The sequence below is a fragment of the Bradyrhizobium arachidis genome, from assembly GCF_015291705.1.
GTDB classification, from domain to species: Bacteria; Pseudomonadota; Alphaproteobacteria; order Rhizobiales; family Xanthobacteraceae; genus Bradyrhizobium; species Bradyrhizobium arachidis.
Genome location: NZ_CP030050.1, coordinates 6,807,137 through 6,864,273, shown reverse-complemented (window position 1 = coordinate 6,864,273; position 57,137 = coordinate 6,807,137). Strand labels below are relative to the sequence as shown.

Genomic DNA, 57,137 nt, shown 5'->3' with positions numbered 1-57,137 from the left:
TGGATCATTCCGTATCGGAAGGACGTCGCGGGAGTGTCGGTGCCGAGCCGGTTCTACAATTTGCTGGCGGTCGGCCGTCCGGTGGTGCTGGTCTCCGAGCCGGAGGCCGAGGCCGCTTTGACGGTGGTGGAAAACGGGCTCGGCTGGGTGGTGTCGCCGGGCCGCGCCGACCGGCTCGCCGAGGCGATCCGGGCGGCCTTCCGTTCCGATGACGGCGAGATGACGGCGCGTGCGGTGAGGGCAGCCGCGAGGTTCGACCGCGTCACCGCGTTGAACGCCTATGCCGCGCTGATTGACGAATTGCTGGATAACCCGGAACTGGCGGAGAAACGATGAGCGGACGCAAGCCGGCCGTTCTCGTGAACGGGGGCGAGCGGCTTCATCGGCCGTTATGTCGTGCCCGCGCTGGTGTGCTAGGCGTGGTCGGTCCGGCGCGCGTTCCGCAGGCGGGAGGGCAATGGCGATGAGGTCGTTGTCGAGTCGATCGGGCCCGAGACCGATTGGAAGGCTGCGCTCGAGGGCGTCGACGCCATCGTTCATCTCGCCGCGCGGGTACAGCACAACCGTGAGGAGCACGCGATCCAGCCCTCGTGGTGCAGAACCTCGCGTCGTTCATCGTGCAGCGACTGGCGCATCCCGACCCTGCGAGCAATTTCGAGATCTTCCTGGTGGCCGACAAGGAGCAGGTCTCGACGCCCGAATTCATCGGGCGCCTGGCCAGGGCGTGCGGCAAGAGCCCGCGGCTGTTCGGGGTGTCGCCACGGCTGTTGGGCTGGCTTCTCGGTGCGATCGGCCAGCAGGACGCGTATGACAGCCTAATCGGCTCGCTCGAACTCGACGTCTCCAAGGCGATGTCGACGGGATGGCGGCCCGAGGTTTCCCTCGACGAGGGCTTGCGGCTGGCGCTGTCGGCTCAGGACGCCTGAGGGCGCGAGAACCGCCGCAGGACGAACGCGATCGCGACCGCGCCGGCGATCAGGGCGATCGCCGTGACAGCCATCGAGCCGGCGCGAACGGTGAGGATGGCGAGCCCCGCAAGGAGGAGGTTGAGCGCAAAGACCTCGCCGGTCACCCGCGGGACGGTAAAGCCGTTGTCGGTCGCGCGCTGGTAGAAATGCGAGCGGTGTGCCGACCAGAACGGCTCGCGGCGCGCGACGCGGCGAAACAGCGTGATGGTGGAATCCGCAAGATAATAGGCCGGCAGCAGCAGCGCCGCGGCGGCCTGTCCGTGCCAGGCAAGCTCCAGCAGGCACCAGCCGAGCAGGAGGCCAATTGGAAGGCTGCCGACATCGCCAAGGAAAACCTTTGCGACAGGCTTGTTGAACGGTGCAAAGCCGAGCATGGCGCCGCACAGCGTCGTGGCGATCAACGCGGCCGGCCAGCTCAGTTCACCGAGCCATCCGAGCAGCAGCAGCGCCGCGGTGACCGGCACCACCTCCGCCACGGTCATCAGGTCGAGCCCGTCCATGAAGTTGACGAGGTTCACGAACCAGACGCCGGCGAGCAGGATGAGACCTCGTTCCAGCGCGAGCGGCAGCGCCGGAACGATGCGCGCGGTCTCGGGCGCGGTGAACACGACTGCGCCGACGCAGGCGGCTTGGAGCGCCAGCCGCACCAGCACCGGCAGCGACACGATGTCGTCGGCGAACCCGACAATTGCGATCACGACCGTCGCAACGACGAGCGCCGGCGGGATCGCAAGGTTGGCCCAGGCGGCCCAGCCCAATGCGACCAGCAGCGTCGCGGCGATGACCGCGATGCCCGCGCCCTGCGGCGTCGGAATGCGATGCGAGGAGCGTGCGTTCGGCCGCGCCAATGCGTAGCGCTGGAGCAGCGGACGGCTGGTCCAGGTGATGCCGGCCGATATCAGCGCGGAGATCGCAAGAGCAAGCAGCGCGGGCACGGCGGCAACGGCTTCGGCGGCCGGGGTCACTCGGGCACCCCGAGCGGCGCCGATCCCTGCGCGGCCTTCTCGGCGCTGAAGATCCAGACGAGACCGCCGATCGCGCCGACGATGAACGAGACCGCTCCGAACAGCAGCGAGACGTTGACGCCTTCGTTGGCGGCAAGCCCGGCGAAGCCGAAGGCAAGCCCCATGGTCGCCTCGCGCACGCCCCAGCCGGCGATCGAGATCGGCATCAGGGTGATCAGCATCACCGGCGGGATGAGCAGGAAGGTCTGGCCGAAGCTGACGGGTGCGGCGATCGATTGCACCACGCACCAGGCGATGACGACGGCGAGCACGTGAATGAACAGCGACAGGATCGCGACGATCGGTCCGCGCTTGGCGTTGAAGATCACGCGGTTGGCGATCACGGCGCAGGCGTGGATGTGATGGGTGGCCCACCAGGTCTTCAGCCAGCGCCATTTCAGCGCGCCGAAGACCAGGAAGCCGAGCCCGCCCGCGAGCGCCACAAGGTCAAGGAGCAGCAGCGCCGAGCGCCCGCGCGGATCGGTGATGAGACTGTAGCTCCAGGGCAGGCTCGCGACGATGAGGATCGCGAGCGCGATGAGGCCGATCGCGCGGTCGACGAAGATCGAGTAGGTGGCCGCGCGCCAGCCGGCGCCGGCGCGCGCGACCAGCCACAGCCGGACCGCATCGCCGCCGATCGCGGACGGCAGGGTCTGGTTGAAGAACGCGCCGATCACGTTGTAGCGCATGGCCCGGCCGAGCTCGAGCGGCGCGCCGCATTCGGCGCTGATCTCGCGCCAGCGCAGCACGCCGACGAAGATCTGCAGGAACGTGACCGCGATCGCCGCGGCGATCCAGAACAGGCTGCTCGCGTTGAAGCGCGACAACAGTTCGGACAGGTCGACCTTGCGCAGCGCCAGATAGAGCAGCGCTGCGGAAATCAGGATCTTGGCCGCAGAAAGCAGGATTCGGCGCATCTCGCCCGCATGAACAGGGTTGGGTTACCCGACGCCAGGCGCCGAATTCGGCCGCTTTGGTATGGTTTTGGCGCCGATCTTGCAATAGCGGTGATTTGCAGCGGCCATGAACGGCGGCCGGCTATTGCGACCCCCTTGCGACCGCGGCTAAAGAGGCGCCGTGAGCTGGGAATCCCGCGGGAACAGGATGACGGATCAGGCGATTTTGGTCACGGGAGCCGCTGGCTTCATCGGCTTTCACGTCGCCCGGCAGCTGCTGGGCGAAGGCCGGCCCGTCATCGGGCTCGATAATCTCAACAGCTATTACGATCCGGGACTGAAACAGGCGCGCCTCGCGCTGTTGCGGAACGAGGCCGGCTTCTCCTTCGTCGAGGCCGATCTTGCCGACCGCGACACCATCGCGACGCTGTTTGCGCGGCACGGATTTGCGCAGGTCGTGCATCTCGCGGCCCAGGCCGGCGTGCGCTACTCGATCGAGCAGCCGCAAGCTTACGTCGATTCCAATCTGGCAGGCTTTCTCAACGTGCTCGAGGGCTGCCGCCGTAACGGCTGTCGTCATCTCGTCTACGCCTCGTCATCCTCCGTTTATGGCGCCAACACTAAACTGCCATTCTCCGTGCAGGACCGGACCGATCATCCCGTGAGCTTCTATGCTGCGACCAAGAAGGCGAACGAGGTGATGGCGCAGTCCTACAGCCACCTGTACCGGCTGCCGGTCACGGGCCTGCGCTTCTTCACCATTTACGGCCCGTGGGGCCGGCCCGACATGGCCATGTTTCTGTTTGTGAACGCCATCATGGAGGGCCGGCCGATCCGGCTCTTTAACCATGGCAAAATGCGCCGCGACTTCACCTATATCGATGACGTCACCCGCGTAGTATCGAGGTTGATCGATTTGGTGCCTGCGGATGACCCGGCCGCCGCAAATGCGCCGTTCAAGGTCTACAATGTCGGGAATCACCACCCGGAGGAGCTGATGCATGTCGTCGGACTTCTGGAGCGCGACCTGGGCCGGACGGCGATTAAAGAATTGCTGCCGATGCAGCCGGGAGATGTTATGGAAACGTTCGCGGATGTCGAGGACCTGATGCGCGACACCGGCTTTGCGCCGTCAACGCCGATCGAGCAGGGGGTCCGCAATTTTGTCGCCTGGTATCGGGACTACCACAAGGTTTGAGATGACAATGGACAAACGCATTATCCCCCTGATCATGTGCGGCGGTGCCGGCACGCGGCTGTGGCCCGCCTCGCGCGAGGTGCGGCCAAAGCAGTTCCTGCCGCTGTTCGGCACGCGCTCGACCTTCCAGGACACGCTGCTGCGCGTGTCCGATGCTGCGCTGTTCGATCGTCCGATCGTCATCACCAACGCCTCCTACCGCTTCATGGTGCTGGAACAGCTCGCCGAGATCGGCATCGAGGCCGACGTCATCCTCGAGCCGATGCGGCGCGACTCCGGTCCTGCGATCGCGGCCGGCGCGGTGTTTGCGCAAGCGCGCGCGAAGGAGGCGATCGTGCTCGCGCTCGCCGCCGATCACGTCGTGCAGGACAATGCCGCCTTCGTCGCAGCCTGCCGCGAGGGCTTGGCTGCCGCGAGCACCGGCCGCATCGTCACCTTCGGCGTCAAGCCGGAGCGGCCGGCGACCGAATACGGCTATATCAGCCCGGGCGAGGTGATCTCCGGCACGGTGCACACGGTCGCGCGCTTCGTCGAGAAGCCGGATGCTGTGAAGGCCGCCGACTACGTCAATTCGGGCTATCTCTGGAACAGCGGCAACTTCATGTTCCCGGCGAGCGTGCTGCTCGACGAATATCGCAAGGTCGACGCCGCAAGCGTCGAGGCGGTGTCCAGTGCGGTCACCAAGGCCGGGCGCGATCTCGGCTTCGTGACACTGGAGCCGAAGGCGTTCGGCGCGGCCAAGGCGATCTCGATCGACTATGCGGTGATGGAGAAGACATCGCGCGCCGCCGTAGTGCCGGTGTCCTGCGGCTGGTCCGACGTCGGTTCCTGGCGCGCGGTGTGGGAATTGTCCGACAAGGACGCGCAAGGCAACGCGGCGCATGGCACCGCGGTGTTCGAGGATTCCCGCAACTGCAACGTCACCAGCGATCACGCGCTGGTCGCGCTCGAAGGCGTCGACGATCTCGTCGTGGTCGCGACGGCGGACGCGGTGCTGGTTTCGCGCCAGCAGGATGCCAACGGGCTCAAGCGCCTCGTCACCAAGCTGAAGACGGTTGCGCCGAAGGTTACCGAGGAGCACCTCAAGGTGCATCGTCCCTGGGGCAGCTATCAGTCCGTCGACAACGGCGTGCGCCATCAGGTCAAGCGCATTGTCGTGAAGCCGGGCGGGCGGCTGTCGCTCCAGAAGCATCACCACCGTGCCGAGCACTGGATCGTGGTCCGGGGCGCCGCCCAGGTCACCGTCGACGAGATGGTGAAGACCGTGCACGAGAACGAGTCGATCTACATTCCGATGGGCGCCGTCCACCGGCTCGAGAACCCCGGTAAAATCATGCTGGAACTGATCGAGGTCCAGACCGGCTCCTATCTCGGGGAAGACGACATCATCCGGATTGAAGACGACTATCAAAGGTCGTAACCAGCAAACTCCGAATCACGCGACCGGGGCCGAAACCGGCCTCTTTTGGCGGTCTAAGGCCCGGGAAACGTGTAATTTTTTGAATCAAATCGTGTCCGGGTGACTTATCCGGCATTCGCCACAAATGTGACGTCCGTGCTAGAAGCGGCCCGGGGATTTGCGTTGAATCGGGGTTCGATCAGATGAGTTCCAAAGTGTCTCAACCGGCAAAGGCCGGCTTGCGCGTCGGCGTGATTGGCGCCGGCGTGATGGGAAGCAACCACGCGCGCGTGCTGAGCGGTCTTCCCGGCGTCAGCCTCGTCGGCGTGGTCGATCCGTCGCCGACGCACCTGACCCGCACCATCGAGCTTGCGGGCTGCCAGGGTTTTGAGACCCTCGACCAGCTGTTCGCGGCTGGCGTCGATGCCGTCACCATCGCTGCTCCAACGCATCTGCATCACGAGATCGCGCTCGCCTGCATCGCCAAGAACATCCACCTGCTGGTCGAGAAGCCGATCGCCTCCACGGTGGAAGAGGGCCACGAGATCGTCGCCGCCGCGCAAAAGGCCGGCGTGACGCTGATGATCGGCCATGTCGAGCGCTTCAATCCGGCGGTTGCCGCCGTCAAGCAGGCGATCGCCGGCGAGGACATCCTCTCCATCGCGATCACCCGCGTCGGCCCGTTCCCGCCGCGCATGTCCAATGTCGGCGTCGTCATCGATCTCGCCGTGCACGACATCGACCTGATCCGCTGGTTCACCGAATCCGACATCGTCGAGGTGCAGCCGCAACTCTCGAGCGCGGTCGCCGAGCGCGAGGACATCGCGCTCCTGCAGTTTCGCACCGCCAACGGCGTGCTCGCGCACATCAACACCAACTGGTTGACACCGTTCAAGGCGCGCAGCGTCACGGTCGCGACCCGCGGCAAATACGTGATGGGCGATCTGCTCACGCGTCAGGTCACCGAATGCTTCGGCTTCAAGCCCGACGGCAGCTATTCGATGCGGCATCTGCCGGTCGGCCATGACGAGCCGCTCCGCGCCGAGCTGATCGCGTTCCTCAAGGCCGTCCGCCACGGCGAGACGCCGGCGGTCACCGGTGACGAGGGCGTCGCCAGCCTCGAGATCGCAACGCGCTGCCTCGAAACGCCATCGCGGCCGGCGGCCTCGTCGGCTGCCCGCAAGGGCCCGCGCCGCGTCGCTGGCTAAAACCCTTTCCATGTCGACCGCGCAAGAAGGCGCCAAGAACCAGGCCATGAACCAGCACCTACGTTCCGAACCCATTCCCTTCGTCGACGTCGCCTCGCAGCGCCAGCGGCTCGGCGCCTCGCTCGATGCGGCCGTCAAGCGTGTGATGGACCATTGCCAGTTCGTCAATGGCCCCGAAGTCGCCGAGCTCGAGAAGCAGCTCGCGGCCTACGCGGGCGCCAAGCATGTGATCGGCTGCGCCAGCGGCACCGACGCGATCCTGATGGTGATGATGGCGAAGAACGTCGGGCCCGGCGATGCCGTGCTGTGTCCCTCCTTCACCTTCATCGCGACCGCATCGCCGGTGGCGCGGACCGGCGCGACGCCGGTTTATGTCGACGTCGACGAGACGACCTTCAACATGAGCCCGGAGTCGCTCAAGCGCGGCATCGCGACCGCGCGGAAGGCCCGCCTCAAGCCGGTCGCGGTCATACCGGTCGATCTGTTCGGCCAGCCCGCCGATCACGACGCAATCGCCGAGATCGCGAGGGACGAAGGCCTGTTCGTGCTCGACGACGCCGCGCAAGGCTTTGGCGCGAGCTACAAGGGCCGCAAGCTCGGCACCTTCGGCCTCGCCACCGCAACGAGCTTCTTCCCGGCAAAGCCGCTCGGCTGCTTCGGCGATGGCGGCGCGATCTTCACCGATGACGATGACCTCGCAGCCACGCTGCGCAGCATCCGCGTGCACGGGCAGGGCATCGACAAATACGACAACGTCCGTCTCGGGCTCACTGGCCGGATCGACACTATGCAGGCCGCGGTGCTGCTCGAGAAGCTGAAGATCTTCGACGACGAGATCGCCGCCCGCAACAGGGTTGCGGAGCGCTATGCGCGCGGTCTGTCCAACGTGGTCACCGTGCCCCGTCTGGCGCCGGGCAATACCTCGGTCTGGGCGCAGTACACGATCCGCCTGCCCGAAGGCACGGACCGCGAGGGCTTTGCCGCCGCGCTGAAGGCCCAGGGCGTGCCGACCGCGATCTATTACGGCAAGTCGATGCACCAGCAGACCGCCTACAAGCAGTATCCGGTCGCCGAGGGCGGCCTGCCGGGTTGCGAGAGCCTGTCGCAGGACGTCATCAGCCTGCCGATGCACGCCTATTTGACCGAAGCCGACCAGGAGCGAATCATCGCCGCCGTGCAAGGCGCGCTCGCGGGTTGATCTTGTTTTTCTTGCCCTCTCCCGCAAGGGGAGAGGGCGCAGTAATGCGCATCGCAAGATGCAATCGACCTCCGTCCGATAAGCCTCTAGAACAGTCCGCATGCTCGGACGTATCTTCACTGTCGGTGGTTACACGCTGCTCTCACGGCTGACGGGGTTTGCCCGCGACATCATGCTCGCGGCGATCCTCGGCGCCGGCCCGGTGGCCGACGCCTTTTTCGTGGCGCTGCGGCTGCCCAATCATTTCCGCGCGATCTTCGCCGAGGGCGCCTTCAACGCCGCCTGGGTGCCGGCCTATGCCCATGTCCATGGCGAGCGCGGGGAGGGGGCAGCAAAACTGTTCGCCGACCGCATCTTCACGCTGCTGCTGGCCTCGCAAGTGGTGCTGCTGATCGTGGCCTGGCTGTTCATGCCGCAGGCCATGAGCTTGCTCGCGCCGGGCTTTTCCGAGGATGCCGAGCAGCGCAAGCTTGCGATCGAGCTGACCCGGATCACTTTTCCCTATCTCCTGCTGATCACCCTGGTGACGCTCTATGGCGGCATGCTCAACGTGATCCAGCGCTTTGCCAGCGCCGCCGCCGCGTCGATCTTCCTCAATGTCGCGATGATGATGACGCTGGCGCTCGCCGCCTGGTTTCCGACCGCCGGCCACGCCGCCGCCTGGGGCGTTCTGATCTCGGGTTTCCTGCAATACTTCCTCCTCGCCGGCGATCTCGCCCGCCATGGCGGCCTGCCGCGCTTTGCGCCTTTGAAGCTCGACGAAGATGTCCGCGGATTTTTCAAGGCGCTTGGACCGGCGACGCTGGGCTCGATGGGTACGCAGGTGGCGATGTTCGCCGACACCATCATCGCGACCTTCCTGCCCGCCGGCGCGCTGTCGGCGCTGTACTATGCCGACCGGCTGTATCAATTGCCGATCGGCGTGATCGGCATTGCCATCGGCACGGTGCTGCTGCCCGAGATGTCGCGGCGGATCACGGCAAACGACCATGACGGTGCGATGAAGTCGCAGCGCCGCGCCTTCGATTTCACATTGCTGTTCTCGGTGCCGTTCGTCGCCGCCTTCCTCACTGTGCCCCAGGAGATCATGCGCGCGCTGTTCGCCCACGGCGCGTTTTCGAGGGCGGATGCGGCTGCCGCCGGTGCGACACTCGCCGCCTACGCGATCGCGTTGATCCCCGCAGTGCTGATCCGCAGCGCGGTCGCGACCTTCTATGCGCGCAAAGATACCGCAACGCCGGTCCGCGCTTCGCTGACCGGCATCGCCGTCAACGTCGCGCTGAAGGTCGCCTTGATGGGATCGCTCGCCCAGATCGGCCTTGCGCTCGCGACCGCCGTCGGGATCTGGACCAATTTGCTGCTGGTGCTCTTATTCGCCGTGCGACGCGGCTTTCTCGTGCTGGACCGCGCTTGGCTGATGTCGCTTGCCAAATTCCTGCTGATCGGCATCGTCGTCGCCGCCGCATTTTGGCTCATCGCACGCTTCAGCGCCTCTTCGCTGGCCTCGATGCATTTCCATGATGAAGTGACGCTGGTCCTGCTCGGCGTCGGCGGCACGATCGTCTACGCGCTCGCGGTCCTCGTTCTGTTCGGCCGCCGTTGGCTGGTCTCGCTGGTGCGCGGCTAGGCGCCGGAGCGAGGCGTCCTCTCCTCTAGGTTGCATTTTGCCTACGAGCATCCCTTGATTATATGCGATTAGCGTGGTACTCGCCCCATGATCAAATCGGTGCGCAAGGTGAACTCGATGAACATGACCCGTTTCGGCTGGGCCGTGGGATAGGATTCACCGCCAGATGCGGACGCGCGCTTTGAGAGCAAGCGGTGGTCGGCAAGGCTGCTTCCCACATGTGGTAGCATTAAACCTTACGCGCAGTGGCGACGTATTGCGCCCCCAAGGGCAACCAACCGAGCTTGTTCTCAAACGGCCGCAGCCGTGCAAGGACGCGAGGGAAAAAGAGATTGTACTGGATGCGGGATGAAGCCCAGCCGACGGCTTGCATGCGCTTCGCGAGATCGTGGGCGTAAATCAGCCTGGCGTTCTCGTCGAACGGACAAGTGTTCACCGCATGCACGGTCAGCGGGTTCAGCGGATTATGCTCGAAAATGGCAATTAGTCCGCCCGGCCGCGTGATGCGATGCAATTCCTGCAGCCACGTCAGGTGCTCGCCGTGCGGGATGTGGTGGAAAACGCAGGCCGAAAAAACCACGTCGAAGCTGTCGGCCTCGACCGGAATCCGGTCGTTCTCGATCAGCACGCAGTTGCTAGCTTCGGGATATCGCTGCCGGCCCAATGCGAGGCTCCGCTCGCTAACATCGGAGGAAGTCAGTGCCGTTTCAGGAAAATAGCGTTGGAAATACGGAATCGAATTGCCGATCCCGGAACCAAAATCGCAAATCCGCTTCGCCTCGATACAGGCGCGATTGACGATCTCGCGGAGCGCCCTGATCTTGTATTCCGCGAAATATTCCGGGCCCTCGCCGGTAACGGCGATGTTCTCGCGATGCTGGTCCTCATAAGCGTCGGCGAAGCGATCGAATTCGGCCTTGTCCATACGGCGATCCAGCTATCGAGCGATCAATTAGATATCGGTATTCGTCCGCTCGTATCATGCATCAACGGGTCTAAAAATTGATGAACAATTAACCGGACTTGGCCGAAGATCGGGGGCGGGAGTTTGGACCGACCCACCCTCGGACAGAGACTGGCTGACAGATGGACCTTCAGGACGAGATGCCGCGACCTGGAAAGATGTTTCTGTCGATCGTTGTGCCCTGCTACAACGAGGAAGAGGGGCTGCGCGAATTCCATCGCCAGATGGTTTCGGCAGCGCGCGCGCTATGTGGCGCGAAGTTCGAGCTGATTCTTGTCGATGATGGGTCGACTGACGATACCTGGAAGATCATCAACGAACTTCTGGCGGAGGACCGCAACGTCGTCGCGGTCCGGCTCGCGCGCAATCATGGCCATCAACTCGCGCTCACGGCCGGACTTTCGAACGTGCGCGGCGATCTCGTGCTTGTCATCGATGCAGATCTGCAGGACCCCCCGGAACTACTGACGCCGATGTATGAGATGATGGTGCGCGAGGGCGCCGACGTCGTCTACGGCATGCGACGCAGCCGCGCCGGCGAAACCCGCTTCAAGAAGAAATCGGCGGAAGCGTTCTACCGCCTGCTCGCTAAAGTCACCCGCGTCCATATTCCCGTCGACACCGGAGATTTCCGCCTGATGAGCCGGCGGATCTCCGACCAGCTCGTGCAGATGCCGGAGCATGACCGCTTCATCCGTGGCATGGTGGCATGGCTCGGCTACAAGCAGGTCGCCTACGAATACGATCGCCATCCACGATTCGCCGGTGCCACCAAATATCCCCTAGTGAAGATGATCGGATTTGCTGCCGACGCGCTGATCAGCTTTTCGATGGTGCCGTTGCGGATCGCGACCTATGTCGGCGCGCTGTTGACGACTTTGCTGACCTTTGTCGGCATCGTCGCGGTGGTAGGCTGGCTGTTCTCCGGCACTGTGCCCGGGTGGACCAGCTTGACGCTCTTGGTCATCATGATCTCTTCAGTGCAGCTTCTCGTGCTCGGCTTGATGGGCGAATATATCGGCCGCATCTATATCCAGTCGAAGAACCGCCCACTGTTCTTGATCTCGCACATCCACCGCCGCGGCCGTCTGCCGCACGGTGCGGAAGCGGCAACCGATCTGGAGCGGGCGCCGTTCAGGACATTGCTCGCGCAGTCCGGACCGGAGGTGCGTGGCCAACTTCACGACCCAGTACCCTGATGAAGGTGCTCCTCAACCGTTCGTCTCTGATTAGGTCTACCAGAACATCGGTGGATTTTTCCGGTGCCCGGGCCGCAGCGCACCGCCTTCCTCAATGTCGCGATGATGATGACGCTGGCGCTGGCCGCCTGGTTTCCGACCGCGGGCCATGCCGCGGCCTGGGGCGTTCTCATCTCGGGCTTCCTGCAATATTTCCTCCTCGCCGGCGATCTTGCCCGCCACGGCGGCCTGCCGCGGTTTGCGCCCTTGAAGCTCGACGAAGACGTCCGCGGCTTCTTCAGGGCGCTTGGGCCGGCGACGGTGGGCTCGATGGGCACGCAAGTGGCATAGTTTGCCGACACCATCATCGTGGCCTTCCTGCCCGCCGGCGTGCTCTCGGCGCTCTATTATGCCGACCGTCTCAATCAATTGCCGATCGGTGTGATCGGCATCGCCATCGGCACGGTGCTCCTGCCTGAGATGTCGTGGCGGATCACCGCCAACGACCATGACGGCGCGATGAAGGCGCAGCGCCGCGCCTTCGGTTTCACGCTGCTGTTCTCGATCCCGTTCGTTTCTCGTGCTCGACCGTGCCTGGCTGCTGTCGCTCGCCAAATTCCTGCTGACCGGAGTCATCCTGGCCGCCGCATTTTGGCTGATCGCACGCTTCGCGCTTCTTCTCTGGCCTCGATGCACTTCCACGATGAAGTGACGCTGGTCCTGCTCGCCGTCGGCGGCACGATCGTCTACGCGCTTGCGATCCTCGTGCTGTTCGGCCGGAGCTGGCTGGTCTCACTGGTGCGCGGCTAGGCGAGTACCGAACGCCGGCCTTGCCTGCTCCTTTGGTGCAGGAGCCGCCCGGAGGCGACGGACAGCAGACGTTTCCTAGATTCCTTCCAGGAATATGTAGTTCTGCCAGCTGCGCATACGCAGAAGAATCTTTCGTAGCAACGACAGCTCATGTACGTGCTCGGTATAGATGGCGGCTTCGCCTGCCGAACCGAGCGGGATCTGATAGGCCGAAACATCCTCGACGATGTCAAGGACGGCCAGCGCGCGGTCTTCGGGCAGTGCCCCACCGACACTCACAAGCGTGCCTCCGCTTTTGAGCTGGCCGGCAGCAATCGCATCGATTACGACGCGGACCTTGGCCTTGAAGACGCGACCCGGAATCCCCTTGAAAAGGACTTCGGCCTCATCGCCGGCGTGAACGCGCTGAAGGGCGTTCTGCTGGAACGTCGCCGCCAATGCACGGTCGCTCGGGCTGTCGTTGACGAAAATCAGAGCCGAGTTGAAGAGCGGAGCTGGAACCACGTACACGCTAGGCCTCAAAGCCAGCTGGGTAACAAAGCCACTCGTCGGCGCTCGTACCACCGTCTGATCCAGATCGTATTGGGCGTCGGCGAGTTCGTTGCGCAGGCGCACGATGACCGAGTGTTCACCGTCAACCGTCGCGCCATACGCCTGCCGTGCGCGGTCTTCCGCGGCGATCGTCTCGGTCGTCGCGTCCTTTGACGCACCCAGATTGCGCCTTGCGGTGTCGAGCGTAGCCTGCGCGACGACGTTCTCCTGAAACAGCTCGGCTTGCCGGTCGTAGGTCGCCTACGCAAGCTCTAGCTGGGCCTTCGCCTTTGCGGTCGCGGCTGCCGCCTGATCAACCGATGCCTTGAGCTGGGCGACATTGGCTTCCGCATCTGCCAGCCCCGCCCGTTTTTCCGCGACGATATATTCGTAAGGTTTGGGGTCGAGCTTGAAGAGAACTCTCCAGCCTCAAGGTGCTGATTGGTGCGGTTAGCGATCGGCACTTCGATCACCCGGCCTTTAACCGCGGGAAATATCTGCGTCACCGAGAAGTAAATGCGGGCATTGGTCGAAAACGGGTGGTTGTAGGCCATTGTGATGAACAGCATCGAGAGCCCGAAGGTGCCGCCGAGAGCCGCCGTCGCCAGCGTCCATTGATTGACCGGATTCTGAAAATCTTGAACGTGGCATAGCAGAGTGCGACGTAGGTCAGTGTCAGCAATATTTCCATCAGCAGCCTCCCAACCGGTGCCTCGAAATGCACCAGCTACCGTGGAGCAGCATGGCCTTCCGAAGCTGCCACTTTCATCGCAGGAGTCTTTTCCTCGGCGTTCAAAACCAACGGTCCGGGCACATCGATCGCGGGCCTGCGCTGCTCCTTGCTCGATTGATCCGATCGATTTCCGGATTCGAGCCTGGCTTCGATCTCGGCCATGCGATGGCGGAGTTCCTCCAGCTGGTCGACCGCCTCCTTCGGAGAGGCTGGCTCGCCCGGCTTATGAGCGAAACCCCAGCCCCGCTCCGGCTGATACATCATCGCCCAAATCCAGAGGAACGGCCAAAGCAAGTGCAGCATGAATAGGCTGATCCAGCCGGCGGCGTGGATCGCGTCCTGGTGCGGGTGGTTACGCGCGTGCGCTATCCGGGCCGGAATGTCATGGATGGCGATGATGCCGTAGACCAGTACGATCACCACGAAGAACAGCAGACCCAATGCGAAGTAATTCAGGAACGGATCTTCCATGAATTCTCCTCCCGGTAAGGCGCGAGGTCGAATCCCACCCGTCAGGCTGCGCAGGTAGTCTTGGGACGGCGCGCCTAGCTGAAAACTGCCAAAACAATCCCCGGAAGTCTTGAGATAGGTCAAGGTCGCCGGAGAATCGGCCGTAAGGTGAGGGCCTGGGGCATGTCCTCAGCGCTTATCGAGATCGGCGCCGATGTGCGCGAGATACGGTGATGACGCTATTCGAACCAGGCGAGCCCGATCTCGGGCGGTCCTGACCCTCTACCGTCTTCGGAAGAGCGAAGGGTGTTATCTACTTTCTGGGGGCTGCGGCGTTTCTGGGCCGTGTACCCATAAACCCGGCGGCGTGATGCGACTAAAGCAATGTCTGCTTTGCCCCTATAGCGACCGACTTCGGGCGGCAGCGCGTTATGTCGTGATGGGCCAAGAGGAGACGTTTCCTCGGCGCTAGGCGGGGCGATCTACAGGCCGTCCCACCATGCTGATCATGAATTCATGTTATTTGGCCATCGCCGTCCTTGCGGCCTCGATCTTGGCCTTCACAGCATCGAGGTTGAAGCTTGCGCCCTTCTGCATCGGCGGAAACTCGATCGCGGTCATGGCCAGTTTCTCGACCTCCTGCTGGACGAACACGAAGCGCCAGAATTCGTATTTGAACCAGTCGAAGTATTGCTGCGCGCCAAATTTGGTCCCGCTATCGGGCCAGCCCGTCCGCTCGAACGGATCGAGGCGAAGGTTGATCAGGTAGGGAACGTCAACCTTGGTCTTTTCGCCTAGCCATCCCCCGGGCTGGTCGATGAAGCGATACTTGAAGTCGTCGATGCGCACGGCTCCCAGCTCGCTCTCGCCGAAGTACCAGATTTCGTGCCGGTTCGAGGGCCCCTTGCCGGTGATCATGTCCATCTGATTGTAACCGTCCAGATGGCACTTGTAGGTGCGGTCCCCGATGTGTTTGCCCTTCTTCAGCTCCTCGGCAATGTTCGGGTTGCCGGCTGCGGCTAGCAAGGTCGGGAACCAGTCCAGCCCGGAGATGATACCGTTCTCGACCTTGCCAGCCGGCACCTTGCCAGGCCAGCGGATCATCGCCGGCGCACGGAAACCGCCTTCCATGACCGTGCCTTTGCTCTGCGCGAAAGGCGTCTGTCCGCCATCCGGCCAGGTGAAGACCTCTGTGCCGTTGTCGGTCGTGAAGATTACAATGGTGTTGTCATCCACGCCCATGTCCTTGAGCTTTTGCATGACGATGCCGACATCGTCGTCGAGCTGCGCCATGCCGGCTTCATGAATCGTCCAGCCGTTCTTGGAATTGCGCATCGCCTGGTATCTTGGCGACAAGTGCGTGACGATGTGCATGCGGGTTGGATTGAGCCACAGGAAGAACGGCTTGTTGTCGGCCTTGGCCTTTTCAATGAACTTCAAAGCAAGGTCTCGGATTTCGTCGTCCACCGTTTCCATCCGCTTCGGATAGAGCGTGCCGGCGTCCTCGATCCTTTGCTTGCCTACCTTGCCCCAGCGCGGGTCCACGGTGCCATCGTCGACATCGGTCGCCCACGTATGGAGCATGTTGCGCGGACCGACGACATTCAACAGGTCCTGCGGATAGCCGGGGTGGGCCGGATCTTCCATCGCATCGAGGTGATACAGGTAGCCGAAGAATTCGTCGAAGCCATGCACCGTCGGCAAAAATTCGTTCTTGTCGCCAAGGTGATTCTTGCCGAACTGGCCGGTGGCATAGCCCATGCCCTTTAGCGCGGTGGCGATGGTCACGGCCTCCGCCGGCAAGCCTGTGGGGGCGCCGGCCTGGCCGACCGTGGTCATGCCGGTACGGATCGGTAGCTCGCCGGTGATGAAGTTGGCGCGACCCGCGGTGCAGCTCGCCTCGGCGTAATAGTCGGTAAACAGCATGCCCTCTGCCGCGATCTTATCGAGGTTCGGAGTCCGGCCAGCCATCATGCCTCGATGGTAAGCACCGATATTCCAGATTCCAATATCGTCCCCCATGATGACGACGATATTGGGCCGCTGCCCAGTCGGCGCAGGTACCGGGGCCGGCGTTGGTTGCTGCGCTTGCGCGAAGCTTGTCGCACCAACGGCGGAGAGTGCTGAAGCTGCGACCAGAGAGCTACCGCTCAACAGGAGATCGCGGCGTTTCAGTCCTGCGCCGGTTGGTCCCGTGCTCATCGCGGGCTTTGCCGGAATCGTATCGCTACTCATGACATGATCCTTTTCCTGGCGGTGCACCTGAAGCCGACATGGCTTCCCAAGGTGTCGATCGGCTCGGCATTGGGCGCGGCCGGGCGATAGCGGCGGCAGTAGTCAAGAGCGCAAGGATGCTTGCCGCCTTTAAACACCTCGCGCACGCTTCGCTCCTTATAGGCGACCAAATCGGAACGGTTCCCGCCCGGGGTTGATCTGGATCAAAGGATGTCGGGGCTGGGTCTTGGCTACGCGAGAGCCGAGAGCAGGTCCGCTAAGGGGCCATCACGTACCTTAGCACACTGCTGGTGCCGCGCCCACTATGCGCCTTCAGTAGGTTGCGTCATGCGAGGACACCGACGTCGCGGCTCACCCAGAACAAAGCAGCCGTCTTCGTGGTGCGTATAGCCTTCAAACTTGCGGGTGCTTGGGATCCGAGACGACACTCTTTGTGGCCCGGCGGATCTCAGTAGTCCGCTCAGGGGCACGATCCTACTTGCGACAACTCATCGGGGCGCAGATTTCTTGCGATGCGCCAATAACAGAAGTGGCCCCTATATTATTCGTCGGCGGCACGGTTGATCTATATCAAGCATCCCAACGCAGGGTTTACGATGGTGGATGCCATCGGGCCGTTTCTGGACCGTATGCGGCGGCTCATTTTCCCTCCTCGAAGTAGGGGTGATCATTATGCAATTCTGCCGGCCCAACGAACCCAGTCGTCGCCTCATTCTAGGCGCACTCGCAGCACTGCCCGCGTTATCCGCGCCACTCGCTGCCAGCGCCCAGACACAAACAACGACCGCGCAAGCATCGCTTCCCGCAGCAGCTGGATTTTCGTTCGCTGCGGTCGGCGATACCCGACCAATGATGTATCTGCCGCTGAAAGAAGGGCAGCCGCACCTCAATAGGTTCTTCGTCGAGATGTTCGGCTTGGTCATGCCGGAAAAGGTTGCCGAGGCCATCGTAGCGAAGGATGTGAAGATGATCTTCGATCCGGTCACAAAGGACCTGATCAAAGTAGTCATGCCTTTCGCGTCCAAGACGGAAGTTATGACCTTAACGGTAGATAACGGTCGGGTCACCGAGGCGGCCGTGGAAGACGTGAAACTGCTTCCCGGAGTGCATCGAACGATGTTCCGGCTTCAGGGCGGCGAATGGGTGACCCGTGAAATCGTCAAGGACGTTCAATCCGGTCGCGCCAAATTCGTGATCAATAGCGGCGACGCCGTATGGTGGGGCAATCAGGGCTTGACCGTCAGTGATAGCCCATACTGGAAGCGCGTGAACGATACGATGTTGAAGAAGCTACCCGCGCCAGATGATGAGATGCGCGCAGCCGGGTTGGATGGGCGATTTTTCATGAGCGTGGGCAATCATGAGGTATGGGCCGATCCGAAAATCGAGGGCGTTCTTTCGGCCGTGCCCTATCTAAAGAAGTTCGGTGTCACGCCGGAAAACCTCATCTACAAATTCGACTTCAAGGGCACCCGCTTCATCTATCTGTGGAGCGGCAAGTACGACTACCGTTCGCCGTCTCATTATGGGACGCTGATCGGCCGAAGTATGCGGAGCAGATGACCCAACTTCAGAAGTGGATGGACGAGGCGAAGGCAAGTGGATCGGAAGGCCTTTATCGTCTTCCATTATCCGGTTTTTGCGCGCTCGGGCCTAGGTCCTATCCCGGCTCCCGATAACCCGCACAAGGTGATTGCGTCGTATGCCAAAGACATGGAGGTGGTCGTGCTGAACGGGCACGTCCATACCACGGAAATCTACGAGGTAGATGGGGTGAAGTATCTGATGCTGGGCGGTGGGGGCGCGGAACACGACCCAATTCTTCCCGGTCGAACGAGCATCAAGGTACCCGCTGACTATCCGCCGGACCTCTACTGGAAGGGACAGGCTCCAAAAGAGGAGTACAATTACGTGCTTGTCGATGTCCAGCCCGATCAGAAGACGAAATTCACCCTCAATCGTTTCCGGCCGTGGTCGGCAGAGCCATTCGGGACTGAGGACCTGTTCAACTGAGCCGGATGCCGGTGGTTACGGGAGTGAGGTTCTGGCGACAGCCATACTGATCATTCACGGCCTGGTCGCAGTCGCACTGCTTGGTGCGATGACACACCAGGCTTTAGCGGCATGGGGATCGGCGGACGCGCGACCCAAATCGTTCTTTGGTCGCTTTCGTTCGATACCGGCGGCCTCGTTCGCCAACGCCGTGGTCGTCCTGTATGCCGTTTCTACGCTGCTGGGTGGCATCATCTACCTTTATTTCCGTGTGGACGTCAGGCCCGAACTGGAGCGTGCGGGGCACTGGCATGTCCTCGGCTTCTTCGACCTCAAGGAACATTTCGTAGCAATCGGGTTGGCGTTGCTGCCCGCCTACTGGGTTTGCTGGCGGCGGCCGCTAGCCAACGAACCTGCTCGGACGCGCACGGCGCTCACCTCGATACTCGCCTTGATCGTTTGGTGGGGCTTTCTGTCCGGTCATGTCGCCAACAACATCATGGGTTTCGGCTCATGACATCATCAGCCTCGTTCCGCCGCTTTGCATTCGCATTCGGGACCACGTTCGCGGTTCTCTACGTGGTCGCACTCGCAAGGGACGTCGCTCTTTTCACCGTTTTTCCGTCGCTCGGCATCGTGCTGGCGGGCACGCATCATTCGCGCGACGTGGCTGACCCTGCGATGGGATTTCTAGCTCCAGCGATCTACTGGTACGGGTGGGCCGCGACGGCTGCTCTCGGGGCACTGATCGTCGCCCTCGTCGCTGCCTCGTTTGCCCAACGTCTGGCGCGCTACATTTGGCCGGGATGGGTATGGCTAATTCCTGCGCTTTCGATGATCGCTTGCGTCTATCTCACCCTGCCTTGGTTTCGGCTCTGACTTGGGTGCTCCCGCAATGGGTCATTTTCGACGCATTTGGCAGAGATTGAGGGCTGGTTGATGACCGCTGTCCGTAAGCGCCGTAAAAAGCTCGGGCCAGGAGCATTGCGTTTGGCCGGACTGCCGTGATTCAAACTCCCGAACTGGGGGCTCGAATCATGCGCTACGAACTTGCCGACCATGAATAGACCGCCATCAAGCCGATGCTGCCGAACAAATCGCGTGGCGTTCCTCGGGTGAACGACAGGCGGGTCCTGAATGGCATCTTCTGGGGACTCCAATCAGGAGCACCCTGGCGTGACCTACCGACCGCGTTTGGCCCATACACCACTTGCTACAACCGCTTCGTTAGGTGGCGGCGGGCCGGTGTTTGGGGCCGCATCAAAGAAGCGCTTGCCACTGCCCATGATGCCGCCGTCCAGATGATCGACACCTCCATTGTCCGCGTGCATCAGCATGGAGCCTGCATCACAAGAAACCAGCGCCAATCGATGGGGAGGTCACGCGGCGGCTTGACGAGCAAAATCCATGCGGTGGTCGATGGCAATGGTCTGCCGGTACGGCTGGCGCTGAGCCCGGGTGAGGCCCATGACGTTCGACTCGCCGGAAAACTGCTGTCTCGTCTGAAATCCGGGTCAATGCTGCTTGCCGACCGTGGCTACGTGCGGACTGGATCAGGGACCTTGCCATGAAGAAGGGCGCGTGGGCCAACATCCCGCCGAAAAGCAACCGCAGCGATCCGATCTGCTTCAGCCCCTATCTCTACCGCGCTCGCAACCAGGTGGAGCGGTTCTTCAACAGGATCAAACAATGTCGTCGGGTGGCGACGCGCTACGATAGGCTCGCCGCCAACTACTTCGCATTCGTTCAACTCGCGTCAATCAGGCTATGGCTGCGCCTTAATGAGTCCGCGCCCTAGTCAGCGTTCTCTTTTTATGGGCGTTCTTGTGGGGGACTAGGCGAGATCAATTGCGCGGCTTTCTCGTGCTGAACCGTGCCTTGGCTGCTGTTTCTCGCCAAATTCGTGCTGACCGGAATCATTCTCACCGCCGCCTTCTGGCTGATCGTGCGCTTCAGCGGCCCTGCGCTGGGCGCGTACACTTTCGGGACGACGTGACGCTGGTCCTGCTGGCGGTCGGAGGGACGATCGGCTACGCGCTCGCGATCCTCGTGCTGCTCGGCCGGAGCCGGCTGGTTTCGCTGGTGCGCGGCTAGGCGCGTATCGATAAGCTCGTTTTGCCCGCTCCGGCTACGAAGGCGGTCCAGCAGCGAACGAGAGTGCACAGCCAGCCCTACTCGAAAGTATGTTTCTCGTTCATTATGCTCTGGTAGATTTCGCCTGAAATCATATGGCCAATGCCGCTGAGATCGCCGGGACTGCCGATAAACTGCTGGCCCGCAAGTTGTGCGCCACTGGAGACGTCCCAAAGCCGAAACTCGACTTTGATCCGGTCGTCGGGCTGACGGGTGATGCGTCCGACGACCAATCCCTGTGTGCGGGTTCTGCGCCAATCGGAAAATTCGGGCGGCGCGTCGACATTCACGTTCTTGTCCAGGAACGCCACCTGATCAACTAACTCGAACGCGCCGCTTTGCTTGAGGTCAGAGGCAATGGCCCGCGAGAGTGAACTACCTAGTTCAGTCTCCGAAGGGCCGGCTGCAGCAAAGTCAGGCAACGCTATCCGCATGGGCTGGCCAATTCTAAGAACTGGGCGCTGAACCCAGGGATCGGCACCCGCAGGCACACTCACCGCGATAGCCACGGCGGCAGCGATTATTCGAAAGCTGATCATGATCCCCCAGAAGACGATCTCCACGACTGGAGGTGAGCATTTGGGCAGAAATTGGTGCACGTTCGCATCGGCTCGAACAGTGCCGGCGCGAGGGCTCGCCTCCAGGGTGCAACCAATGTCCGCACATCTCTTGATTTCGTGCGATTCGCGTGCTAGTGGCACCTCATGATCAAATCCGTGCGCAAAGTGAACTCGATGCACATGACCCGCTTCGGCTGGGCCGTGGGAGGAGTCGCGCGCTAGGAATTCGACGACGACATCTTTCCACCAGGGCCCCGCCGGCATCGGACGGGGCCTTTTCATTGGCCACGCTCCCTGCCGGCACAACAGCAGGAGCGTGCGATGCCACCTCAACTGACGAACAGCACATGCGAGACGGAGGGCGATGCCGCGAGGCGCGGCCTCGACCTCTCCATGGTCTTGAGCTTGCTTAGACGATACTGGCGTGTGTTTCAGCAGCAGCGCTTGGGTCAGCGAGTCACCTTGCAGGACTTGAGTGACAGGGAGCTGATGGACATCGGCCTGACGCGCGGCGAGGTCGACTACTTCACGCCTGAGCGCGCGATCGATACGCTGAGGGATCGCGCCGCGGATCTATGGGGGCGCGGTGGGATGTAAGCGATCGACCGTGCGGTGATCCTCGTGCGCGCTTCTCGTCGGCTCGCTGTCTCAAGGCCGACGTCACGGCATCGGCTGGTACAGCCAGAATCGTCAATCTTGGTACTTTTTTTGTAGTCAGGCGCAACGCATCTACTCGCTACGACCATGGATCGGAGCGAGCCAGATCCATCGGGCTCGGCGGGAGTCGCGGTCAATGCAGACAGCTCAGTCGCCGACACAGAGACAGGAGTTCCACACTGCCTGACGTGTGTGGAACTCCGGCGCGTGCGCGCTCCCTCGCATCTCAACCGAAGAGACAAATGACCAAGGAGAGAATCCCATGAAGGCGATCGTTGTAACGGAGCAAGCCGCGGGAACTGCCGGGATGAAGCTGGTGCATCGGCCCGAGCCGCAGGCAGCAATAAACGATGTCGTCGTCCAGATTCATGCGTCGCGATTTATCCCGACTGAGCTTGAGTGGCCCTCGACCTGGGCCGATCGCCTTGATCGCAACCGAACGCCGTCGATCCCCGGGCACGAGCTCGCCGGAGTGGTCTCTGCCCTTGGATATGGAACGACGGGGCTGTCGGTGGGACAACGGGTGTTCGGTCTGGCGGATTGGTATCGCGACGGCACGCTGGCCGAGTACGTGGCGATCGAGGCGCGCAACCTTGCGCCGCTGCCGGGCGACGTCGACTTCACCGTGGGCGCGAGCTTGCCGATCTCGGGCCTGACCGCGTGGCAAGGGCTGTTCCAGCACGGTCGCCTTCAGGCGGGACAGAGTGTGCTGGCACACGGTGCGGCAGGCGCAGTCGGGTCCATGGTGACGCAACTCGCACGAGAGGCCGGAGCCTACGTCATCGGCTCCGGACGTGCCGCCGATCGTCAGACCGTGCTCGACTTCGGCGCGAAGGAGTTCGTCGACCTCGACAACGACGCACTAGAGGACGTCGGCAAAGTCGATCTGGTGTTCGATGTCATCGGTGGCGACATCCAGAAGCGGTCTGCAGCACTCATTCGAGCCGGAGGAACACTGGTGTCTATCGTCGGGCCGGTGGAGGCTCGGCCTTCCCAAGGGCTGGCGATCGATTTCGTCGTCGAGGCTGATCGTGCCCAACTGAGCGAGATCGTCCAGCGGGTGCGGGACGGACGACTGCGGATCAACATCGGCAACGTCTCGACCCTCGACGATGCCGTCGCCGCCTTGAATCCGACCGAGCGACGTAAGGGGAGTACGATTATCCGCGTTCGTCCCTGACCGAAGCACGTCCATTGATGTGCGCAGCCGGCCGGCGCGTCCAGGTCGGCCGGCTGTTGGGAATGTCGGAGCGGGTCAATAATCGGCCTCTCAAAGCGTCGCAAAACGTCGCTTTGCTGCCATCGGCCGCAAGGAGGTTTGAGCGGGCCAGGGATGTCCGCCCGATTGTCGATCTCACAGGGAAATGAGCGAGCTGCGGCCCTTGCGTCCCATGCCGCTATGACAGGCTGGGCAGGGGGCGATCTTTCGCGGACCATGCCCGCCCAAACCCATTTGCCTTGCCACTTTTTCCACGGCAATATGGTTCGCAAAACAACCATGAGAACGGGAAAAGACAATGGCGGCTCCCATCAAGTTCGGCGTTGGCCAAAGCGTGCTGCGCAAGGAGGATGACGCGCTCATCCGCGGCAAGGGCCGCTATACTGACGATTATGCGCCGCAGGCCGCGCTGCGCTGCCTGATGCTGCGCTCGCCGCATGCCCATGCCAAATACACCATCGATGTGAGCCGCGCACGCGGGCTGCCCGGGGTCGCGCTGATCCTGACTGCCGATGACGTGAAGGATCTCGGCAATCTGCCCTGCCTGTTCAATCTCGAGACCGATCCGTTCACCGGCCCGCCTTACCCGATCCTGGCTGGGGACGAGGTGCGCCATGTCGGCGATGCCGTCGCCTTCGTCGTCGCCGAGACCATCGACCAGGCCCGCGACGCGATCGAGGCGATCGAGGTCAAATGGAGCCCGCTGCCGGCGGTGACCGGCGTCGTCAACGCCGTGAAGAAGGGCGCGCCGCAGGTCTGGCCGGACAAATCAGGCAATGTGCTGTTCGACGTCTCGATCGGTGACAAGGCCGCGACCGAAGCCGCCTTTGCCAAGGCGCATGCGGTCGCCGAGATCTCCATCGTCAATCCGCGCGTGGTCGCGAGCTTCATGGAGACGCGCGCCGCCGTCTGCGAATACGACGCCAAGCGCGACCATCTGACGCTGACGGTCGGCAGCCAGGGCAGCCACCGCCTGCGCGACATCCTCTGCCAGAACGTGCTCAACATCCCCACCGACAAGATGCGGGTGATCTGCCCCGACGTCGGCGGCGGCTTTGGCACAAAACTGTTTCCCTACCGCGAATACGCCCTGATGGCGGTCGCCGCGCGCAAGCTGAAGAAGGCGGTGAAGTGGGCGGCCGATCGCTCCGAGCATTTCATGGGCGATGCGCAGGGCCGCGACAACGTCACCACCGCGAAGATGGCGCTGACTGAAGACGGCAAATTCCTCGCGATGGATTGCGACCTCATGGGCGACATGGGTGCGTATCTCTCGACCTTCGGGCCCTACATCCCGCATGGCGGCGCCGGCATGCTGCCGGGCCTCTACGACATCCAGGCCTTCCACTGCCGGGTGCGCACCATCTTCACCAACAGCGTGCCGGTGGACGCTTATCGCGGCGCGGGCCGGCCCGAGGCGGCCTATGTCATCGAGCGCCTGGTCGACGCCTGCGCGCGAAAGCTCGACATGACGCCGGACGCGATCCGCCGCAAGAATTTCATCCCGCCAAAGGCGCTGCCCTACAAGACGGCCACGGGCAAGGTCTATGATTCCGGCGACTTCGCCGCGCATCTCAAGCGCGCGATGGAGATCGCCGACTGGAAGGAATTTCCAAAGCGCGCCAAGGCGGCCAAGAAGGGTGGCCTGATCCGCGGCATCGGGCTCGCCAGCTATGTCGAGATCTGCGGTGTGATGGGTGAGGAGACGGCCAATGTGCGGCTCGATCCCAATGGCGACGTCACCGTCCTGATCGGCACGCAGTCGAGCGGGCAGGGGCACCAGACCGCCTATGCGCAAATCGTCGCAGAACAATTCGGCCTCGCGCCGGAGCGCGTGCACGTCCGTCAAGGCGATACCGACGAGATCGCGACCGGCCTCGGCACCGGTGGCTCGGCATCGATCCCGTCAGGCGGTGTCAGCGTCGAGCGTGCTACGCGCGAGCTCGGCTCGAGGCTGAAGGAGATCGCGGCGCAGGCGCTGGAAGCCAGCGCCGGCGACCTCGAGATTTCGGAAGGAATGGTGCGCATCGCCGGCACCGACCGCTCGATCTCGTTCGCCGATCTCACCAAGCGGCCCGGCGTCGATCCGTCGAAGCTGAATGGCAGCGCGACCTTTGCCAGCGCCGACGGCACCTACCCGAACGGCACGCATCTGGCGGAGATCGAGATCGATCCGGCGACCGGCATCATCAAGATCGTCAACTACGTGATCGTCGACGATTTCGGCAAGACGCTCAATCCGCTGCTGCTGGCGGGGCAGGTGCATGGCGGCGCCATGCAGGGCATCGGCCAGGCCTTGATGGAGCAGGTGGTCTATGGCGCGGGCGACGGCCAGCTCATCACCGCGACCTTCATGGACTACGCGCTGCCGCGCGCGGCGGATGGTCCGGCCTTCGTGTTCGAGACCAACAACGTCCCCTGCAAGACCAATCCGATGGGGGTGAAGGGCGCGGGCGAGGCCGGGGCGATCGGCTCCTGTCCGGCCGTGGTCAACGCCATCGTCGATGCGCTCTGGCGCGAATACAAGATCGACCACATCGACATGCCGGCGACGCCGGAGCGGGTGTGGATCGCCATCAACGAGCATCACCGCCGTCACAGCCTGTAAGTTCAAGCCGAGCCAAATCATCCCAAGCGCGGCGATTAATCGTCGCACTTGGGACGGAATGAAATCTGCCAAGCGGTGTTGGCCCCATTGTGGGGTCAGCACGATCCTGTCTCAAGGAAAGGGATTTTGCGAATGAAGCGAGTGTTGGTAGTTGCGGGCGCGCTGCTGTTCGGTATGGGCGCGGTCTGGGCGCAGCATGAGACCGTCAAGGAGGTCCAGACGCTCATGAAGGGCAACGGCAAGAACGCCGGCGCGGTGGCTGCGATGGTCAAGGGCGAGAAGCCCTACGATCAGGCCACGGTGGACGCGGCGCTGACGCAGTTCGCGGACACCGCCAAGAAGCTGCCGAGCCTGTTTCCGGCGAGCGCCAAGGGCGTGAAGCTTGACGGCGATTACTCGGCCTCGCCGAAGATCTGGGAGGACAAGGCCGGCTTCGAGGCCAAGGTCGCCAGCTTCGCCAAGGTCGTCGGCGAGGCCAAGGGCAAGATCAAGGATCTGGATTCGCTCAAGGCGAATTTCCCCGCGGTCGGCAAGGAATGCGGCGGCTGCCACGAGACGTTCCGAATCAAGAACAGCTGAGGCGCTTTTCGCCTTCGCTCTTCGCGCTTCGGCGGACAAGCCGCTCCATCCGGCTACCAACTGTCAACGAAGGGCGCTGCGCAAGCAGCCGCCCTTTTTCGTTGCCTCGCATGTCGCGGCTGGACGCAGGCCGACTTTCGTAGGACACTGCAAGCGAAATGCTTCTTGAGAGTCGTATCGTGCCGCGCCATGTCCTCTGCCTGTTTGCCGTTCTGATCGCTGTCCTGTTCGCGCCCGGCGCGAGAGCGGCCGATCTCAAGGTGATGATCTCGGCCGGCTTCTTCAACGTGTACAAGGAGCTCGGTCCCGCGTTCGAGGCATCGACCGGACACAAACTCGTCACCACGCGCGGACCTTCGATCGGCGATTCGCCAGAGGCGATCCCGACGCGCCTCGCGCGCGGCGAGGACGCCGATGTCGTGATCATGGATGGCGTCGGCGTCGATCTCCTCGACAAGCGCGAGCTGACGCGCCCCGGCAGCCGGATTCAGCTCGCGCAATCGTTCATCGGCATGGTGGTGCGCGCGGGTCAACCCAAGCCCGACATCAGCACGATGGACTCGCTGCGCAAGACACTGCTTGCGGCCAAATCCATCGCTTATTCGGACAGTTCGAGCGGCACCTATCTGTCGACGGTCGGCTTCAGGAAGCTCGGCGTTGCCGACGAGATCGCCGGCAAGACCCGCAAGGTGCCGGGTCCGCCCTCGGGCGAGCCGGTGGCTGCGGTCGTTGCCCGCGGCGAGGCGGAGATCGGATTCCAGCAGGTCGCCGAGCTGATGCATGTTCCGGGCGTTGATCTCGCGGGCACGGTGCCAGCCGAGATCCAACCGCCGACTTACTACGTCGGCGCGTTGCCGAAGAATTCGCAGCATCCCGAGGCCGCAATCGCCCTGCTTAATTTCCTGTCCTCCGCGGACGCAGCAGCTGCCATCATCAAAGCCGGGTTGAAGCCGTTGCCGGCGCACTGAAGGCGGGCCGGCGCGTCGTCTTTGCGTGATCTGAAGGCCGTACATTGCGTGCGATGAGTAGCGGACTCCGCTTTCTTTGATGCGAGCCGTCGGAACCGGCGCGTCCGATTCCGATTGCTTCAGCATCGCGAAAGCTCAGGCGCGGCGCGCATCTCGATCAGGACCAGCGAGGCAAGCCATGGCAAAACCGTTCCCGTCGAAGACTCACATCGCCAACCATATGCTGCATCCGGAAACGCTGATGCTGACCTATGGCTACGATCCGCAGCTCTCGGAAGGCGCCATCAAGCCGCCGGTGTTCCTGACCTCGACCTTCGTGTTCAAGACGGCCGAGGACGGGCAGGACTTCTTCGATTTCGTCTCCGGCCGGCGCGAGCCGCCGGAGGGGATGGGCGCGGGTCTCGTCTATTCGCGCTTCAATCATCCCAACAGCGAGATCGTCGAGGACAAGCTCGCGGTCTACGAGCGCACCGAAAGCTGCGCGCTGTTCTCGTCCGGCATGGCGGCGATCGCAACCACGATCCTCGCTTTCGTGCGGCCGGGCGACGTCATCCTGCACTCCCAGCCGCTCTATGGCGGGACCGAAACGCTGCTGACGAACACGCTTGCGCGCCTGTCGATCGGCGCCGTCGGCTTCGCAGACGGTGTCGACGAGACGGCGGTCAGGCAGGCTTCGGAAGAGGCGATGGGCAAGGGCCGCGTTGCGATGATCCTGATCGAGACGCCGGCCAACCCGACCAACGGCCTCGTCGACATCGCGATGATCCGGCGCGTTGCAGATGCGATCGGAAAAGCGCAGGGACTTGTTCCGGTCATCGCCTGCGACAACACGCTGCTGGGACCGGTGTTTCAGCGGCCGATCGAGCATGGCGCGGATATTTCATTGTATTCTCTCACCAAATATGTCGGCGGTCATTCCGACCTGATCGCGGGCGCCGCGCTCGGCAGCAAGGCGATCATGAAGGGCATCAAGGCGCTGCGCGGCGCCATCGGCACCCAGCTCGATCCGCATTCCTGCTGGATGATCAACCGCTCGCTGGAGACGCTCAGCCTTCGCATGGAGAAAGCCGATGCGAATGCGCGCCTCGTGGCTGATTTTCTGCGCGACCATGCCAAGGTCGCGACGGTGCATTACCTCGGCCATCACGAAGAGGCATCGCCCGCGGGGCGCGTGTTCGCGCGGCAGTGCCTCGGCGCCGGATCGACGTTCTCGTTCGACATCGCCGGCGGCAAGGACGCGGCGGTGAAATTCCTCAACGCGCTGCAGATCTTCAAGCTCGCGGTGAGTCTCGGCGGAACGGAGTCGCTCGCCAGCCTGCCGGCGACGATGACTCACTCCGGCGTTCCCGCCGACATCCGCCAGAAGATCGGCGTGCTCGATTGCACGATCCGGCTGTCGATCGGCATCGAGAATCCGGCGGACCTGATCGCCGATCTCGGGCATGCGCTGAACGCCGCCTGAGCGCGCTTCAAAGTGGATTGGACGCGCGGCAGGCCGACATGATCGCCGCGGCGGCCTCGTTGCTCTGCGCGCCGGAGAGCTGACGCACGAGGCAGACATAATAGCCCTTGCTGGATGCGTTCAGCAGCGAGTCGCCGTTGACGACAAGCCAGTTGCAGGCCGAACGGATATACTGGACCGCAAGGGGCGATCGCGTGTCGCGGAGCGCGGACAGCTCGCATTGCGCCTGCCTTTCCTGGTCGCTTTGCGCTGCGACCGGTCCGGAGAACGCAACAATCGCAGCGGCCGCGACAGCGCCGGCCAGGACGTATGACGGCGTGCTGTTCCGTCTGCGGATGCCTGCGACGTTGGGCCGACCGAGAACGCTGGAAACGAGGCGCACGGTGTCACTCTTCGGATTGGGTAATCGCGCCGAACTTTATGGCCGAAATCGGAGGGCTGGCAAGGCGCGAGGCCGCAAATTGGCGGACTGCGACATCTTCGCTCAAATTGAAAAGGCCGGACGCGCTTGCCGCGCACCCGGCCTTTGCCGATGAAGCAGTCTCTTACTTCGTCACCTGTCCGCGGATCTCGCCGCCCGGATTGGCTGCGGTGTGGATGTTGACGTAGAGCTTGCCGGCGAGGAGATCGGCGGCCTGGGCGTCGGTCAGCGTCGCCGAGCCCTCGACCGGGCTCGAGGCTGCATTCGGGATCGGGACCATGACGCCGGCGTTCTTGCCGGTTTCGGCCGGGCCGTGGAAATGCGCGGCGGTGGCGGGGCCGGACAGGCCGGAATAGGTGACCTTCCAGGACAGCTTCTTGCTGGCGGCGTCATAGTCCAGATCGGCCGTCCCCGTGCCGCTGCTGGTCGTTGCCGGCACCTCGGCCTTGCCGTCGAGTGTTGCTTTCAGCTTTTCGGCGCTGGCCGAGCCTGCAAAAGCCAAAGTGCCGAGTGCGAACACGGCGATCACGGTCTTGTTCATGACATTCTCCCTGGTGACCTCGTTGGACTGCCAAACTTTCAACAGCCGCCGTTTCAGTTTATTCCCGTTGCCGCCGGGGACGGACTAAATTCTTCGTGGCTGGAGCCGCGCGGAGAGAGGTCATAGGCTTGCCGCAACCGCGTGGATGGACCTGATGTTGCAACGAACAATGATCGCGGCGCTGCTCGCAGCAATCGTAGCCGGCGGCGTCTATTGGTGGCTCAGCGCGCCGGTGGTGGCCGCCGTGAGCGCCGCGCCAGCCCATGTGCCGAACCTTGCCAATGGCGAGGTGGTGTTCAACGCCGGCGGCTGCGCGTCCTGCCATGCCGTTCCCGGCCAGGACGATCGTCTCAAGCTCGGCGGCGGTGTCGCGATCAAGTCGCCGTTCGGAACGTTCTACGCGCCGAACATCTCGCCCGATCCGACCGACGGCATCGGCAAATGGCGAGAGGCCGATTTCGTCAACGCGGTGATGCACGGGGTCTCACCCAGCGGGCAGCATTACTTTCCTGCGTTTCCCTATACCTCCTATCAGCATGCCAAGCGCGAGGACGTGCTCGATCTCTTCGCCTATCTGAAAACGCTGCCGCCAGTTGCAGGCAAGGTGCGCGACCATGACGTGGGCTTTCCCTTCGACATCCGCCGCAACATCGGCATCTGGAAATTCCTGTTTATGGACGGCAAGCCGTTCGTCGCCGATAGCAGCAAGTCACCGCAGTGGAATCGCGGCGCCTATCTCGTCAACAGCTTCGGCCATTGCGCCGAGTGCCACAGCCCGCGCAACGCGCTCGGCGGCATCATCTCCGGCGAGCGCTTTGCCGGCGGCCCCAATCCGGAAGGCGAGGGCTGGGTGCCCAACATCACGCAGAAGCGCCTTGGCGAATGGAGCGCCAAGGACATCGCCTATTTCCTCAAGACCGGCGAATTGCCCGACGGCGACAGCGTCGGCGGCGCGATGACACGCGTGATCAAGAACACCTCGCAATTGCCGGACGAGGATATCGCGGCGATGGCGGAGTACATCAAATCGTTGCCGCCGGTGGACGGACCGACGCCGCCCAAGCGCAAGGCGGCAAGCTAGCGAAAGCCCCTTTAGGCTCTTGTTTGAGCATGATCTCCGCGCAAGCGCGTTCCGCGTTTGTCGCGAGGGAAAACCGCTTCGCACTTTGCGCTAACGCGGCCCTGCGGGTCCGGATCAGCTCTAGCTCGTGCCGAAGGCCTTGAAGGTGATGATGGTGAGGGTGTCCTGGATGCCCGGCAGCACCTGCACCTTCTCATTGATGAAGTGGCCGATGTCGGTGTCCTTGTCGACGTAGAACTTCACCAGCAAATCGTAATGGCCTGCGGTGGAGTAGATCTCGGAGGCGATCTCGGCTTCGGCAAGCGCGTTGGCCACCGTGTAGGACTGGCCGAGCTTGCATTTGATCTGGACGAAGAAAGGAACCATTGCAGTCACTCCGAAGGCATATCTGCCGCTAATAGGCCAAAACCGGTCGGGATTGGCAAGCGAACTTGCTGGCCGCGGGGATTTGCCGCCCGCGGCCATCGTTCGTGATGCCCGGCTGCGGCGGCCCCTCAGGATGGGGTCCCGTTTCACGACGAGATATCAGACCCTCATGGTGAGGAGCCCGCGAAAGCGGGGCGTCTCGAACCAGGCAGGCCCGACCAAGTTCGGTAGCCTCCGATCGAGGGGCCTACGAGATCACGGCGGCCGCGGCAAACGCTTCCCTCAGCCGCTGTGCGAGCTCGGCCTTGCGGTAGGGCTTGGTCAGCAGGATCGCCTGGGCATGCGCGCGGCCCTGCTCGACCAGGGTCTCCAGCGCGTAGCCGGAGGTGAACAGGACCGGCAGGCCCGGGCGAATCCGCCGCGCCTGCTCGGCAAGCTCCCAGCCGCTCATGCCGCCGGGCATCACGATGTCGGTGAACAGCATGTCGATACCGGGTTCGGCGCGCAGCCGCTGCAACGCCTCCTTGCCGTTGACCGCGGCAACGACGCTGTAGCCGAGTGCCTCCACCCTGCGAATGGCGGAGGAACGGACGAACGGATCGTCCTCCGCGATCAGGATGGTTTCGTAGCCTCGCGGCGCCGCCTCCTCGCCGTCGGCAAGGTCGCCCGCAGATGGTCCCGCGTCGGCGCGCGGCAAATAGATCCGGACCGTCGTGCCCAGGCGTTGCTCGCTGTAGATCGCGACATGGCCGTCGGATTGCTTGGCGAAGCCATAGACCATGCTGAGGCCGAGGCCAGACCCCTTGCCGACCTCCTTGGTGGTGAAGAACGGCTCGAAGGCGCGTTCGATGACACCAGGCGTCATGCCTTCACCGTCGTCGGTGACCGCGATCATGGCGTAGCTGCCGGATGCGACTTCGGGGTGAAGGGCGCGATAGTCCTCGTCGATCGCAGCCAGCTCCGTGCTCAGCGTCAGGTGTCCTCCTGACGGCATGGCATCCTGCGCGTTGAGCGCAAGGTTCAGCACGGCGGATTCGAGCTGGGCGCGGTCGGCAAAAGCCAGGATCGTGCCGGGGCCGGAAGCGGTCCTGATCTCGATGTCCTCGCGCAAGGTGCGTTTGAGCAGCTTGAACATGGACTCGAGCAGGTTGCGGCAATCGATCGTCTGCGGCTGGAGCAGCTGGCGGCGGCTGAACGCGAGCAGTCGCTGCGTCAGCTCGGCGCCCCGTTCGCCCGACAGGCAAATGTCGTCGGCAAACCGTCGCAGGTCAGGCCTTGCCTTGAGCTGCTCGCTCAAATGCTCGGCGTTGCCGATCATGACGGTGAGCAGGTTGTTGAAGTCGTGCGCGATGCCGCCGGAGAGCTGGCCGACCGTCTCCATCTTCTGCGCCTGCTGGAGTTGCTGCTCGGTCAGCTTGCGCGCGGTGAGGTCGTGGACGATGCCGACGAAGATCAACTCGCCGTCCTGCCGGGCCTGGCCGACCGAGAGGTCCATCGGAAAGGTCGATCCGTTCCTGCGCAGGCCGACGGCCTCGCCGCCGGTCGCGAAATGCCTCGCGCGGCTGTCGGGCGCGGCGTCCGCGCCTGAAATCAACATGCCGACGTTCCGGTTCATCACCTCGCCGGCCTGATAGCCGAACAGGCGCTCGCAGGCCGGATTGAACAGCAGGATGCGGTCCTGCGCGTCGAACAGGATGACGCCGTCGACCGCGGTCTCGACGATCGCGGTGAGGCGCACCACGCTCTCGCGCATCGCGCGCTGGGCTTCGCCGACCTGCTTGAGCAGGAGCGTCGCGTCCCGGCGCTTGATCTCCTCCTCCTCGAGCGCGGCCTGGACCTGCCGCAGTTCGAACGGAGAGGGGACCGTCAGGATCTTCGGCAGCAGCGGCCAGAGCGCGCCGGCAGTGAAGATGGAGGCCGCGGCCGTGACCGCCTTGACGAGGCCCTCAATGCCGTAGATCGGGACCCAGAGCGTGTAGATCGCCAGCACATGGGTCAGGCCGCAGGCCATGATGAAGATCGCGAACGCCCAATAGACCCAACCGAATTTGAGGTCGCGCCGTTTGGTGACGAAAATGGCGAGGGCGAAGGGAATCGAGAAATAGGCGGCGGCGATGATCGCGTCGGAGACGACATGGAGCCAGATCAGTTCGGGTTCCCACAGCAGGCAGATGCCGTGCGGCGAGAACATCGAGGAGTCGAGGATGCGTTCGAGAAAGGCCCACATGGTTCCACCCCAAGCTGGCATTCGAGGCTTCTCGGGCCGGGGCGGCCCGCATCGCTGCTGCCGTTGGACGGGTCCCGCCGCCCAACGTCTCACGCATGGACACACACGCCGAACGCGAGACCGTACCAAGGGGACGGCGCGGTTGCATTTTGCAAGCCCGCACGATTGCGGGCCGCCGGTGCCGCGCCGGATCGGCTCCACCTGATTCGCGGGGCCGTCAGCACAGCGAATCACGGCTGGCCGCGGCCCGCAACGCTTGCTGGCGTTCCACGGCCGCGCTAGGACAGGCCATGGCGCAGTTCCTATCAAGCAAATGCATGCCGCGATGACGACGCCGGTCGCACTCACCATCGCCGGCTCGGATTCGAGCGGCGGCGCCGGCATCCAGGCGGACCTGAAGACCTTTGCCGCGTTCGGCGTCTACGGCGCCTCCGCGATCACGGCGCTGACGGCGCAGAACACGCGCGGCGTCACCGGCATCCACGCGGTGCCGGCCGATTTCGTCACCGCGCAGATCGACGCGGTGTTCTCCGATCTCGAGGTCGGCGCGGTGAAGATCGGCATGGTGGCCCAGGCCGCCAGCATCGATGCGATCGCGGCCGCGCTGACGCGCTGGAAGCCCCGCCATATCGTGCTCGATCCCGTGATGGTCGCGACCTCCGGCGATCGCCTGCTGGCGTCCGAAGCCGTGGACGCGCTGCGCACGCGACTGATGCCGCTCGCCTCCGTGATCACGCCCAATCTGCCGGAGGCCGCCGCGCTGCTCGACGAGCCCGTTGCGGCCAGCGAGGCGGAGATCGAGCGTCAGGGCCGCCGCCTGCTGGCGCTCGGCTGCGGCGCGGTGCTGATCAAGGGCGGCCACGGCGAGGGGGCCGAGAGCATCGACTATCTCGTAAATTCGGAAAAAACGATATCACTTGCCGCCCCGCGCGTCGCCACACGCAACACCCATGGCACCGGCTGCTCGCTGTCGTCGGCGGTCGCGGCCGGGCTCGCCAGGGGCGAAGATCTCGAGCGCTCCGTGCAGAGCGCCAAGGCCTGGATCAGCGCGGCGATCGCCGCCGCCGACCGCTTCAGCGTCGGCCACGGCCACGGGCCGATCCATCATTTCCACAAGTTCTATTGACGCCGGCCTCGCGCGGCACGGCGGCTCCCGGCGTTAACCAATAACGCCTTGGGGTTCCGTAGCTTTGCGGGCGGTCATCGCCGCTTCATGTCGCCTGATTGTCGCATGCGACTGATATTCGCGGGGAGGGCGAGGCAAGGTTTGATTCGTAACTGAGGGTGCCTCAAAGGTTCAATCGTCATCCCCCTGTCACGGGAAATTGTTACGGGCGGTCGCATGGGAAGTTACGATGTGAGTGACGAGAGCCCGGAGCGGCGCTTTCGCACGTTGTTCATCTCCGACGTTCATCTCGGAGCCCGCGGTTCTCAAGCCGACCTTCTGCTCGACTTCCTGCGCTACCACGATGCCGATACGATCTATCTCGTGGGCGACATCGTCGACGGCTGGGCGCTGAAATCGAGCTGGCACTGGCCGCAATCGCATAACGACCTCGTCCAGAAGCTGCTGCGCAAGGCGCGCAAGGGCGCCAAGATCATCTACGTGCCCGGCAATCACGACGAGTTCCTGCGCAACTATTACGGCACGCATTTCGGCGGCATCGACGTCGTCGAGAACACCGTCCACACCGGCGTGGATGGCAAGCGTTACCTCGTCATCCACGGCGACATCTTCGACCTCGTGGTGCAGAACGCGCGCTGGCTCGCGCATCTCGGCGACAAGGCCTACGACTTCGCGATCCAGATGAATCGCTTCGTCAACTTCTTCCGCCGCATGTTCGGCGTGCCCTATTGGTCGCTATCGCAATGGGCCAAGCAGAAGGTCAAGAACGCGGTCAACTATATCGGCGCGTTCGAGCAGGCGCTCTCCGCCGAGGCACGGCGCCATGACGCCGACGGCGTGATCTGCGGCCACATCCATTACGCCGTGATCCGCGACGAGAACGGCATCCGCTACATGAACTGCGGTGACTGGGTCGAGAGCTGCACCGCGCTGGTCGAGCACGACGACGGCAATTTCGAGATCATCACCTGGGCCGACCAGCTGCGGAAGCCGGCACAAGTTCCGCAGGTGGCAGCCAGAGCTGCGTAACAGAGGCGGCTTGATGCGCATCCTGGTCGCGACCGACGCCTGGCACCCGCAAGTCAACGGTGTGGTTCGGACGCTGACCAAGCTCGCTGAGGCCGCCAAGGGGCTCGGTGTCGAGTTCACGTTCCTGACGCCGCAATCGTTCCGCACCTTCGCGATGCCGAGCTATCGCGACGTGCGGCTGGCGATGCCGCGTCCGGCGCGGATCGCGAAGCTGATCGAGGAAGCGCGCCCCGACAGCATCCATATCGCGACCGAAGGGCCGATCGGCCTGATGGTCCGCCGCTATTGCCGCCAGCGCAAGCTGCCGTTCACGACCAGCTTCCACACCCGTTTCCCCGAATATGTCCGCGCCCGCGTGCCGGTGCCGGGCTCACTGATCTGGCGGGCGCTGCGCCGCTTTCACGCGCCGAGCCGCGCCGTGATGGCGGCGACGCCGGCACTCGCCTGCGAATTGACCGAGCGCGGTTTCGACAATGTCGTGTTGTGGCCGCGCGGCGTCGACACTCACTTGTTCCATCCCCGCGCCATCGACCTGTGCCTGCCGGCGCCGGTGTTCCTCTCGGTCGGCCGCGTCGCGGTGGAGAAGAACCTCGAAGCCTTCCTTGAGCTCGACCTGCCTGGCACCAAGGTGGTCGTCGGCGACGGCCCGGCGCGCGCCTCGCTGGAAGACGCCTATCCCGATGCGATCTTCCTAGGAGAGAAGCACGGCGAGGCACTGGCGGAGATCTATGCCGCCGCCGATGTTTTCGTCTTTCCCAGCAAGACCGACACGTTCGGCCTGGTGCTGCTGGAGGCGCTCGCAAGCGGCCTGCCGGTTGCGGCCTTTCCGGTGAAGGGCCCGCGCGACGTGATCGGTGATGCGCCGGTCGGCGCGCTCGATCACGACCTACGCAGCGCGTGTTTCGCGGCGCTCGGGATCTCCCGGCAGGACTGCGTCGAGTTCGCCGCCAACTACACCTGGGAGGCCTCGGCCCGGGTCTTCATCGACAGCATCCAGGCGGTCGGCGCTGTGCTATCAGGCAGGAATGGGGCAGATCCGGTTAGTTTCGTAGCCTGAAAACCGGGATTCATCGCGCGGAGGTGTCTTGCCCGCGCTCAGGCTGCCGCGATAAGTTCGGGCCATGACCGAACAGCTCCTTCCGATCGGCCCTGCCGATATAGATGCCGCAGCGCGCGTGATCGCGCCCTACGCCATCCGCACCCCGCTGTTGTCCTTTCCCGTGCTCAACGAGCGTGTCGGTGCCAAAGTGTTCCTGAAGCCGGAGATGCTCCAGCGCACCGGCTCCTTCAAGTTCCGCGGCGCCTTCAACAAGGTGTTCTCGATCCCGCAGGACAAGCGCGCCGGCGGCGTCGTCGCGTTCTCCTCCGGCAACCACGCCCAGGGCGTGGCGGCGGCAGCCAAAATCCTCGACATGCAGGCAACCATCGTGATGCCGGCGGACGCGCCGCTGTCGAAGCGCGAGCGCACCAAGTCCTACGGCGCCGAGGTCGTGCTGTATGATCGCGACAAGGACGACCGCGAGGCGATCTCGCGCGGCATCGCCGAGAAGCGCGGCGCGACGCTGGTCAAACCCTATGACGATCCGTTCGTGATCGCAGGGCAGGGCACCGCCGGCCGCGAGATCGCAGAGGACATGGCGGCACTCGGCCTTGCTCCCGATATCGTGGTCGCGCCGGCCTCCGGCGGCGGTCTGATCGCGGGCGTTGCGACCGCCGTGAAGGCGCGTTATCCGCAGGCCGAGATCGTCGTGGCCGAGCCCGAGTCGTTCGACGATCACGGCATTTCGCTCACCGCCGGCCATCGCGAGCCGCATCCGCCTGCGGGCCGCACCATTTGCGATGCGCTGATGGCGCTGATGCCTGGCGAGATGACGTTCGCCATCAACAGCAAGCTGCTGGCGCGTGGCGTCACAGCATCGGACAAGGAAGTCGGCGCGGCCGTCGGCTTTGCCTATCGTGAGCTGAAGCTCGTGGTCGAGCCGGGCGGCGCGGTGGGTCTTGCCGCGCTGCTGGCGGGACGCCTTGATGTTGCCGGGAAGAACGTCGTGATCGTGCTCTCCGGCGGCAATGTCGATGCGGATCTGTTTGCCGAGCTGGTGGCTTGATCCTCTAATCGACATGATCCGCCTCTTCCCGTCGGGAAGCAATCGCATGTGAGATGAGTGTTGGGCGCGCTGATGCGTCCACGGCGTCATGGCCGGGCTTGACCCGGCCATCCACGCCTTTTCTGACGGCACGAAGAACGTGGATGCCCGGGACAAGCCCGGGCATGACGACCTCTTCCAAGCCTGCAAGGGCTGCGAGAACCCGTGTTCCCCGACACGACAAAGGGGCAGAGCGTCGCCGCTCTGCCCCTTCTGCTGTTGCGCTGATCGCGATCAGTGCATGAAGCCGCCGCGGCGATTGTTGCCGCCATTGTTCATGCTCGGCGCCTGGTTCATCGACTGGCGGAAGTTGTTGCCGCCGTTGTTGACCATGCGGTTGGTCGTATTGAGCTGCGGGCGATTGTTGTTGTTCTGCTGGTTGTTCTGCACCTGCACCTTGTTCACCGGATTGTTGTTGAGCTTGACGATGCCGGTGTTGCCGTTGTTGACGCGGATCGGATTGGTCTGCGTCTGAACGACCGGCTTGGTGTCGACAGTCGTGCCGCCCTTGCCGACGTTCACCGGCATGCTGACGATCTTGCCCGGGTTGCCGTTGCCAGTGCCTTTGCCAGTACCGGTGCCATTGCCGGCGTTCGGCGCGTTGTTGGTCGCGGGCAGGGTGATAATCTTGCCGGTGCCGCCACTATTGTTGGTCGTGTTGGTCGGCGCAGGCAGGGTGACGATCTTGCCCGGGTTCTGCGAGGGCGTGCCGTTCGGCTGGTTGTTACCCGCCGGCAGGTTGACGACCTGGCCGCCATTGCCGAGCTTGCCGATCACGTTGCCGTCGATCGGCTTCTGCACGACCGGCAGGTTGGCGTTGATCTGGCCACCACCATTACCCTGCTGCATCAGCGGCATGTATTTGGGCTGGCCGAGATTGCCGACCTTGAACGTCGGGGCAATGTTCTGCGGCGCCAGGAACTTGGTCGCTTGCATCAGGGGGATCAGCTTCGGCTGCGCTGCAAGCTTCAGTGCGGACGAGCCATAGGGGCTGTTGCCGTAGCTGTCGTAGAAGCTCTGGTAGCCGATCGGCGAGTTCGCCAGCACCGCCTTGTGCCAGGCCTGCGTGAGCAGCAGGTTGTTGAGCAGCCAGCGGATGTGGTCGCACAGCGGGTCGTGCGGGTACATCTGGATGAACTCCTGATAGTACTCCGGCCGGCCCTCGGACAGGACGTAGTCATAGGCCTGGCGCGTCGAGCGGCTGGGCAGGTTGGAGGCCATCTGCACCACAGGCGCATTCAGCGGCGCGCGGTTGGCGGCAACGGCGGTGTCGCCGAAGAAGGTGAAGTCGCTCGTCAGCGACGAGCTCTCCCAGGGGATCTGCGCGCCGCTGGTGGTCTGGTTCACCTGAAGACGCACGCGCTTGAACAGCTGCTCGATCGGCACGTTCGGCTCATGCGCGATGTTGAGGAAGGCCTGCGTATAGGGGCTGTGGCCATTGGTGCCGTCGAGCGCTTCGGCGCCCGGCGCGGTGGAATAGCCGACGATCGAGCCGTTCGGCGCGTCGACGATGGCAAGGCCGCGGCCGGCGTCGTTGACGCTCGGGAACGGATTGTTGCGGCAGGCATCGAGGATGACGATGCGCATGCGGCTCGGGATCGACTCCAGCGTCGACATCACGTCGACCAGGCGCACCGAATTGTTGACGAGCTCGTTGGGGCTGGAGACCTTGGCATCGACCGGCACGAGGTAGTTCTCGCCGGCGAGCTGCACGCCGTGGCCAGCGTAATAGACCATCGCCACGGTGTTCGGACCGCGCGCGGACACTTTGGCGGAAAAGTCCTGGACCACGCGAAGCATGTCGTTCTGGGTCAGGTCGGTCGCGGCAACCACCTCGAAACCGGCCGAGTTCAGGAACTGCGCCATCGACTGCGCGTCATTGTCGGGATTTTGCAGCTGCGGCGCGTTCTGGTAGTTCGAATTGCCGATCACCAGCGCGACCCGCTGCTCCGGGCCTTGCAGCGCGGTGGGGGCGGGCTCCACGGGAGCGACTTGCGCGGAAACAGGGCCGCCGAGAAAGCCGAACAGGCTTCCCACGAGGCTAGCCGTCATCAGGAAAGGCTTTAGGCGGAACATGGCGTGCTCCTCTGGCACTGATCTCGATGCGAGATTGGTTGCGAGGCAGACTGGCCGCGTTCGAGTTCGGGGTCCGTGACCGCGGTCACCATGATAGGCTGCGTGATCTGAATCACGCTGGAATCTGCTATGGTGAAAAATCGCTTGAGAGGACAGTCCGCCCCATGCTGAAATCGATCGATCCAATCCTGACGCCTGACCTGCTCTGGCTGCTGGCTTCGATGGGCCATGGCGACGACCTCGTCTTCGTCGATGCCAACCATCCGGCCACCCGCATCGCGCAGAGCACCACGTCGCAGCGCCTGATCCAGCTGCCGGGCATGAGCATGGAGACCGCCATCCGCGCGATCATGTCGGTCTATCCGCTCGACGATTTCGATCCAGACCCGGTGCGCGTGATGGCGCCCGTCGACGATCCCGATCGCGTCCCCGATGTGCAGCGCGCGGTGCTGGCCGAGATCGAGCGCGCTGCCGGCCGCGCTGTTGCGCCGGGCAAGCTCTCGCGTCCGGATTTCTATCGCGCGGCGGCTGCCGGCTTCGGCGTGGTGCAGGTCGGCGACAGCAGGGGCTATGGCTGCTTTCTGATCCGCAAGGGCGTGATCTAAAGCATGATCCGGACCCGCAGGGCCGCGTTAGCGCAAAGTGCGAAGCGGTTTTCCCTCGCGACAAACGCGGAACGCGTTTGCGCGGAGATCATGCTCAAACAACAACCTAAAGCGCGATGGCGATTCATCCCAATCTCATCGCGCTTTAGCCGCGACCGACCAGATGAGCCGCCGAGCGCCAGGCGTGCTGCGACAGCGCCTGGAGGTTGCGAACCGCCTCGACACGCAGCAGGGCAGCGTCGGCGGTCAGGCTTCCATTGGCGACAGCGCCGAGCGTCCCACTTCGGTGGACCCGCAGCATTTCACCGAGCTGTGCCATGCAGCGCTCGAGCTCGGCGATCGCCTCGTCGGGCGGATTCGCGCGCGGACCGGCCATCGCATCGCCGGCGTGCGCGGCGGCCACGGGGTGCGGCGCTCCATCGATGCCGGTCGACACCGCCACACCGCGCGCAATCGCGGCTGCGCTTCGCATGACTTCTGCACATAGCTCTCGGGCGCGGATGTCCTCAGGTCCGCCGGCCGCCGCGCCAGGATTGTCTCGTCCGTTGGCGAGGTCGGTCAGTCGAGATGCGTGGTCGAGTGCGTGCAGCGTGCTCGTGAGACGACGTTGCTCATCGTCGGTATCAGGAGGTCCGGCGACATCCGACAGGAATATTTGCGCCCGGCTCACGGCATCGGCCGCTTCCTGCGTGGAGACGACGTCCTTGCCCAGGCGTATCGGTCCAGCGCGGCCAACCAGTTGCGCCTCGACCGAACCGCACACCGTCAGGAGCACACGCGCGATCGTGCGCCTTACCGCCTCCACCGCCACGATCGGGGTCTGAAGCGCCGAGGGATCGAGGCAGCGCGTCAGCGGCGAGCCACGGTCGGGCAGAATCCGTTCGACCAATCGTGTGAACGGGGTGATCAACGGCAGCAGGACCGCGACGCCGACGACGTTGAACGCCGTGTGATATCCCGCCAGCAGCGTGACGCCGTCGATCGTGTCCAAGGCGCGCAGCAGCAAGGGCGTCACGACGGGGAACACCACGATCGCGATGAGCGCAGCGATCAGCTTGAACAGGACGTAGGCGATGGCCAGGCGTTTTGCGGTGGCGCTGGCGCCGATCGCGGCGAGCGCGGAGCTCGTCGCCGTTCCGATGTTCTGGCCGATGATCAGCGCGCAGGCCTGGTCCAACCCGATCGCGCCCGCGAAATAGCCGGACAAGGTCACCGCGATGGCGGCCGTCGACGATTGCATCAGCGCGGTCATGACCAATCCGATCACCACCAGCGCCAGTACGCCGAACAGCCCCGACCACCATGGCACCCCTGGACTGCCGAGGACCGCGGGCAGGTCTGCCGGGTGCAATCGTTCCGCTAGCCCGCCCATGCCCTGTTGCAGGGTCGTCAAACCGAACAGCACGAGTCCAAAGCCTGCGAGCGCGGCGCCGACGCCGGAGATCCGCCCCTTGGCGAGAAGCTTGGTCAGAGCGCCGACGAAGATCATTGGCAGCGCGGCGGCCGTGAGCGAGACGCGGACGCCGATCAGTGCGACCAGCCAGCCGGTTCCCGTGGTGCCGATATTGGCGCCGAAGACGAGGCTCAAGCCTTGCTGGAACGTCAGCAGGCCGGCGCTGACGAGGCCGATCGTCGTCATGGTCGTTGCGCTGGAGGACTGCACCAGCAGCGTGACAATCGCCCCCCAGAACGAGCCGAGCAGGGGCGTCGAAGCCGCCTTGCCGAGCACCACGCGCAACGCAGTACCGGCCAGCGTCTTCAGGCCCTCCGTCATCACGGTCATGCCGAGCAGGAAGAGACCTATCCCGCCGAGCGTCGAGATCGCCGTGGACATGCGCGCGCCTTCTGTCAGGGCACCATGACTAGCGAGGTCGACAGTACAGCAACAAAGCCCCGATGAGTGGGATCAATTATGGCACGATAGCCGCCCTCGCTCCGTTCAGCCGGATCGGCGCTCTTGTCGTAAACGGTGTACCCCGGAGATCGACACGCGATGCATCGGGCTCGGTCGGCTTTGCGAAGTCGCTTCGGCATCGACCATTTTGTTGCAACTCCGCACCCTGATTTGAATGGCCTTCCCGCAAGCGACTCTCTATGGTCGATCCATGTCGCGCCTCATGTGTCTGTCTGTTGCTATCGTCCTGTCGCTGCTGCCCGCCATCGCGTCCGCTGCGTCGACGCAAAAGCGCCCCAAGCCGGTCTGGCATGGCTACGGCTTCCTGCCGGGCTATCGTCAGCCGCTGAGCAACAGCATTCCGCTCTACAAGCAGAAGGACGCGATGCGGCGCCTTGCGCGCAGCGAGCGGCGTCACTGGTACATCGACCCGGTGCCGCAGTATTACCGCTGGGACGGCGAGTGGCACTATTTCGGCCGGCCCGGCTTTGGCGGCGGCCGCTACAATGGCGGCAGTTTCGGCCCGTGCTGGACGCGGACGCCGATCGGCGCGGTCTGGAATTGCGGCTAGTCGACGGGGCAGGATTTTCGCCGGTCGCGAGCGCTCATGTCGCGGCAGCCGGTGCGCCGGCTGCCTGATCGTCCTCGATGTCGTCGATCTCTGTGCGCGGGCTCAGATGATGCCAGCCGCCCGCGAGCCGAGGCGAGCGCTGATGATGTCGACCTTTTGCGGGCCGAGGAAGGGCGAGACCAGGCGCCGCGCTCTCGTCATCATCGCGCTGCGGCGGCCATGGCCGGTGATCGGCGCGCAATGGACGTCCCGCGCGTCCTGCTCACCGTGCTTGCGCAGATAATCCGCAAAATTGCTCATGGTCTCGTCGACCCGCAGCAGCGTCTCGCAAGGCGCACCTTCGGCGTAGATCACGTCGTGGGATTCGAGCTTGATGTGGAAGAATTCGAGCGCGTCATGCTCATCCGCGGCGTCGAGCGTGATCGTCGTGCCGTTGACGAGATTGCCGGCGGGGATGAGGAGGCCGTCGAGCAGCACAGCGTGACCCTGGGTCACGTAGAGGTCGGCATGCGGCACGTTGGGAGCAAGCGCCGAGCGCGCGATGCGGACCGGCCGTGCGCTCTTCACCCACGGCTTGTTCGGATCGCTCCTGGTGCGGTTGAACCGGCCGATCCATTGCACCGCGCGCATTCCGCCGAACACCGTCGGCAACAGATCACCGACGACGAGATCCTCGATCCTGCGCTCGCCCGCCGCCGTGGAAATCCGGGTGCCCTTCAGGAAGCAATTGCCACCGCTGGCGGCGCCGCCTCCACCAACGAAACTGGCCGCTCCGTTGCTCTTGCCGTCCGCCATTGCGGAGCGCGTGGTCATCGCGCTTGCGGCAACGCCTGCTGCCGCAGCACCAAGGCCTCTCGATATGACGGCACGCCGCGTGGCGGCACCCGACGACGGGGTCGTGATCTCTGACATCGCAAAATTCCCTGTATCTACCGTCGGCTTATATGCAATCGGCTTCAACGCGATCAGGATCGTTGCAGCCGAGCTTCGCCTGTTGGTCGCGGCATATAGCAGAAAGTTCGCGCGACGATGAGTCAAAACTTCATGCAGTGACGAAGAGTCACTCGAGAGAATTTCAGACTAGTAGTGTCGGATCGGAAGGCCGCTGAAATAGTAGTTCACGCCGATCCGAACAATGTGATCGTCGAATGACACGTGACTGCGATCGAACGCCGCGCCGAGGTTGGGCGTGGTGAAGCCGCCATCTTCCAGTTTCACATAGAGATATTCGACTTTTGCCGACCAAGCAGGCGCGAATGCCCATTCGGCACCTGCACCCGCGGTCCATCCGGATCGCCACGACGATGCGCTGTCGAAGACCGCGCCGGTTGCGGACGATTTCACGCCGGCTTCGACGCCTGCGGCTGCATAACCCGCCGTCGCATAGAGCAGCACATTGCCGGGCGTGTATCCGATGCGCCCGCGAAGCGTGCCCAGCCATTGCAGTTTTGTGAAGCTCGAGAAATCCACGTTGCCGGCAGGACCGCTGTCCAGCGAGCTGCCTTTTTGACCGGCCCATGACAAGTCGCCCTCGGCGCCGAAGATCCAGCTCATCAGCTGCCAATTGTAGCCCGCCGTCGTGCCGAACACGCCGCCATTGACGTTGAACACCGGTGTGTCGTCGAGGCCTGTCACACGATCGACATGCTTGCTGCGTCCCCACGACCCGCCGCCCGCGACGCCGACATACGCGCCTTGCCAGCCATAGACCGGCGCACCGCGAATGACCGGCGCATCGTGCGGATAGGGCGGCAGGTCGGCGGCCGAGGCGTTGGCAGCAAAGACGATGGCTGTGACGCCGAGGATTGCCGTCGTGATCGGGAGAGAAGATGTCATCGGACAGAGTCTCTGGCTTGCGGCGGTCGCAGAACCGCTGCGCGGGACCAATGGCGTCTCGCGCACGCGTTCGCGGACAGCGGCACGCGACGGACCGCATGCCCTCGTGATGTAGACGATTGCCGAGGACTTTCTCCGCGCAAATATTTCCACGCATTTTTCGGCGCGCGTCATGGGATCGACGCGTGAGCGTCACAATCGCACAGGCGCGGCACCTGAGGTGCTCGCCTCTTCGCTGCGCTCGCAATGGCGGTGTGGCGGGAGCGTTTGCTCGTTACGAGAAGAACGCGATCTTCTCAGCCTGGGTCATGCGACGGATCGGGGCCAGCGGATCGTTGGCGGCGGCGCGGGGCTTTTGCAGCATGCCACTGGCGAGGATGGTGGCGCCGAGCGAGGGCTCGGGCAAGGACGCGGACAGGGGCGAGGGCATCGGCAGCGTCGCGGTCGGCGCGGCGCCGAAGCTTGCGGCGGCGGCCATGGCGGGGGCGGGCTGCTCCATCACCTCGGCAGCGGCCTCGGCGATCGCGTTGGTGAGGCGCGTGAGCGACTCCATCGCGATCGGCGCGTCTTCTGCGGGCTCCGCGACCGGTGCGGCTGGCGCAACGGCAACCGGCACTTCGACCTCGACGGCAACGGGCGCTGCGGTCGCCGCAGCCATCGGCTCGGGAGCAGCCGCTGCGATCTCGACCGGCTCGATGATCTCGTCGAACTCGGGATCGGGTGCAGCCATCTCCAGCGCGATGGCCTCGAGTATGGCTTCGTCCTCGGCGTCGAGCGAGAACTCGTCGGTCACCTCCGCGACGGCGGCGGGCTCGACGACCGGCTCTTCAAAAGCGATGTCCGCAACCGCGACATGGTCGGGCGCGCTTTCGCTCTCGGCTGCGATCTCCGGCGCGACGGCAGCATCGATGGCCTGCTCGGCGATCGCGGACGGCTCTGGCGTGCCGGCCGTCTCCACTGCTGCTTCGGGCTCGGGAGCCGCCGCGACGTCCGGCGGCGTCTCCGCAAAAGCCACGGCTCCCTCGCTCGCCATCGCGGCTGATGCGGGCTCGACAGGCTCTGCGACCGGCGGTGTGTCCTGCGCAGGCACCGGCGAGGGATGCGCGGCCTGCGGCGTTGCGCCGCCCTCGGTCTGCTCGATGCGTTCCCTGAGCAGATCGAATGCGGCCTTGAGCTCGACGCGGGGGTCGATGGTCGAAATCTGCCCGCAGGCGGCCTCGATCGAGGCAAGCTGCGAATCAATGAGGTCGCAGATTCGCCCATCGGCGCCGATCTCGCGCCAGCGCCAGGAGATCTCCTTGATGATGCGGATCCCGCGCGGGATCGGGGCGAGACTGGCTTCGATCGCAGCGGGATCGCATGCCGCGATCGCGATGGTCTCGGCCTCGCGGATGGCGCGGCGGATCTCGACCAGCGCTTCGGGCAGGCGGTCCTCGACGACGGGTTGTCGCTGTGCCGCAAGGGTTTCTTCGATTTTCGCGACCGCATCCAGCACCATGCGGGTGTCGGCATTGCGGTTGCGCTTGGCGTATTCGCCGAGGAACCAGCGGCCGCGCGCGGTCTCCATGAAGGCTTCGCGGATCGCGTCGTAATCCTGCTCGTTCGGCTCGGCCGCGCGGGCAGACATGGGCGAAAGGGCGAATGCTTCGTTGGCCATGACAATCTCGTCGCGCAAATCACCACGCGTTACACTAACGATCACCACGATATCGACCGAATCGCAATTGGTTTGATGCAGTCCGAATCACAAATCCCCACGCCAGCAGCCGTGAAGCGGCGATTCGCCGTCAGCCTCGCGCTGTTCTACTCGGCGGTGTTCGCGGTATCGGGAACGCATCTGCCGTTCTTTCCGGTCTGGCTGAAGGCGATCGGCATCGACGCAAGCTGGATCGGCCTCATCAACGCGCTGCCGGCGATCACGCGCTTCACCACGCTGCCGCAAGTGACCGCCTTTGCCGAAAAGCGGCACGCCATCCGCGCGGGCATGATGGTGTCAGTGCTGGCGACCGCCATCGGGTTTGCGGCCGTGGGCTTGCAGCAGCAGCCGCTGGCGCTGTTTCTGATCTATGCGCTGACTTGCATGATGTGGACACCGACGATGCCGCTGACCGATGCCTTTGCGCTGCGCGGCGTCGCGCGCTACGGGCTCGATTACGGCCCGTTGCGGCTGTGGGGCTCGGCGGCGTTCGCCGCGGGCTCGCTCGCCTGCGGCTATCTCGTCGACGTCATCGCGGCGCGCGACCTGATCTGGGTCATCGTCGCCTGGGCCGTCGTCGCGGTGCTCGCCAGCCTTTTATTGCAGCCGCTCGACGATGTCAGGCGGAAGAGCGCTGAGGCGCGTGCCGACACGGCGCTGCTGCGCGATCTCGGCTTCTGGGCCGTGATCGCCTCGGCCGCGCTGATCCAGGGCAGTCACGTCGCCTATTACACCTTCTCGGCCATCAACTGGCAGCTCCATGGTCTCGGCGGCCTGACGATCGCGGGGCTGTGGACGCTGGGCGTGATCGCCGAGATCGTCGTGTTCGCGCTGTCGCCGCGCTTCTCGCTGCATCCGTCCACGATGATCGCGATCGGGGGCTTGAGCGCCGTGCTGCGCTGGATCGTCACCGCGAACGAGCCGCCGCTGGCGCTGCTCGCGCTCGCGCAGCTCGGCCACGGCCTCACCTTCGGCATGACCATCCTCGGCACCATGAGCCTGCTGGTGCAGCGCGTGCCCTCGCACCAGATCGCGCGGGGGCAGGGCTACTATGCCGCCTGCAACGGGCTGCTCGGCGCTGCGACCTCGATCGCCTCAGGCGCGATCTACGCCCGCATCGGCGACGGCCTCTATTACGTCATGGCTGCGATGGCCGCGGCCGGAGCGCTGGTGATCTGGTCGGCGCGGCATCGGCTGATCGCTCACCCCCAGAGCGAGGACTCCGGCGGATAGACCAGGCTGCCGTCGTAACGCAGGGCGTGATCGCGGTCGCGCGCCAGCAGCAGCGGGCCGTCAAGATCGACGAAGCGCGCCTGCGGCGTCACCAGCATGGCGGGGGCCATCGACAGCGAGGTTGCGACCATGCAGCCGATCATGATCTCGAAGCCGAGCGCTTGCGCGTCATCGGCCATCGCGAGGGCTTCGGTGAGGCCGCCGGTCTTGTCGAGCTTGATGTTCACGGCGTCGTAGCGATCTCGCAATGGCGCGAGCGAACCACGGTCATGCACGCTCTCGTCGGCGCAGACCGCGAGCGGCCGCTCGATCCGCGCCAGCGCGTCGTCCTTGCCGGCTGGCAGCGGCTGCTCCACGAGCGTGACGCCGGCGGCGGCGCAGGCGGCGAGGTTGGCTTCCAGATTGGCCTCGGCCCAGGCCTCGTTGGCGTCGACGATCAGCTCGGACTCCGGGGCGGCCCTGCGCACCGCCGCAATTCGCTCCGGATCGCCATCGCCGCCGAGCTTGATCTTGAGCAGGGGCCGGTGCGCGGCCTTGGCGGCCGCCGCCGCCATCGCCTCGGGCGTCCCCAACGAAATCGTGAAGGCGGTGGTGCGCTCGCCCGGCGAGGGGCGGCCGAGCAGGCTCCAGGCCCGCAGGTCCGCCGTTTTGGCTTCCAGATCGATGAAGGCGCAATCCAGGGCGTTGCGGGCCGCGCCAGGCTTCATGGCGGCCTGGAGGGCCTCCCGGTCGAGACCGCCCCGGATCGCGTCCTCCATGGCCTGGATCGCGGCTAGCGTCGCCTCAGGGGTCTCGCCATAGCGGGGATAGGGCACGCACTCGCCGCGGCCGGTCAGGCCGTCCCGGCTCACCTCGGCCACGACGGTCACCGCCTCGGTCTTGGCGCCCCGGCTGATGGTGAAACTGCCGGCAATCGGAAAGCGCTCGATTTGCGCCCTAAGTGCCGGAACTTTGCTGGAAGTCATTTTGAACTCTGGCGAAATCTGAACCTGCTAGTTACCTCTAGCAACTAACAATGGCCAGTTGGGGGTACCTTCTCTAGGTAAGGGCGCGTGCGCAACGATCTGATTTTCTCCGCCTCGGCAAGGGAGCGGACATCTTGAACGGCGATCCCAAGCTGGAGCGGATTGCCAAAGGCAACGCGCTGGCCCTCTGCGCCACCGGAACCTGGACCGCGAGCTTCGCGCCGGTGCTGGAGCGGATGGTGGCTGACGCCGAGAAGCTCGCCGGCGGCCCGCAAAGCATCTTCATCGACGTCTCCGAGGTCGCCAAGCTCGACACCTTCGGCGCCTGGCTGATCGAGCGGCTGCGCCGCAGCCTGACGCAAGGGCCGGTCGAGGCGCAGATCGCCGGCCTCTCCGCCAATTATTCCAGCCTCGTCGACGAGGTGCGGCGGGTCAGGGCGACCCCCGTGATCGAGAGCAGCACGATCACCATCACCGGCATGCTGGAGCAGATCGGCCGCGCCGTGGCCGGCCTTACCGGCACGATGACCGGCCTCATCGACATGCTTGGCGCGGTGCTCGCCGCAGGCTTTCGCGTGCTGATCCATCCACGCTCGTTCCGCCTGACTTCGACCGTGCACCATTTGGAGCAGGTGTGCTGGCGCGCGGTGCCGATCATCGTGCTGATCACCTTCCTGATCGGCTGCATCATAGCCCAGCAGGGCATCTTTCATTTCCGCCGTTTCGGCGCCGACATCTTCGTGGTCGACATGCTCGGCGTGCTGGTGCTGCGCGAGATCGGCGTGCTCTTGGTCGCGATCATGGTCGCGGGCCGCTCGGGCAGCGCCTACACCGCCGAGCTCGGCTCGATGAAGATGCGCGAGGAGATCGACGCACTGCGCACCATGGGCTTCGATCCGATCGAGGTGCTGGTGCTGCCGCGCATGCTGGCGCTGGTGTTGGCGCTGCCGATCCTCGCCTTCCTCGGCGCGATGGCCGCGCTCTATGGCGGCGGGCTCGTCGCCTGGCTCTATGGCGGTGTCGATCCCGAGGCCTTCCTGCTGCGGCTGCGCGACGCCATCTCGATCGACCATTTCATCGTCGGCATCGTCAAGGCACCTGTCATGGCCGCCGTGATCGGCATCGTCGCCTGCGTCGAAGGGCTCGCGGTGCAGGGCAGCGCGGAATCGCTCGGACAGCACACGACAGCCTCGGTGGTGAAGGGCATCTTCTTCGTCATCGTCATGGACGGCGTGTTCGCCATCTTCTTCGCCTCGATCGGGATGTGACGATGGCGCAAGACATCCAAAACGCTGTTCAAAACCCGATCATCCGCGTCCGCGACATCACCGTGCAGTTCGGATCGACGCGCGTGCTCGACGGCCTCAACCTCGACGTCAAGCGCGGCGAGATCCTCGGCTTCGTCGGCCCCTCTGGCGCGGGCAAATCGGTTTTGACGCGCACCATCATCGGCCTCGTGCCGAAGGTCGCAGGCTCCATCGAGGTGTTCGGCGTCGACCTCGATTCCTCCAGCACATCGCAGCGCCGCAATGTCGAGCGGCGCTGGGGCGTGCTGTTCCAGCAGGGCGCGCTGTTCTCTTCGCTCACCGTGCGGCAGAACATCCAGTTTCCGATGCGCGAATATCTTCGCGTGTCGCAGCGGCTGATGGACGAGATCACCATGGCCAAGCTCACGATGGTGGGCCTCAAGCCCGAGGTTGCTGAGCGCTTTCCGTCGGAATTGTCGGGCGGCATGATCAAGCGCGTGGCGCTGGCCCGCGCGCTCTCGCTCGATCCTGACCTCGTGTTCCTGGACGAGCCGACCTCGGGCCTCGACCCGATCGGCGCCGGCGATTTTGACGAACTGGTGAGGACGCTCCAGCGCACTTTGGGGCTGACGGTTTTCATGGTAACGCACGACCTCGACAGCCTCTACACAGCATGTGACCGCATCGCCGTTTTAGGGAACGGTAAGATCATTGCTGCAGGGTCGATGGCCGACATGCAGGCCTCGCAGCATCCCTGGCTGAGGCAGTATTTCCATGGCAAGCGCGCCCGCGCGGTCATGGGTTCGTAGCTGGGTTGAGTAGCCGGAGCACCTGATGGAAACGCGGGCGAATTACGTATTGATCGGGTCGTTCACGCTGGCGGTGATCGCCGCGGCGATCGGCTTCGTGCTGTGGTTCCAGTCGCTGCACACCACCAAGCAGCGTAGCCCGCTGCGCGTCGTGTTCGAGGGCCCGGCCGCGGGCCTGCGCAATGGCGGCAGCGTCAACTTCAACGGTATCCGGGTAGGTGAAGTGGTCTCGGTGAAGCTCGATAACCCGCGGCGGGTTGTCGCACTCGCCATGGTCGAGAACAACGCGCCGATCCGCAAGGACACGCTGGTCGGCCTCGAATTCCAGGGCCTGACGGGCGTTGCCGCGATCTCGCTCAAGGGCGGCGAGGAGGCGGCACCGGCGCCGCCGCTCGACGAGGACGGCATTCCCACGCTGACGGCCGATCCGAACAAGCTCCAGGACGTCACCGAGGCGATCCGCGCCACGCTCCAGAACATCAACAAGATCGTCGCCGACAATCAGGAGTCGGTGAAGAACTCGCTGAAGAACCTGGAGACCTTCACCAACTCGCTCGCCCGCAACTCCGAGAAGATCGACGGCGTGATGGCCAAGGTCGACGGCGTGATGCTCAAGGCCGACAATCTCATGCTCGGCCTCAACACGCTCGCCGGCGGCAAGGACGGCGGCGAGCTGTTCCAGGCGGTGAAGTCGATCCGCGAACTCGCCGAAGATTTCGACAAGCGCTCCGGCGCGCTGATGACGGACGGCCGCCGCACCCTCGGCGACATCAGCCGCGCCGTGAACAATTTTGACCGCAACCCCACCCGCGTGCTGTTCGGCGCCAGCAACTCATCGCAAGCCGCCCCGCCGCCCGAGCCGCCGAAGCCGGTAGCGGCGCCGAGGCGGCAGTAGGCGGACACGGACCTCTCCACTCGTCATTGCGAGCGAAGCGAAACAGTCCAGACTACCTCTGCGGAGACAGTCTGGATTGCTTCGTCGCTTCGCTCCTCGCAATGACGATCGCTACGTCGACCTCGCTCTTGGTCCCGGCATCCTGAGGTGCGAGCGCAGCGAGCCTCGAAGGATGCTCGGCCCGGAAGCAGCCGGGCCGTTGCCCTTCGAGGGCCGCTGCGCGTCCGCCTCAGGGTGACGGTGATAGATCAGGGCGTGGCCTTTCCTACCATCGCAACGACGATCGCAAACAAAAACGGAGGCCGTGAGGCCTCCGTTTTCTATTCGCGATGATTGCCGCTTACCCCAGCCGGCCCGCCGCATGCGCGAGCAGGGTGTAGACCAGGCCCGTCTCCGAGGTCAGGTGGCTGCGCAGTTCCTGCGGGCCGCGGCCGTCGCGGGCGACTTCGTCGAGCAGGCGCTCGAACTCGGCGACGTAGCGGTCGACGGTGCCCTTGAAGTTGCGGTCGGCGCGATACTTGCGGGCGACCTCGTCAAAGGCCTTCTGGCCGGCGGGCGTGTACAGGCGCTTGGTGAAGGCCTTGTTCTCGCCGCGCTGGTAGCGGTCCCACATCTCGGCGGCGAGGTTGCGGTCCATCAGCCGACCGATGTCGAGCGACAGCGATTCCAGCGGATTGCTGCTGCTCTGCGGCGCCTGCGGCTGCGGCGCGGGTGCAGCGCGGCCACGGGAAGCCTCGCGACCGTTCGGGGCGCCCTGGTTGGCGTCGGTGCGGTTGAGCAGATCCGACAGCCAGCCGTCACGGTTCTGGTCGTTGCTGGAAGGCGCAACCGACGGCGCTTCGGTGCGACGCGAGGGGGCGGGCATGCCGAGGTCCGGCGGCGGCAGCGTCGAGGCGCTGCCGGTGTCGCGCATGCGCGTCTCGGTGCCGCGACCGCCCGCGGCTGCCATCAACGGCTCATCCTGGCGCTGGACGGCGGCAGAGGCGCGGCCCGTCGTCGAGACGTCGAGGCCGCGGCCGTGCTGGGCCACGATGCGGTTGAGCTCGGCGAGGGCCTCGATCTGGTCGACGATCACCTTGCGCATCTGCGCAGTGCTCTCGGCGGCCTCCTGCGGCATCTCGAGCACGCCGCGGCGCAGCTCGTTGCGGGTGGCTTCGAGCTCGTTGTGCATCTCGAACGCCATCTGCTTCATGCTGGACACGAGGTTGGTGAACTTCTCGGTCGACTGCTTGAACATCGCATCCGCCTCGTCGGTGGTCTGGCGGTAGATGTCGTGCATGGCCTCGATGGTCTGCCGGTGCTCCTCCTCGGAGGCCGATCGCACCGCCTCGAACTGGCGGGTGATCGCGGCCGAGCCTGCGCCGGCGGTCTCCGCGACGACGCGGGCGATGTCGCGGGCGCGCTCCTCGGCGGCGGCCAGCGATTCATCGAGCAGGCCGGTGAAGCGCGACAGCCGCTGGTCGAGATCGGTCGTGCGCAGGTCGATCGTGGTGACGAGCGATTCCAGCGCCTGCTTGCGTTCGGCGAGCGAGGCGGTGGTGTTCTTGTTGCTTTGCTCGACGACCTGGGCGGCATCGACGAGCGCCTTGCCGTGGGCGTCGAACTGGGTCGACAGCTCGCCGAGATCCTGCAGCGCCTTCGTGGTCTTGCTGTTGAAGACGTTGAGCTGGTCTTCCAGGTTCTGCGTCGCAGCGCCGTTGCGCGAGGTGACGTCGTTCATCGCCGAGACGAAGTCGGCGACACGCGTCACCAGCGCCCGCTCGAGCGAGTTGAGGTTGTCGTGCGCACCGGTCAGCACCTCCTGCAGCAGGATGTTGCCTTCGCGCAGGCGCTCGAAAAGGGCGACCGTGTCGGTGCGCAGGATCTTGCTGGTCTCCTGCATCTCGGTGACGGCCGCGATCGAGACCTGGCGCGACTGGTCGATCGCGGAACGCGAGGCCTGTTCGAGGTCCTTGAGCGACTTGCCGACCGCGCCGGTGGCCATCTCGCTCGCCGCATTGATAGTGCGGGCGACTTCCGAGCCGTTGCCCATCATGGTCTGCGAGAAGGCGTGGCCGCGCGTCTCGATCGACTTCAGCGCGTCGGAGGTGACGCGGTCGATGTCGAGCGTGAGCTGGCTGGTCTTCGAGCCGATCGCGTCGACCAGCGCGCCGCGCTTGGCGTCGATCATGTTCGACAGACGGTCGGCCTGCTGCTGCACATAGGTGACGATCTCGTCGGTCTTGCCGGTCATGGCCTGGCCGAAGCTGCTCGAGGCGGCAAGCACCGAGCGCTCGATGTCGGCCGAGCTCGACTTGACCCGCGAGCTCGCCTCGTTGGAGGCGGAGATCAGCGCGTTCTGGGCGTTGAGCGCGCTGCTCTGGATGTCGCTGGTCGCATTCGCGGTGGCCGCGCTCAGTGCACGCTCGATCTCGGTCGAGATCGTGCGGATCTGGCTCGCGGCATCCGCGGAGGTCGAGGTCAGTGAGGTCTGCGCCTCACGCGCGCTGTTGAGGATGGTCGAGGCGGTGTCGGCGCCGACCGCGGTCAGCGTGCGCTCGATGTCCGTGGTCAGCGACTTGATCTGGCTCGCCGCATCGGTCGATGCGGAGATCAGCGTGCCCTGCGCTTCGCGCACGCCGCTGGTCAGCGCCTCGATGGTGGCGCCGCCGGCGGTCGCCAGCGCGCGCTGCATCTCGGCCGCGAGCGAGCGGACCTGGCTGGTCTGTTCGGCGGAGACCGAGAGCAGGGTGCTCTGGGCGTCGCGGGCGCTGGTGGTGATCGTCTCGGCAGTGGTCTGGCCGACCTGCGAGAGCGAACGATGCACTTCGGCCGCAAGCGACTTGACCTGGCTTGCCGCGTCCGAGGACGCCGTGACCAGCGTGCTCTGGGCTTCGCGGGCGCCGGCCATGATGGATTCGGCCGTCGCAGTACCCGCCATCGAGAGCGAGCGCTGCACGTCGGAGGAGAGTGCCTTGATCTGGTTGGCAGTCTCGCTCGAGGCGGCGATCAGCGAAGTCTGCGCATCGCGGGCGCCGGCCGTGATCGATTCCGCCGTGGTGGTGCCGGCGAGCGACAGCGAACGCTGCACGTCGGCGGTGAGCGTCTTGACGTGATTGGCCGCGTCCGAAGACGCCGTGACGAGCGTGGTCTGCACCTCGCGGGCGCCGGCCAGGATCGAGGCTGCGGTGGCGGAACCGGCCGCCGACAGCGTGCGCTCGACGTCGGCTGCGAGCCCCTTGATCTGGTTCGATGCATCGCCGGATGCTGCGACCAGCGACGACTGCGCTTCGCGGGCGCTGCTCAGGATCGAGTTCGCTGCTCCCGTGCCGACCGCGGTCAGCGCGCGCTCGACCTCGGCGGAGGTCATCTTGAGCTGGGCGTTGACGTCGGAGGAGACCGTCATCAGCGACTGCTGGGCGGTGCGCGCACCGGTCTGGATCGTCTCGCTGGTGTTGACGACGAGGTTGGTGAGCGAGCGTTCGGCGTCCTCGACGTGCGAGCGGATCGCGGTCGAGATCATCTCGGCGCGGGAGATCATGTCCTCGCTGGCCTGGCGGCCGCTGCTCTCGATGCGGCCGGCGACGGCCTCGACGCGCGAGCCGAGCAGGTCCTCGAACTGCGCCACGCGCACGTCGATGTCGCTCGCGACAGAGCCGACCTTGGTCTCGATGGCCTGCTGGACGTCCTGGAAGCGCGCGGTGACCGTGTCGGTCAGATGCGTGCTGCGGCTGTCGATGATCTCGGTGACGCCGGTGATGCGGCGGTCGACCGCCTCGATCGCCTGCGCGGTGCCGTCGGTCAGCGTCGAGGTCAACAGACCGAGGCGGGTGTCGATCGACTGCATGGCGTGCGAGGCGCCGTTGGTCAGCGCGGTCGTCAGGTAGGTGAGGCGGGTGTCGATGGACTCGAGCGCCTGCGAGGCGCCGCCGGTGAGGGTGGTGGTCAGATGCGTCAGGCGCGTATCGATGGTGTGGATGGTCTGCGATGCGCCGTCGGTCAGCGACGTCGTGAGGTGGGTGAGGCGCGAGTCGATCGACTGGATCGCCTGCGCGGCACCGTCGGTCAGCGAGGTCGCGAGCGTGTTGAGACGGCCGTCGATGGTCTCGGTGACGGACCGCGCGCGGGTATCGAACGACTGCTCGAGCGAGCTGACGCGGCCGCCGAGCTGCTCGTCGAAGGTCTTGATGTGGCCTTCGATGGTGCCGTCGAGGCTGGCGATCTTGCCGTTCAGCGAGGCGTCGAAATTGCTGACGCGGTCGCCGATCGTGGTCTCGAACTGCACCAGACGCTGGTCGAGCACGGCCGTGATCTCGCCGCCGTTGGCGGTGAAGCGGGTGTCGAAATTGTCGACATAGGTCTTCAGCGACTCATGGATGTCCTGGGTGCGCTGGCCCATGCGCTCGACGATCTCGCCGCCGAACGTCTTCACGGTGCGGTCGAACTCGGAGATGTGGCGGGTGATCAGCGCGCCCAGCGTGCCGGAGTCGCGGGCGAACTTCTCGACCAGCTCGGAGCCCTGGTTCTTCACCAGCTCGTCGAACGCGCTCATCTGCAGCGACAGCGAGTCGTGCGCGGTCTCGGTCTGGCTGACGACCTTGGCGACGAGGGCGTTGACGGTGGCGTCGAGCGCCTCGCTCGCCTTGTCGCCGCTGGTCATGATGTGGCCGGCGAGGCGGTTGCCGGCGTCGTCGATCTTGGCGGAGAGGTCGTTGGAGCGCAGCTCGAGCTCGAGCAGCAGCGAATCCGACGAGTTCTTCAGGCTGTCGTGCACCTGCTCGGTGCGCTCGGAGATGCCGTCGACGATGGCGGCGGAGCGCTGCTCGAACTCGCCGGTGATGCGGTCGATGCGCTCGTTCAGCATTTCGTGGACGCGGTCGGCGAGGTCGACGAACTCGTCGTGGACGTGGCCGGTCTTGAAGTTGAGGCTGGTGGTCAGCCGCTCGCTGGCATCGAGCACGGCGCGCGTGGTCTCGTTGCTGGCTTCCTCGAGACGGTCGAGCAGGTCGCCGCCGCGCTCGCCGAGCGCCAGGATCATGTTGTCGCCGGCATTGCTCAAGGCGCTGGTGATGTGGGCGCCGCGCTCTTCCAGCGCGCCGGTGATGGATTTTGCGACCTCGTCGACGCGCGAGGCGATCGCGTCCGAGATCAGCGCGATGTCGTGGCGCAGATCGATCTGCACGCCGGAGATGGCGCTGCGGACCTGCTCGGCCTGGCCGACCAGGTTGTCGCGCTGATGCGCGATGTCCTGGAGCAGGGCGCGGATGCGCACCTCGTTGTCGCTATAGGCGCGCTCGAGCGCGGCGACCTCGTTGGCGACCAGCGTCTCGAGCTCGCCGGCGCGCGCGATCGCGCGCTCGATGCCGTCGCCCATCGCCGCGACCTCGCGGCGGATGGCCTGGCCGACCGTGACCATGGAATCGGAGGCCGAGCCTTCCGGCTCGGAGAAGCGGATCGCGACCTGCGCCATCGCTTGCGCGATCATGCGCATTTCCTGGCCGCGCCAGACGAGGCTTGCCAGGAAATAGAACAGCATGATCGGGGCGAAGAACATCGCGATCAGGCCGGCGATGACCAGCACGCCGCCGCTCTGGCCCATGGCGGCCTGGATCGAGGGCAGGAAGCCGACGGTCAGCGCGGCGCAGGCCGCAAGCCAGACGCCGGCGAAGATGGTGGCGAAGGTGTAGACGCTGCGGGCGGGGCGGCCCTTCTGAAGCGCCTGGAGCAGCTGGCCGATGGTCTCGCGGTCGTCATTGGCGGCACGGCGCGCGGTGCGCGGCTCCTCGATCGAATCGAACACGGTGGCGCGCTCATTGGCG

At 64.5% G+C, this 57,137-nt stretch carries 50 protein-coding genes and 2 pseudogenes (2 of these 52 running past the window's edge); 32 read left to right on the top strand and 20 right to left on the bottom strand.

Going from position 1 to position 57,137, the window contains the following annotated elements; all coding sequences use genetic code 11:
• Both WN72_RS32310 and WN72_RS47110 read left to right on the top strand, forming a co-directional pair.
• Positions 1–336, top strand: the 3' portion of a protein-coding gene (locus WN72_RS32310; protein WP_167380677.1) for a glycosyltransferase family 4 protein. It extends 885 nt beyond the left edge of the window; only the last 336 of its 1,221 coding nucleotides appear in the window; its start codon lies beyond the left edge, outside the window; the stop codon is at positions 334–336.
• A 254-nt stretch (positions 337–590) separates the two neighbouring features.
• On the top strand, positions 591–926 hold the full coding sequence (locus WN72_RS47110) for a Rossmann-fold NAD(P)-binding domain-containing protein (RefSeq protein ID WP_244553669.1): 336 nt from the start codon (positions 591–593) through the stop codon (positions 924–926).
• On the opposite strand, the gene WN72_RS32300 is transcribed toward WN72_RS47110, so the two are convergent.
• Positions 914–1,933, bottom strand: coding sequence for an MraY family glycosyltransferase (locus WN72_RS32300; protein ID WP_092213274.1), 1,020 nt, complete (start codon positions 1,931–1,933; stop codon positions 914–916). The two genes, WN72_RS47110 and WN72_RS32300, sit on opposite strands and share 13 nt — an antisense overlap.
• Positions 1,930–2,889: a lysylphosphatidylglycerol synthase transmembrane domain-containing protein gene (locus WN72_RS32295; protein ID WP_092213276.1), complete on the bottom strand. Its 960-nt coding sequence runs from the start codon at positions 2,887–2,889 to the stop codon at positions 1,930–1,932. Before WN72_RS32295 ends, WN72_RS32300 begins: the two co-directional genes overlap by 4 nt.
• A 187-nt stretch (positions 2,890–3,076) precedes the next feature.
• Between WN72_RS32295 and WN72_RS32290 the strand changes: the two genes are divergently transcribed.
• The 5 genes from WN72_RS32290 to murJ all read left to right on the top strand — a co-directional run bounded on the left by WN72_RS32290 (position 3,077) and on the right by murJ (position 9,498).
• On the top strand, positions 3,077–4,066 hold the full coding sequence (locus WN72_RS32290; RefSeq protein ID WP_092213278.1) for an NAD-dependent epimerase: 990 nt from the start codon (positions 3,077–3,079) through the stop codon (positions 4,064–4,066).
• Between the two features lie 7 nt (positions 4,067–4,073).
• On the top strand, positions 4,074–5,486 hold the full coding sequence (locus tag WN72_RS32285; protein WP_167380644.1) for a mannose-1-phosphate guanylyltransferase/mannose-6-phosphate isomerase: 1,413 nt from the start codon (positions 4,074–4,076) through the stop codon (positions 5,484–5,486).
• Positions 5,487–5,668: 182 nt separating this feature from the next.
• Positions 5,669–6,673 (top strand): Gfo/Idh/MocA family protein, encoded by a 1,005-nt coding sequence (locus WN72_RS32280; RefSeq protein ID WP_092213282.1) that lies wholly within the window; start codon positions 5,669–5,671, stop codon positions 6,671–6,673.
• A 10-nt stretch (positions 6,674–6,683) separates the two neighbouring features.
• The gene (locus WN72_RS32275) at positions 6,684–7,871 is read left to right on the top strand and encodes a DegT/DnrJ/EryC1/StrS family aminotransferase (protein ID WP_092213284.1); all 1,188 of its coding nucleotides are present in this window, start codon (positions 6,684–6,686) and stop codon (positions 7,869–7,871) included.
• 100 nt (positions 7,872–7,971) lie between these two features.
• Entirely contained in the window at positions 7,972–9,498 is a 1,527-nt protein-coding gene (gene murJ / locus WN72_RS32270; protein ID WP_092213286.1) for a murein biosynthesis integral membrane protein MurJ, read from the top strand.
• A gap of 229 nt (positions 9,499–9,727) precedes the next feature.
• On the opposite strand, the gene WN72_RS32265 is transcribed toward murJ, so the two are convergent.
• Complete coding sequence (locus tag WN72_RS32265) at positions 9,728–10,423, bottom strand: class I SAM-dependent methyltransferase (RefSeq protein WP_092213288.1); 696 nt, start codon at positions 10,421–10,423, stop codon at positions 9,728–9,730.
• Positions 10,424–10,620: 197 nt separating this feature from the next.
• Here WN72_RS32265 and WN72_RS32260 point away from each other — a divergent pair, with 197 nt between their 5' ends.
• Together WN72_RS32260 and WN72_RS32255 are read left to right on the top strand one after the other, a co-directional pair.
• On the top strand, positions 10,621–11,661 hold the full coding sequence (locus WN72_RS32260) for a glycosyltransferase family 2 protein (protein ID WP_092213777.1): 1,041 nt from the start codon (positions 10,621–10,623) through the stop codon (positions 11,659–11,661).
• Positions 11,662–11,748: 87 nt separating this feature from the next.
• A pseudogene (locus tag WN72_RS32255) lies at positions 11,749–12,219 on the top strand (lipid II flippase MurJ); the annotation flags it as partial.
• A 306-nt stretch (positions 12,220–12,525) separates the two neighbouring features.
• On the opposite strand, the gene WN72_RS47105 reads toward WN72_RS32255, so the two are convergent.
• The 5 genes and pseudogenes from WN72_RS47105 to WN72_RS32235 form a co-directional block, all read right to left on the bottom strand.
• Complete coding sequence (locus WN72_RS47105) at positions 12,526–13,065, bottom strand: HlyD family secretion protein (RefSeq protein WP_244553671.1); 540 nt, start codon at positions 13,063–13,065, stop codon at positions 12,526–12,528.
• A 188-nt stretch (positions 13,066–13,253) separates the two neighbouring features.
• Entirely contained in the window at positions 13,254–13,637 is a 384-nt protein-coding gene (locus WN72_RS47990; protein ID WP_488226326.1) for a hypothetical protein, read from the bottom strand.
• 71 nt (positions 13,638–13,708) lie between these two features.
• Positions 13,709–14,185, bottom strand: coding sequence for a DUF3302 domain-containing protein (locus WN72_RS32245; RefSeq protein WP_063617187.1), 477 nt, complete (start codon positions 14,183–14,185; stop codon positions 13,709–13,711).
• Between the two features lie 498 nt (positions 14,186–14,683).
• Positions 14,684–16,399, bottom strand: a complete 1,716-nt coding sequence (locus tag WN72_RS32240; protein WP_430640363.1) for an arylsulfatase — start codon at positions 16,397–16,399, stop codon at positions 14,684–14,686.
• A pseudogene (locus WN72_RS32235) lies at positions 16,396–16,551 on the bottom strand (formylglycine-generating enzyme family protein); the annotation flags it as partial. The gene WN72_RS32240 and the pseudogene WN72_RS32235, both read right to left, overlap by 4 nt.
• 451 nt (positions 16,552–17,002) lie before the next feature.
• Between WN72_RS32235 and WN72_RS46525 the strand changes: the two are divergent.
• From WN72_RS46525 to WN72_RS47100, 6 genes are all read left to right on the top strand, one after another.
• A complete protein-coding gene (locus WN72_RS46525) occupies positions 17,003–17,962 on the top strand; it encodes a hypothetical protein (protein ID WP_208617477.1) in 960 nt (319 codons plus the stop codon).
• A 36-nt stretch (positions 17,963–17,998) separates the two neighbouring features.
• On the top strand, positions 17,999–18,412 hold the full coding sequence (locus WN72_RS46520; RefSeq protein ID WP_208617478.1) for a hypothetical protein: 414 nt from the start codon (positions 17,999–18,001) through the stop codon (positions 18,410–18,412).
• 88 nt (positions 18,413–18,500) lie between these two features.
• Positions 18,501–18,908 carry a hypothetical protein gene (locus WN72_RS32225; protein ID WP_092213292.1) on the top strand — a complete coding sequence of 136 codons (408 nt, stop codon included), beginning with the start codon at positions 18,501–18,503 and terminating at the stop codon, positions 18,906–18,908.
• Positions 18,905–19,270: a hypothetical protein gene (locus WN72_RS32220; RefSeq protein WP_092213294.1), complete on the top strand. Its 366-nt coding sequence runs from the start codon at positions 18,905–18,907 to the stop codon at positions 19,268–19,270. The genes WN72_RS32225 and WN72_RS32220 overlap by 4 nt, the downstream gene beginning before the upstream one ends.
• A 203-nt stretch (positions 19,271–19,473) precedes the next feature.
• A protein-coding gene (locus WN72_RS32215; RefSeq protein WP_092213296.1) for an IS5 family transposase occupies positions 19,474–20,189 on the top strand; the annotation gives its coding sequence in 2 pieces (ribosomal slippage) (positions 19,474–19,933 and positions 19,933–20,189; 717 coding nt in all).
• A 75-nt stretch (positions 20,190–20,264) separates the two neighbouring features.
• Positions 20,265–20,387, top strand: a complete 123-nt coding sequence (locus tag WN72_RS47100) for a DUF2839 family protein (RefSeq protein ID WP_244553672.1) — start codon at positions 20,265–20,267, stop codon at positions 20,385–20,387.
• 175 nt (positions 20,388–20,562) lie between these two features.
• Here WN72_RS47100 and WN72_RS32205 read toward each other — a convergent pair whose 3' ends face one another.
• Positions 20,563–21,366 (bottom strand): hypothetical protein, encoded by an 804-nt coding sequence (locus tag WN72_RS32205; protein ID WP_143130544.1) that lies wholly within the window; start codon positions 21,364–21,366, stop codon positions 20,563–20,565.
• A gap of 39 nt (positions 21,367–21,405) precedes the next feature.
• Between WN72_RS32205 and WN72_RS32200 the strand changes: the two genes are divergently transcribed.
• The 6 genes from WN72_RS32200 (at position 21,406) to WN72_RS32175 (ending at position 28,577) form a co-directional block, all read left to right on the top strand.
• A complete protein-coding gene (locus WN72_RS32200; protein WP_027560410.1) occupies positions 21,406–21,681 on the top strand; it encodes a YjiS-like domain-containing protein in 276 nt (91 codons plus the stop codon).
• Positions 21,682–22,003: 322 nt separating this feature from the next.
• A complete protein-coding gene (locus WN72_RS32195; RefSeq protein WP_092213301.1) occupies positions 22,004–22,921 on the top strand; it encodes an NADP-dependent oxidoreductase in 918 nt (305 codons plus the stop codon).
• 337 nt (positions 22,922–23,258) lie between these two features.
• On the top strand, positions 23,259–25,568 hold the full coding sequence (locus WN72_RS32190) for a xanthine dehydrogenase family protein molybdopterin-binding subunit (protein ID WP_027560408.1): 2,310 nt from the start codon (positions 23,259–23,261) through the stop codon (positions 25,566–25,568).
• Between the two features lie 132 nt (positions 25,569–25,700).
• Positions 25,701–26,147 (top strand): c-type cytochrome, encoded by a 447-nt coding sequence (locus WN72_RS32185; protein WP_027560407.1) that lies wholly within the window; start codon positions 25,701–25,703, stop codon positions 26,145–26,147.
• A gap of 179 nt (positions 26,148–26,326) precedes the next feature.
• Positions 26,327–27,115 carry a substrate-binding domain-containing protein gene (locus WN72_RS32180; RefSeq protein ID WP_231164081.1) on the top strand — a complete coding sequence of 263 codons (789 nt, stop codon included), beginning with the start codon at positions 26,327–26,329 and terminating at the stop codon, positions 27,113–27,115.
• 178 nt (positions 27,116–27,293) lie between these two features.
• Positions 27,294–28,577, top strand: a complete 1,284-nt coding sequence (locus WN72_RS32175) for a cystathionine gamma-synthase family protein (protein WP_092213303.1) — start codon at positions 27,294–27,296, stop codon at positions 28,575–28,577.
• A 7-nt stretch (positions 28,578–28,584) separates the two neighbouring features.
• On the opposite strand, the gene WN72_RS32170 is transcribed toward WN72_RS32175, so the two are convergent.
• Both WN72_RS32170 and WN72_RS32165 read right to left on the bottom strand, forming a co-directional pair.
• On the bottom strand, positions 28,585–28,959 hold the full coding sequence (locus WN72_RS32170; RefSeq protein WP_027560405.1) for a VF_A0006 family four-cysteine protein: 375 nt from the start codon (positions 28,957–28,959) through the stop codon (positions 28,585–28,587).
• 163 nt (positions 28,960–29,122) lie between these two features.
• Positions 29,123–29,539 (bottom strand): CHRD domain-containing protein, encoded by a 417-nt coding sequence (locus WN72_RS32165; protein ID WP_027560404.1) that lies wholly within the window; start codon positions 29,537–29,539, stop codon positions 29,123–29,125.
• 154 nt (positions 29,540–29,693) lie between these two features.
• Between WN72_RS32165 and WN72_RS32160 the strand changes: the two genes are divergently transcribed.
• Positions 29,694–30,620 carry a c-type cytochrome gene (locus WN72_RS32160; protein WP_092213779.1) on the top strand — a complete coding sequence of 309 codons (927 nt, stop codon included), beginning with the start codon at positions 29,694–29,696 and terminating at the stop codon, positions 30,618–30,620.
• A gap of 120 nt (positions 30,621–30,740) precedes the next feature.
• Here the strand turns inward: WN72_RS32160 and WN72_RS32155 are convergent, their stop codons facing one another.
• Both WN72_RS32155 and WN72_RS32150 read right to left on the bottom strand, forming a co-directional pair.
• Entirely contained in the window at positions 30,741–30,986 is a 246-nt protein-coding gene (locus WN72_RS32155; RefSeq protein WP_027560402.1) for an Lrp/AsnC ligand binding domain-containing protein, read from the bottom strand.
• Between the two features lie 247 nt (positions 30,987–31,233).
• Positions 31,234–33,213 (bottom strand): hybrid sensor histidine kinase/response regulator, encoded by a 1,980-nt coding sequence (locus WN72_RS32150; RefSeq protein ID WP_244553673.1) that lies wholly within the window; start codon positions 33,211–33,213, stop codon positions 31,234–31,236.
• Positions 33,214–33,538: 325 nt separating this feature from the next.
• On the opposite strand from WN72_RS32150, the gene thiD reads away from it, so the two are divergent.
• The 4 genes from thiD (at position 33,539) to WN72_RS32130 (ending at position 37,473) form a co-directional block, all read left to right on the top strand.
• The gene (thiD, locus tag WN72_RS32145) at positions 33,539–34,339 is read left to right on the top strand and encodes a bifunctional hydroxymethylpyrimidine kinase/phosphomethylpyrimidine kinase (protein ID WP_092213781.1); all 801 of its coding nucleotides are present in this window, start codon (positions 33,539–33,541) and stop codon (positions 34,337–34,339) included.
• A 216-nt stretch (positions 34,340–34,555) separates the two neighbouring features.
• Complete coding sequence (locus tag WN72_RS32140) at positions 34,556–35,368, top strand: UDP-2,3-diacylglucosamine diphosphatase (RefSeq protein WP_027560399.1); 813 nt, start codon at positions 34,556–34,558, stop codon at positions 35,366–35,368.
• Positions 35,369–35,381: 13 nt separating this feature from the next.
• Entirely contained in the window at positions 35,382–36,425 is a 1,044-nt protein-coding gene (locus WN72_RS32135; protein ID WP_092213783.1) for a glycosyltransferase family 4 protein, read from the top strand.
• Between the two features lie 64 nt (positions 36,426–36,489).
• Positions 36,490–37,473 carry a threonine/serine dehydratase family protein gene (locus WN72_RS32130; protein WP_027560397.1) on the top strand — a complete coding sequence of 328 codons (984 nt, stop codon included), beginning with the start codon at positions 36,490–36,492 and terminating at the stop codon, positions 37,471–37,473.
• A 273-nt stretch (positions 37,474–37,746) separates the two neighbouring features.
• Here WN72_RS32130 and WN72_RS32125 read toward each other — a convergent pair whose 3' ends face one another.
• Positions 37,747–39,588 (bottom strand): caspase family protein, encoded by a 1,842-nt coding sequence (locus tag WN72_RS32125; protein WP_167380645.1) that lies wholly within the window; start codon positions 39,586–39,588, stop codon positions 37,747–37,749.
• A gap of 164 nt (positions 39,589–39,752) precedes the next feature.
• Between WN72_RS32125 and WN72_RS32120 the strand changes: the two genes are divergently transcribed.
• A complete protein-coding gene (locus WN72_RS32120; RefSeq protein WP_027560395.1) occupies positions 39,753–40,193 on the top strand; it encodes an RbsD/FucU family protein in 441 nt (146 codons plus the stop codon).
• A gap of 145 nt (positions 40,194–40,338) precedes the next feature.
• Here WN72_RS32120 and WN72_RS32115 read toward each other — a convergent pair whose 3' ends face one another.
• Complete coding sequence (locus WN72_RS32115; protein WP_092213309.1) at positions 40,339–42,027, bottom strand: Na/Pi cotransporter family protein; 1,689 nt, start codon at positions 42,025–42,027, stop codon at positions 40,339–40,341.
• 271 nt (positions 42,028–42,298) lie between these two features.
• Here WN72_RS32115 and WN72_RS32110 point away from each other — a divergent pair, with 271 nt between their 5' ends.
• Positions 42,299–42,658, top strand: a complete 360-nt coding sequence (locus tag WN72_RS32110; RefSeq protein WP_035729440.1) for a hypothetical protein — start codon at positions 42,299–42,301, stop codon at positions 42,656–42,658.
• Between the two features lie 102 nt (positions 42,659–42,760).
• Here the strand turns inward: WN72_RS32110 and WN72_RS32105 are convergent, their stop codons facing one another.
• From WN72_RS32105 to WN72_RS32095, 3 genes are all read right to left on the bottom strand, one after another.
• Positions 42,761–43,570, bottom strand: a complete 810-nt coding sequence (locus WN72_RS32105; protein WP_092213311.1) for a Hint domain-containing protein — start codon at positions 43,568–43,570, stop codon at positions 42,761–42,763.
• Between the two features lie 168 nt (positions 43,571–43,738).
• Positions 43,739–44,494 carry an outer membrane protein gene (locus tag WN72_RS32100; RefSeq protein WP_167380646.1) on the bottom strand — a complete coding sequence of 252 codons (756 nt, stop codon included), beginning with the start codon at positions 44,492–44,494 and terminating at the stop codon, positions 43,739–43,741.
• A gap of 274 nt (positions 44,495–44,768) precedes the next feature.
• Entirely contained in the window at positions 44,769–46,151 is a 1,383-nt protein-coding gene (locus WN72_RS32095; RefSeq protein ID WP_167380647.1) for a hypothetical protein, read from the bottom strand.
• A gap of 75 nt (positions 46,152–46,226) precedes the next feature.
• Here WN72_RS32095 and WN72_RS32090 point away from each other — a divergent pair, with 75 nt between their 5' ends.
• The gene (locus WN72_RS32090) at positions 46,227–47,423 is read left to right on the top strand and encodes an MFS transporter (RefSeq protein WP_092213317.1); all 1,197 of its coding nucleotides are present in this window, start codon (positions 46,227–46,229) and stop codon (positions 47,421–47,423) included.
• Here the strand turns inward: WN72_RS32090 and dgcA are convergent.
• Complete coding sequence (gene dgcA, locus WN72_RS32085) at positions 47,393–48,388, bottom strand: N-acetyl-D-Glu racemase DgcA (protein WP_027560389.1); 996 nt, start codon at positions 48,386–48,388, stop codon at positions 47,393–47,395. The two genes, WN72_RS32090 and dgcA, sit on opposite strands and share 31 nt — an antisense overlap.
• A 134-nt stretch (positions 48,389–48,522) precedes the next feature.
• Between dgcA and WN72_RS32080 the strand changes: the two genes are divergently transcribed.
• The 3 genes from WN72_RS32080 to WN72_RS32070 are packed head-to-tail and all read left to right on the top strand — an operon-like array spanning position 48,523 to position 51,339.
• Positions 48,523–49,656: an MlaE family ABC transporter permease gene (locus WN72_RS32080; RefSeq protein WP_028146217.1), complete on the top strand. Its 1,134-nt coding sequence runs from the start codon at positions 48,523–48,525 to the stop codon at positions 49,654–49,656.
• 2 nt (positions 49,657–49,658) lie between these two features.
• Positions 49,659–50,444 (top strand): ABC transporter ATP-binding protein, encoded by a 786-nt coding sequence (locus WN72_RS32075; RefSeq protein ID WP_035729442.1) that lies wholly within the window; start codon positions 49,659–49,661, stop codon positions 50,442–50,444.
• A 25-nt stretch (positions 50,445–50,469) separates the two neighbouring features.
• Positions 50,470–51,339 carry an MlaD family protein gene (locus WN72_RS32070; RefSeq protein ID WP_027560386.1) on the top strand — a complete coding sequence of 290 codons (870 nt, stop codon included), beginning with the start codon at positions 50,470–50,472 and terminating at the stop codon, positions 51,337–51,339.
• Between the two features lie 340 nt (positions 51,340–51,679).
• On the opposite strand, the gene WN72_RS32065 is transcribed toward WN72_RS32070, so the two are convergent.
• Positions 51,680–57,137: the 3' portion of an apolipoprotein A-IV repeat region-like domain-containing protein gene (locus WN72_RS32065; protein ID WP_027560385.1), read on the bottom strand. Its footprint extends 194 nt past the window's final position; 5,458 of the gene's 5,652 nt are visible here — the last part of the coding sequence; its start codon lies off the right edge, out of view — the gene reads right to left on this strand; the stop codon is at positions 51,680–51,682.

Excerpts from the sequence above, each read along its gene's own strand:
- WN72_RS32285 (WP_167380644.1), top strand. The coding sequence starts at position 4,074 with ATGGACAAACGCATTATCCCCCTGATCATGTGCGGCGGTGCCGGCACG.
- WN72_RS32240 (WP_430640363.1), bottom strand. The coding sequence starts at position 16,399 with ATGAGTAGCGATACGATTCCGGCAAAGCCCGCGATGAGCACGGGACCA.
- WN72_RS32115 (WP_092213309.1), bottom strand. The coding sequence starts at position 42,027 with ATGTCCACGGCGATCTCGACGCTCGGCGGGATAGGTCTCTTCCTGCTC.
- WN72_RS32275 (WP_092213284.1), top strand. The coding sequence starts at position 6,684 with ATGTCGACCGCGCAAGAAGGCGCCAAGAACCAGGCCATGAACCAGCAC.
- WN72_RS32280 (WP_092213282.1), top strand. The coding sequence starts at position 5,669 with ATGAGTTCCAAAGTGTCTCAACCGGCAAAGGCCGGCTTGCGCGTCGGC.
- WN72_RS32185 (WP_027560407.1), top strand. The coding sequence starts at position 25,701 with ATGAAGCGAGTGTTGGTAGTTGCGGGCGCGCTGCTGTTCGGTATGGGC.
- WN72_RS32195 (WP_092213301.1), top strand. The coding sequence starts at position 22,004 with ATGAAGGCGATCGTTGTAACGGAGCAAGCCGCGGGAACTGCCGGGATG.
- WN72_RS32200 (WP_027560410.1), top strand. The coding sequence starts at position 21,406 with ATGCCACCTCAACTGACGAACAGCACATGCGAGACGGAGGGCGATGCC.
- WN72_RS32110 (WP_035729440.1), top strand. The coding sequence starts at position 42,299 with ATGTCGCGCCTCATGTGTCTGTCTGTTGCTATCGTCCTGTCGCTGCTG.
- murJ (WP_092213286.1), top strand. The coding sequence starts at position 7,972 with ATGCTCGGACGTATCTTCACTGTCGGTGGTTACACGCTGCTCTCACGG.
- WN72_RS32265 (WP_092213288.1), bottom strand. The coding sequence starts at position 10,423 with ATGGACAAGGCCGAATTCGATCGCTTCGCCGACGCTTATGAGGACCAG.
- WN72_RS32125 (WP_167380645.1), bottom strand. The coding sequence starts at position 39,588 with ATGTTCCGCCTAAAGCCTTTCCTGATGACGGCTAGCCTCGTGGGAAGC.
- WN72_RS32095 (WP_167380647.1), bottom strand. The coding sequence starts at position 46,151 with ATGGCCAACGAAGCATTCGCCCTTTCGCCCATGTCTGCCCGCGCGGCC.
- WN72_RS32175 (WP_092213303.1), top strand. The coding sequence starts at position 27,294 with ATGGCAAAACCGTTCCCGTCGAAGACTCACATCGCCAACCATATGCTG.
- WN72_RS32150 (WP_244553673.1), bottom strand. The coding sequence starts at position 33,213 with ATGTGGGCCTTTCTCGAACGCATCCTCGACTCCTCGATGTTCTCGCCG.
- WN72_RS32070 (WP_027560386.1), top strand. The coding sequence starts at position 50,470 with ATGGAAACGCGGGCGAATTACGTATTGATCGGGTCGTTCACGCTGGCG.
- WN72_RS32135 (WP_092213783.1), top strand. The coding sequence starts at position 35,382 with ATGCGCATCCTGGTCGCGACCGACGCCTGGCACCCGCAAGTCAACGGT.
- WN72_RS32225 (WP_092213292.1), top strand. The coding sequence starts at position 18,501 with ATGACACACCAGGCTTTAGCGGCATGGGGATCGGCGGACGCGCGACCC.
- WN72_RS32190 (WP_027560408.1), top strand. The coding sequence starts at position 23,259 with ATGGCGGCTCCCATCAAGTTCGGCGTTGGCCAAAGCGTGCTGCGCAAG.
- WN72_RS32090 (WP_092213317.1), top strand. The coding sequence starts at position 46,227 with ATGCAGTCCGAATCACAAATCCCCACGCCAGCAGCCGTGAAGCGGCGA.
- WN72_RS32220 (WP_092213294.1), top strand. The coding sequence starts at position 18,905 with ATGACATCATCAGCCTCGTTCCGCCGCTTTGCATTCGCATTCGGGACC.
- WN72_RS32075 (WP_035729442.1), top strand. The coding sequence starts at position 49,659 with ATGGCGCAAGACATCCAAAACGCTGTTCAAAACCCGATCATCCGCGTC.
- WN72_RS32105 (WP_092213311.1), bottom strand. The coding sequence starts at position 43,570 with ATGTCAGAGATCACGACCCCGTCGTCGGGTGCCGCCACGCGGCGTGCC.
- WN72_RS32295 (WP_092213276.1), bottom strand. The coding sequence starts at position 2,889 with ATGCGCCGAATCCTGCTTTCTGCGGCCAAGATCCTGATTTCCGCAGCG.
- dgcA (WP_027560389.1), bottom strand. The coding sequence starts at position 48,388 with ATGACTTCCAGCAAAGTTCCGGCACTTAGGGCGCAAATCGAGCGCTTT.
- WN72_RS32205 (WP_143130544.1), bottom strand. The coding sequence starts at position 21,366 with ATGAAAAGGCCCCGTCCGATGCCGGCGGGGCCCTGGTGGAAAGATGTC.
- WN72_RS32140 (WP_027560399.1), top strand. The coding sequence starts at position 34,556 with ATGGGAAGTTACGATGTGAGTGACGAGAGCCCGGAGCGGCGCTTTCGC.
- WN72_RS46525 (WP_208617477.1), top strand. The coding sequence starts at position 17,003 with ATGCCATCGGGCCGTTTCTGGACCGTATGCGGCGGCTCATTTTCCCTC.
- WN72_RS32100 (WP_167380646.1), bottom strand. The coding sequence starts at position 44,494 with ATGACATCTTCTCTCCCGATCACGACGGCAATCCTCGGCGTCACAGCC.
- WN72_RS32155 (WP_027560402.1), bottom strand. The coding sequence starts at position 30,986 with ATGGTTCCTTTCTTCGTCCAGATCAAATGCAAGCTCGGCCAGTCCTAC.
- WN72_RS32165 (WP_027560404.1), bottom strand. The coding sequence starts at position 29,539 with ATGAACAAGACCGTGATCGCCGTGTTCGCACTCGGCACTTTGGCTTTT.
- WN72_RS32290 (WP_092213278.1), top strand. The coding sequence starts at position 3,077 with ATGACGGATCAGGCGATTTTGGTCACGGGAGCCGCTGGCTTCATCGGC.
- WN72_RS32260 (WP_092213777.1), top strand. The coding sequence starts at position 10,621 with ATGTTTCTGTCGATCGTTGTGCCCTGCTACAACGAGGAAGAGGGGCTG.
- thiD (WP_092213781.1), top strand. The coding sequence starts at position 33,539 with ATGACGACGCCGGTCGCACTCACCATCGCCGGCTCGGATTCGAGCGGC.
- WN72_RS32120 (WP_027560395.1), top strand. The coding sequence starts at position 39,753 with ATGCTGAAATCGATCGATCCAATCCTGACGCCTGACCTGCTCTGGCTG.
- WN72_RS32160 (WP_092213779.1), top strand. The coding sequence starts at position 29,694 with ATGTTGCAACGAACAATGATCGCGGCGCTGCTCGCAGCAATCGTAGCC.
- WN72_RS32130 (WP_027560397.1), top strand. The coding sequence starts at position 36,490 with ATGACCGAACAGCTCCTTCCGATCGGCCCTGCCGATATAGATGCCGCA.
- WN72_RS32245 (WP_063617187.1), bottom strand. The coding sequence starts at position 14,185 with ATGGAAGATCCGTTCCTGAATTACTTCGCATTGGGTCTGCTGTTCTTC.